Genomic DNA, 56,663 nt, shown 5'->3' on the forward strand with positions numbered 1-56,663 from the left:
TCGGTGGGCTGCTGCTGTGCGGAGCCCTTGCCCATGTCGGACAGCCCCTCCAGCATCCACGCCCGCAGCCGGCTCGCGGGTGGTGGGTGTTCGGTGGTGTCCATCGGCGCGCTCTCCTGGCGTACGGTTCCGGCCGACGAAGAGACCGAATTCCAGCGTAGGCAGAGACCGATCAGGGGGCCTGCGGACAGCGCCCGGATGGCGTCATCCAAGGTGCGGTGCGCTGGGACCGGCAGTCGGCGGCAAGTGCCCCGCCGGCCGACGGGACCCGGAGCGCGTCTCGTGGCGGGGACAACCACCCTCGGGTGCGGCCGAGTTGGCCTCCGTAGCGGGCGAGCACCGGCGCCGACCTGCGGCGCACGGATCCGTCGAGGTGCCGAAGGCGGTCCGCACGCTCGCGCCGAGGGCGTCGACGGCCGGTGTGAAGTGAAGCCGACGTAAGAAAGTCGGGCGTCATGATTACCCGAACGACCTGGTGAAATCACTTAAAGTGGCGATCTTCGGGCCCGTCTCGTTACTGCAATCCAGTGACAGACAGGTCGCCGCCCGCTCGGCTCCGTGGAAGCCTCAGTGGTGCGCGCAAGGTGGGGGAATCCGTCAGTGGGGGATCCGTCACAGTACAGGAGACAACAGTGAAGTCCTCACTTCGCACCCGTTCCGCCCGTCTGCTCCCCGTTGGTGCGCTGTCCGTCGCGCTGCTGGCCACCGGCGCTGCCGGCGCCTTCGCCGCCCCGGCGACACAGCACAGCGCGACCACGGTGAAGACCGCGACGATGGTCTCGATCAGTGTCAACGCCTCCAGGACCGAACTCCAGTCCGGTGAGTCGGTGACGTTCACGGGCGCCGCGACGGGTCTGAGGATAGGTGACGCCCTGTCGCTCCAGCGGTTCGACGGCACCAAGTGGGTGACCGTGAAGACCGTCAAGGTCGACCAGGCCAACAACTACACCTTCATGGCCACGAAGCTCACCACCAGGGGCTCGGAGAGGTTCCGGGTGAGCCATGGCGCGACGGTTTCGCCGACGGTGATCGTCAGCGTGAAGTGACGCCACACGTCACGGTGTTCGTCACCGTGAAGTGACGCCACGAGGTCGAGGGGCGTCCCGTCTTCGGGGCGCCCCTCCTCCGTGGACCGGCAGCGTCATGGCCCGGCTCGGGGCAGCGCGGTCAGGAGCTCCGGATCAGGGCCACACCAGGCAGTACGGCTGATGCCCGGCCTCGTGCAGGCGATGGCTGAAATCCTGCCACTCGTGCAGCAGCTGGTAGACGTTGAACGCGTCCCGGGGTCCGCCCCGGTCGGGAACCGTCGACCAGATGAACGCCGCCGCGCCCACCGCCTCCTCGCCTATGCCGCGTATGGGGTCCACGACCGTCATGGGGAGCTTGACCACCGCGTAATCGGGGTGCAGGACCACCAGTTCCAGCGGCGGGACCTTGTGCAGCGGGACGCCCTCGATGCCCGTGAGGACCATCGCCGCCATGGTCTCCGGCTTGATCTTGGTGAACATGCCGCCCATGCCGAGCTCGTCACCGCCGAGCTCCTCGGGACGCATCGAGATCGGGACCCGGGCCGCGGTGGCGCCGTCCGGCGCACCGAAGTATTTGTACGTCACCCCCACCCGGCCACCATTCCCGCTCCCAGACCCGAGTCGATCAACCCTACGGTTCGCATGGTCCATGCCATCCATACGTGACAGCCGGTCGATCCGCTCAGCTCCGCCCTGCGCGCTCTGCGCCTGGCGTCTCTCGCTCGTCTCTTCCGCGTCGCGCCGGTGCCTTCCCCGCCGGGCACGCCGAGGACCGAGGTCATCGGTCCCCTCGCCCAGTCCGCCACCGCGATGCATATCTCCACCCGAGTGCTTTTCTAGGACGCGTGGCCCCCGCCGCGCAACCCGATCATCGTGTCAGTGACCTCCCCCACGGCCGCCCGCCGAAACGTGCGTTCAAACACCTCTCCGCGGGATCTTTGCGGGCTCTGACACCATGGCTTGTGTGAGCTATCCGTACGAAGCCCCAGTTTCGCAGACTCTTTTCGAGCGCGCGTCGGCCGTCACGCCGGGCGGCGTGAACTCTCCGGTGCGCGCCTTCCGCGCCGTGGGCGGTACGCCCCGGTTCATGGTGTCCGGTGACGGTCCCTATCTGACCGATGCCGACGGGCGCGAATATGTTGATCTTGTTTGTTCCTGGGGGCCCATGATTCTCGGGCATTCCCACCCCGAGGTGACCGCCGCCGTACAGGAGGCGGTCTCGCGCGGTACCTCCTTCGGCACGCCCGGTGAGGGCGAGGTCGCGCTCGCCGAGGAGATCGTCGCCCGGGTCGCGCCCGTGGCGCAGGTGCGGCTCGTCTCCAGCGGGACGGAAGCCACGATGTCAGCGATCCGGCTGGCCCGCGGATTCACCCGCAGGGCCAAGGTGATCAAATTCGCCGGCTGCTATCACGGGCACGTCGATTCGCTGCTGGCGGCCGCCGGGTCCGGAGTGGCCACGTTCGCCCTGCCCGACACCCCCGGAGTCACCGGCGCCCAGGCCGGGGACACCGTTGTTCTCCCGTACAACGACCTCGAGGCCGTCCGCGCCGCCTTCTCCGCTCATCCCGGAGAGATCGCCTGCGTGATCACCGAGGCCTCTCCCGGGAACATGGGCGTCGTGCCGCCGCTGCCCGGGTTCAACCAGGGCCTGAAGGACCTCTGCCGGGAGAACGGCGCCCTGTACATCTCCGACGAGGTCATGACCGGATTCCGGACCAGCAGGGCCGGCTGGTACGGAATCGACGGGGTCGAGCCCGACCTCATGACCTTCGGCAAGGTCATGGGCGGAGGCTTCCCCGCCGCGGCCTTCGGCGGACGCGCGGACGTCATGGCGCACCTCGCCCCGGCCGGACCCGTGTACCAGGCGGGCACCCTCTCCGGGAATCCGGTCGCCACCGCCGCCGGCCTCGCCCAACTGCGGCTGCTCGACGACGCCGCGTACGCCAAGGTCGACGCGGTCTCCGCTGAGATCCGTACGCTCGTCACCGACGCGCTGACCAAGGAAGGCGTGGAGCACCGGCTCCAGAGCGCGTCCAACATGTTCTCCGTGTTCTTCACCGATCGCCCCGTGCACAACTACGAGGACGCCAAGAGCCAGGAGTCCTTCCGGTTCACGGCCTTCTTCCACTCCCTTCTCTCCCAGGGTGTCTATCTGCCACCCTCGTCCTTCGAATCCTGGTTCGTCTCCACCGCCCACGACGAGCGCGCGATCCAGCGGATCGCCGACGCCCTTCCCGCGGCGGCCCGTGCAGCAGCGGAGGCCACGGCAGCATGAGTGACATCACCGTCGTCCACCTGATGCGTCACGGGGAGGTCGCCAACCCGGACGGCGTTCTGTACGGGCGGCTCCCCGGCTACCACCTGTCCGAACTGGGGCGGCAGATGGCCGAGCGGGTCGCCGAGCACCTGTCCTCCCGTGACATCACCCATGTCGTCGCCTCCCCGCTGGAGCGGGCGCAGGAGACGGCCACCCCGATCGCCAAGGCGCACGGGCTCGACCTCGCCGCCGACGAGCGGCTCATCGAGGCCGAGAACGTCTTCCAGGGCAAGACCTTCGGGGTCGGGGACGGCGCGCTGCGGCGGCCGGAGAACTGGAAGCACCTGGTCAACCCGTTCAAGCCGTCCTGGGGCGAGCCCTATGTGGACCAGGTCGTGCGGATGATCGGGGCGCTGGACGCCGCCAAGGACGCGGCGCGCGGGCACGAGGCCGTCTGTGTCAGCCATCAGCTGCCGATCTGGATCGTGCGCAGTTTCGTGGAGAAGCGGCGCCTGTGGCACGATCCGCGCAAGCGGCAGTGCACGCTCGCCTCGCTGACGACGTTCACGTACCAGGGCGACAAGATCGTGTCGGTCGGCTACACCGAGCCGGCCCGGGACCTGGTTCCGGCCCATCTGCTGGCCGGGGCCAAGCCCGTGAAGGGCAAGGACAAGGCCTTCGGGGCCTGAGCCGTACGGGCGGTCCCGACCGACCGGGGCCGGGTGGTGGAGGCGTGCGCCGTTGGGCGCACGCCCTGCACCAGGACGTACGTTTCGTCACAAGTCGTACGCAAGTCCGTCATCCAGCCGTATCTTCGTAAAATCCGCGACACATCAGCGGCTTGAGCGGAACCTTTGTCTCCGACGCGCCCTCTCACTGTGTGACCGCTGAGAGCGCGCTATGAGACGAGGACGGGATGCGGGAGATCAGCCGCCGAGGATTGATGGGACTCGGTGCCGGTGCGGCGGCCGCCATGGGACTGGCCGCGTGCGGCTCCCAGTCGCATGACGGCGCGAGCCCGGGACGCGGTTCCGGCAAGGGGGGCTCCGCTGATGCCGGGAGCTCCCGCCCCAGCCCCAGGCCCACCGCCACCGCGCACCTCCTCGGTGACGGTTCCACCTCCGACACCGGCAAGCAGCCCAACCAGCCGGACAAGCCGCGGCCCCTGGAACCGGGTGAGATGCCGCCGCAGTTCGTCGTCTTCTCCTGGGACGGCGCCGGCGAGGTCGGCAACGGTCTCTTCCCGCGCTTCCTCGACCTCGCCAAGGAGCACGGCGCCCACATGACCTTCTTCCTCTCCGGGCTCTATCTGCTGCCCGAGTCGAAGAAGCGTCTGTACCTGCCTCCGAACAACGCGCCGGGCGCCTCCGACATCGGTTATCTGACGGACGCGCACGTGCGCGCCACCCTGGAGAACGTCCACCGGGCCTGGCTCGAGGGCCATGAGATAGGCACCCACTTCAACGGCCACTTCTGCTCCGGCTTCGGCACGGTCGGTAACTGGACGCCCAAGCAGTGGCGCAGCGAGATCGCCCAGGCCAAGTCCTTCGTCAAGGAGTGGCGCACCAACACCGGCTTCACGGATCTGCCGGCCCTGCCCTTCGACTACGACAAGGAACTGATCGGCGGTCGCACGCCCTGCCTCCTCGGCCAGGACAACCTGCTGCCGACGGCCCGCGAGCTGGGCTGGCGCTACGACGCCTCCTCGCCCGGCGGCCGGCAGCGCTGGCCGGTGAAGCGGCAGGGACTGTGGGACTTCCCGCTCCAGTTGATCCCGTTCCCCGGGCACACCTTCGAAGTCCTGTCGATGGACTACAACATGCTCGCCAACCAGTCGATCAGGACGACACAGGCGCCCTCGTACAACTACCCGGGCTGGCGCACTCAGGCGGCGAACGCCTACATATCCGGATTCAAGCGGGCATATGAGACAAATCGCGCGCCCTACTTCATAGGCAACCACTTCGAGCACTGGAACGGCGGCATATACATGGACGCCGTCGAAGAGGCGTTCAAGCACATCGCGCGTGAGAAGGAGAAGGGCGGCGACGTACGGCTCGTGTCCTTCCGGCAGTTCACGGACTGGCTCGACGTCCAGAAGCCCGAGACCGTGCGCAAGCTGCAGACCCTGGACGTGGGACAGCAGCCGGCGGGTGGCTGGAAGGCGTTCCTCCCGGGCGCAGGGGTGGATGCCTCGAGCACCCCGTCAAACGCCGCCTGAAATGCGCTTTTCCACCCGCAAGGGGGGTGCGCAAGATCCCCGGATCGGACATGCGAAACTTTTCACATGAGTGCCGCCCGCCGCACCCCCCAGCGCCTGAACCGCACCCGTGACCGCAGCCGCCGACGCGCCGCCCTGGCCACCGCCGGAGCCGCCGTCGCCGCGTTCGTCCTGTCGGCCTGCGGATCCGGTGGCACGTCCGGGGGTTCCGGCAACACCAACTTCATCACCGGCAAGGACGGCATCGCGACCGTCAAGCAGGGTGAGCGGTCCGCCGCCCCGGACCTGTCCGGCAGCACGATCGACGGCAAGCAGCTCGACGTCGCCGACTACAAGGGCAAGGTCGTCGTCATCAACGTCTGGGGCTCCTGGTGCCCGCCGTGCCGCGCCGAGGCGTCGAACTTCGTCAAGGTCGCCAAGGACATGGAGGGCAAGGGCGTCCAGTTCGTCGGCATCAACACCCGTGACACCAGCACACAGCCGGCCCGTGCCTTCGAGAAGCAGTACGGGGTCACCTATCCGAGCCTGTACGACCCGACCGGCAAGTTGATGCTCCGCTTCGCGAAGGGCACGCTCAACCCGCAGGCGATCCCCTCCACACTGGTCATCGACCGGGAGGGGAAGGTCGCCGCGCGCACGCTCCAGGCCCTCAGCGAGGACAAGCTGCGCGAGATGCTCGCCCCGGTCGTCGCGGAGAAGTGACGTGAGCGCAGTGTCCACGCTCGCCGCGGCCACCGACCCGAACCAGACCGTTCTCAACGGGGCGCTGCTGGTCGCGCTGCCCGTCGCCCTCCTCGGCGGCCTCGTCTCGTTCTTCTCCCCGTGCGTCCTGCCGCTCGTACCCGGTTACCTCTCCTATGTGACCGGCGTCACGGGCACCGACCTCGCCGAGGCCCGGCGCGGCCGGATGGTCGCGGGTGCCTCCTTGTTCGTGCTCGGCTTCACGGCCGTGTTCGTCTCCAGCGGCGCGCTGTTCGGCTACTTCGGCCAGACGCTGCAGGAGCACAACGCCACCCTGTCCAAGGTGCTCGGCGCCCTGATGATCGTGCTGGGCGTGTTCTTCATGGGGCTGATGCCCTGGCTCACCCAGCGCGAGTTCCGCTTCCACAAGCGGCCGGCCACCGGCCTGGTGGGCGCACCCCTTCTCGGCGCGTTGTTCGGCATCGGCTGGACTCCGTGCATCGGGCCCACGCTCGCCTCCGTACTGGCGCTCTCCTCCGACCAGGCGAGCGCCGGACGCGGGGCCGTACTGACCGTCGCCTACTGCCTCGGTCTGGGAGTGCCCTTCGTCCTCGCCGCCGTCGCCTTCCGCAAGGCGCTCGGCGCCTTCGGATGGGTCAAGCGCCACTATGTCTGGGTGATGCGTATCGGCGGCACCATGATGATCGTGACCGGCCTGCTGCTGCTGACGGGCGCCTGGGACGGCATCGTCCAGCAGATGCAGAGCTGGTCCAACGGCTTCACGGTGGGGATCTGATCCATGAGCGACACACGGAGCACCGACGTGCACAGCGACGAGAGCCCCGCCAACGGCTCCGAGGCCGACCTCGGCGAGGCCGGCTCGCAACTGTCCACCGCGCCCACCGAGACGGCCATGCCCGGTTCGTTCGGCGGCTCCCGCGCCCCCGGACTCCAGGGCTGGGTCACCTGGACAGCGCGCGAGATCATCGGCTGGGGCCGGTGGTTCTGGCGGCAGTTGACCTCCATGCGGGTCGCGCTGCTCCTGCTGTTCCTGCTCTCGCTCGGGGCGATCCCCGGTTCGCTGATCCCGCAGTCCGGCACCGACGCGCTCAAGGTGCAGGACTTCCTGGACGCCCACACGACGCTGGGGCCGATCTACGAGAAGCTCGGGCTGTTCCACGTGTACAGCTCGGTGTGGTTCTCGGCGATCTACATCCTGCTGTTCATCTCGCTCATCGGCTGCATCGTGCCGCGCACCTGGCAGTTCGTGGGCCAGCTGAGGGGCCGCCCGCCGGGCGCGCCCAAGCGGCTGACCCGGCTGCCCGCCTATGCGACCTGGCGCACCGACGCCGATCCCGAGCAGGTCCGCGAGGCCGCGCTGAAGGTGCTCAAGCGGCGCCGCTTCCGCGCGCACGTCACCGGTGACGCGGTCGCAGCCGAGAAGGGCTATCTGCGCGAGGCCGGAAATCTCGCCTTCCATGTCGCCCTCATCGTGATGCTGATCGCCTTCGCCTGGGGACAGCTCTACAAGTCCGAGGGCAACAAGCTTGTCGTCGAGGGCGACGGGTTCTCCAACACCCTCACCCAGTACGACGACTTCAAGTCCGGCAGCCTGTTCACCGACGACGATCTGGTGCCGTTCAGCTTCAAGCTGGACCGGTTCACCGGCACCTACGAGCGCAACGGCCCGAACAAGGGCACCCCGCGTACGTACGAGGCGGCCATCACCTACAGCGTGGGTGCCTACGGCAAGGACAAGAAGACCACCGTCAGGGTCAACGAGCCGCTGAACATCGGCGATGCGAAGGTCTACCTCGTCAGCCACGGGTACGCCCCCACCGTCACCGTCCGCGACGGCAAGGGCGACGTCGTCTTCCAGGGCGCGGTGCCGCTGCTGCCCATCGACTCGAACGCGACCTCGCAGGGCGCCGTCAAGGTCTACGACGGCTACCGGAACGCCCAGGGGGTGCACGACCAGCTCGGCTTCGCCGCGTTCTTCGTGCCGACCTTCGCGGGTGCCGGCAAGGGCACGATGTACTCCCAGTTCCCGGGGCTCGACTTCCCGGTGCTCGCGGTGACCGCGTACCACGGGGACCTGGGCGTCAACGCGGGCATCCCGCAGAACGTGTACCAGCTGAACACCAAGAACCTGAAGCAGTTCAAGGACGCCAAGGGCAACAAGCTGACGGCACGTCTGCTGCCCGGCGAGAGCATGACGCTGCCCGGGGGCAACGGCTCGATCACGTTCGACAAGGACATCAAGGAGTGGGCCGGCTTCCAGGTCGTGCAGCAGCCGGGCAACGGCTGGGCGCTCGGCGCCGCGCTCGCCGCGATCTTCGGACTGGCCGGCTCCCTGTTCATCCAGCGCCGCCGCGTCTGGGTGCGCGCCACCACGGGGGCCGACGGCGTGACCGTCGTCGAGATGGCTGGCCTCGGCCGCAGCGAGTCCGCGAAGCTGCCCGAGGAACTGGGCGACCTGGCCGCGCTCGTGCACGACCGGGCACCCACGAAGACCGACGAGAAAGACGCCGACCCCGATCAGGAGCCGGGCGCCACAACCCCCGTACCTGCCGCTGAAGGGGCCCAGAAGAAGTGACCTTCGCCACCGCCACCAACGAACACCTCGCGCATCTCAGCAATACGCTGATCTACTCCGCGATGGCCGTCTACACCCTGGCCTTCTTCGCGTACATCGCCGAATGGCTCTTCGGCAGCCGCAGCAAGGTCGCCCGTACGGCGAACGCGCTCACCACCGACGGTGCCAGGAGCGCGCAGGCGCCCGCCGTCACGGTCAGGAGGGCCGGGGGCACGGCGGTGCTCGAGCGGCCCAAGGTCGTCACCCGCGCCGCGGCCGGTGCCCGTGACGTACCGGACGGCCCCGGAGCCCACGGAGGCGACGAGCAGGGCGACCTCTACGGCCGCGTCGCCGTGTCGCTCACCGTGCTGGCCTTCGCCGTCGAGCTCGCCGGCGTCGTCGCCCGCGCGGCCTCCGTGCAGCGGGCGCCGTGGGGCAACATGTACGAGTTCAACATCACCTTCTCCACGGTCGCCGTGGGTGTGTACCTCGTGCTGCTGGCCCTGAGGAAGAACGTGCGGTGGCTCGGCCTCTTCCTGATCACCACCGTCCTGCTCGACCTCGGTCTCGCCGTCACCGTCCTGTACACCGCCAGTGACCAGCTCGTCCCGGCCCTGCACTCGTACTGGCTGTACATCCACGTGTCCACCGCGATCCTCTGCGGCGCGGTCTTCTACGTCGGCGCGGTCGGCACGATCCTCTACCTGTTCAAGGACTCCTACGAGAGCAAGCTCGCCGCGGGCGGCAAGCCCGGCACCTTCGCCACCTCGGTGCTGGAGCGGCTGCCCGCCTCGGCGTCCCTCGACAAGTTCGCCTACCGCGTGAACGCGGCGGTCTTCCCCCTGTGGACGTTCACGATCATCGCGGGTGCCATCTGGGCCGAATCCGCCTGGGGCCGCTACTGGGGCTGGGACCCGAAGGAGACCTGGGCCTTCATCACCTGGGTCGCGTACGCCTGTTACCTGCACGCCCGTTCCACGGCCGGCTGGAAGGGCCGCAAGGCGGCCTACATCGCGCTCATCGCCTTCGGGTGCTGGCTGTTCAACTACTACGGCGTGAACATCTTCGTGGGCGGCAAGCACTCGTACGCGGGCGTGTAAGCCCCTGCCACTGAGGCCGGTTCCGGTGACCCACGTCACCGGAACCGGCCTTTGTCGTACGGACAGGTGAGAGACGTGGACACGCACCTGAGGACACGCATCCGTGCGGGCGAACACGGCGCGTTCGGAGAGCTCTTCGACGCGTACGCACGGTCCGTCTACAACCATGCCTTCCGGCTCACCGGGGACTGGGCGCAGGCCGAGGACGTCGTGTCGCTGACGTTCCTGGACGCCTGGCGGCTGCGCGGCAGGGTCGACGAGGACGGTGGTTCCCTGCGGCCCTGGCTGCTGGGCATCGCGACCAATGTGACGCGCAACGCCCGCCGCACGGCCCGAAGACACGCGGCCGCCGTGGCCCGGCTGCCGCGTGACGAGGTGGAGCGGGACTTCGCCGACGAACTCGCGGGGCGGCTCGACGACGCGGCGGAACTGGAACTCGTCCGGGCCGCCCTCGCCTCGCTGCGCCGGCCCGAGCGCGAGGTGCTGGCGCTGTGCGTGTGGTCAGGGCTGGACTACCGGGCCGCGGCAGAGGCGCTCGGGGTGCCCGTGGGCACCGTACGGTCACGGCTCTCCCGCGCCAGAACAAAGCTTGCGAAACATATCGAAGGCCAGGAACTCCCCGTGTCGATCGGACAGATGAGAGGTGACCGCACCACCGCGGTCAGGCCCCTGAGGGAGGGAAACCGATGAACCAGCTTCCCGAGAGAGACCTTCCACCGGGCCGTCACCACCTGCTCAAGGAGCATCTGATGACCGAGATCCGGCGAGAGACCGGAACACCCGCGCGCGTCCGCACCACATGGCTGCGCCCCGCCCTCGCGGCGGCGGCCGTCGCGACTGCCGCCGCCGTCACCTTGGTGGTGCTGCCCGCCTCGTCCGGTGGCGGTGCGAGCGGCCGGCAGACGGACGAGGCGGCCACGGCCCTGCTGGAGAACATCGCGCTGGCGGCCGAGCACGCCGGGGTGCCGAGCGGAATCCGCGACGACCAGTTCGTCTACATCAAGAGCAGGGACGCCTACGCGACGCCCCGGGCCGGCGGGCCCGCCGAGCTCGGCCCCGTGCACGACCGTGAGATCTGGCTGTCGGTGGACGGCCGCCACCGGGGGCTGCTGGAGGAGGACCGGCCGGGGAACGAGCACGTGACGCTGGAGCCCACCTCCCCGGGGAGCAGGAGAGCCGCCGATTACCGTGCGCTGTCGAAGCTGCCGACCGACCCCGACGAGATGCGTGACTGGCTCTACGAGATCAGCGCGGGCGAGGTGGACACGGAGCGCCCGGACAAGGACTACGCCGCCTTCGTCCTGCTCGGTGATCTGATCCGTGAGTCCCTGATGCCGCCGAAGGTGAGCGCCGCGCTGTACCGGGCCGCGGCCGGGATCCCCGGCGTCACGCTGGTCCGGCACGTCGAGGACTCGACGGGCCGGGAGGGCGTCGCGGTCACCCGGGGGAGCGGCGACGGGAGCGACCAGCTGATCTTCGATCCGAAGACCTACGCCTTCCTCGGGGAACGGCAGCTGGATGCGAAGGGCCAGGTCACGGGCGTCAGCGCCGTTCTGGAGCGGACGGTCGTCGACAAGGCGGGCGAGCGCCCGTAACACGTGCGGATCCCCCGGTCGCGCGCCAGGCTGGTGTCATGACCGATCCCATCGAAGAGGGCACCGCCGAGCATCGGGGGGACATGCACGTACGGCACTACGTGCTGCACCTGCCCCGGCCCGTGGAGGAGGTCTGGCGCGCTCTGGCCACCGCCGCGGGCCTGCGGCAGTGGCTGGCCGCCGCCGAGCCGTTCGAACCGCGGCTGGGCGGCGCGGTGGGACTCCGGCTGCCCGGCGGCACGGCCCGGGGCCGCATCACGGCATGGGACGTGGAACGGGTCGCCGAATACACGGTGGAGGGACGCGGCCGCATCCGCTTCCATCTGGAACCGGGCAGGCCGCAGGGCACGACGGTGCGATTCACCCACGAGAGCGGCGACGACCGGGACCCGGGCTGGCGGCAGCGCTTCGAGCGCCTGCTCGCCCAGGTGGCCGGCGACGGGGCCGATCGACCGCCGGATCACCGACGTTGACGCGGAGCGCCGTCAGGTCGAACGGCGCGTCCTGCCGGGGTGCATTTGTCCATGGGGACGGGGAACCCCCTTTCCCGCGCGTCGGCCGAGGACGGTGACGGTGCCGAAGCCCGGAGCCGGGCCGATGTTCAACCGGTCCGGCTCCGCCCGCACCGACGTCCCGGGTGCCGGTGCGGGCGTCGCGGTCGCTTCCGGCACGGACGCGGTCCGGCGGTGGCGGTACGGGACTCAGCCGCGTCCGATGTCCTCGTTCCACAGCGCGGGGTTCCTGGCGATGAACGCGTGCATCAACGCCCTGCACTCGGGGTCGTCGAGGAGGACCACCTCCACACCGTGTTCCGCCAGCCAGTCGTGGCCGCCGACGAACGTGGTCGCCTCGCCGACGACGACGCGGGAGATGCCGAACTGGCGGACCAGGCCGCTGCAGTACCAGCAGGGGGAGAGAGTGGTCACCATCGTCGTGCCCCGGTAGGAGGGCCGGCGGCCCGCCGCGCGGAAGGCGGACGTCTCCGCGTGCAGGGACGGGTCGCCGTCCTGGACGCGGCGGTTGCGGCCGCGGCCGAGGAGCGCGCCGTCCGCGCCGTACAGCGCGGCGCCGATGGGGATGCCGCCCTCGGCCAGGCCGGTGCGGGCCTCCGCTACGGCGGTGGCGAGCCATTCGTGTGCCTGCGCCCGGTCCATGCCTTCACTCTCCGCCCGCCGTATCGTCCGGGCAACGTGGTGAAGACGGGTGTCCGCCGCTTCGGCTTCACCGGGCCCGTCGGACGCCGTACGTCACCTGCGCGTGGGGGAGTTGCCGCCGCCGGTCTCCGGAGCCCGGTCCCCGGGGCTCAGTCCTTGGAGTCCTCGCCCTGCTCACGGCGCCGCAGATCCTCCTCGCGGCGGCGCAGGTCGGCCTCCCAGTCCTTGAGGAGCGCCTCGTCCTTCTTGTTCTCCTCCTTCAAGGAGGTGAGGAACGCCGGGTTGTCGTCGGGCGCGACCCAGTCCATGCGGTGGTTGCGGTGCCACTCGGAGGGGGTGGAGCCGTTCACCGGGGCGCGGCGCACCTTGCCCGCGACGAGCCAGGCGATCGGGCCCACCAGCACTTCGCCGAAGAGCAGGATGATGATGACCCAGACCACCTTGGGCAGCCCCCGGATCTCTTCCTCGGGTGTGTTCAGGCAGTCGATGAAGGCGTATATCCACAGCGCCAGGACCAGCAGGTAGGGCAGATACCTGAACATGGTGGTGCGATCCCCCAGGATTCGGCGACGGAGCGTGAGAGGGCCCCGGTGACGGGGCAAGGCTAGCGGGTGCCGGATACTGGAACGCATGGCTTACGACGATCTTCGGTCCCTGCTCCGGGCGCTGGAGCGCGAGGGAGACCTCAAGCGCATCAAAGCCGAGGTGGACCCGTATCTGGAGGTCGGGGAGATCGTCGACCGGGTGCAGAAGTCCGGTGGGCCCGCGCTCCTCTTCGAGAACGTGCGCGGCTCGAGCATGCCGCTCGCCATGAACGTGTTCGGCACCGACCGGCGTCTGTTGAAGGCCCTCGGCCTGAAGTCGTACGGCGACATCTCCGACAGGATCGGCGGACTGCTCAAGCCCGAACTGCCGCACGGGTTCGTCGGCGTGCGCGAGGCCTTCGGCAAGCTCGGGGCGATGGCGCACGTACCGCCCAAGAAGGTCAAATCCGACAACGCGCCGGTGCAGGAGGTCGTCCTGCGTGGCGACGACGTCGACCTCGACGCCCTGCCGGCCCTGTTCACCTGGCCCGACGACGGCGGCTCCTTCTTCAACCTCGGGCTGACCCACACCAAGGACCCGGAGACCGGGGTCCGCAACCTCGGTCTGTACCGCCTCCAGCGCCACGACCGGCGCACCATCGGGATGCACTGGCAGATCCACAAGGACAGCCGCAACCACTACCAGGTGGCCGCGAGGCGCGGTGAGAGGCTGCCGGTCGCGATCGCCTTCGGGTGCCCGCCCGCCGTGACGTACGCCTCAACCGCGCCGCTCCCCGGGGACATCGACGAGTACCTCTTCGCCGGGTTCATCGCGGGCAAGCGGATCGAGATGGTGGACTGCAAGACGGTCCCGCTCCAGGTGCCGGCGAACGCCGAGGTCGTCCTGGAGGGCTGGCTGGAGCCCGGAGAGATGCTCCCCGAGGGCCCGTTCGGCGACCACACCGGCTTCTACACGCCGCAGGAGCCCTTCCCCGCCCTGCGGATCGACTGCGTGACCATGCGCCGCCGGCCGCTGCTCCAGTCGATCGTGGTGGGTCGCCCCCCGACGGAGGACGGACCTCTCGGTCGCGCCACCGAACGGTTCTTCCTGCCCCTGCTCAAGATCATCGTGCCGGACATCGTGGACTACCACCTGCCGGAGGCGGGCGGTTTCCACAACTGTGCGATCGTCTCGATCGACAAGAAGTACCCGAAGCACGCCCAGAAGGTGATGCACGCCGTATGGGGGGCGCACATGATGTCCCTGACCAAGCTGATCGTCGTCGTGGACTCCGACTGTGACGTGCACGATCTGCACGAGGTCGCCTGGCGGGCCCTCGGCAACACCGACTACTCCCGCGACCTCACGGTCGTCGAAGGCCCGGTCGACCATCTCGACCATGCCTCCTACCAGCAGTTCTGGGGCGGCAAGGCGGGCATCGACGCAACGAGGAAATGGCCCGAGGAGGGCTACACGAGGGACGGCGGCTGGCCCGAGATGGTCCTGTCCGACCCGGAGACGGCGGCGAAGGTGACGAGCCGCTGGAAGGAGTACGGCCTGTGAGCAGCGCCTCCGCCGCGATCCCGCAGCCGGGACGCACCAAGGCGTTCCTGCGCCTGGTGATGATCGAACACTCCGTGTTCGCCCTGCCCTTCGCGTACATCGCCGCGCTGACCGCGATGTTCCAGTGGGACAGGAACATCCACTGGGGACGGTTGTTCCTCGTCACCGTGGCCATGGTGGGGCTGCGCACCTTCGCCATGGCGGCGAACCGGATCATCGACCGCGAGATCGACGCCCGCAATCCGCGCACGGCCCGCCGCGAGTTGGTCACCGGTGCGATGTCGGTGCGGCACGCCTGGACGGGCGCGCTGGTCGCGTTGGTCTTCTTCCTGGGTGCCGCGGCCCTGCTCAACCCCCTGTGCCTGGCGCTCGCCCCCATCGCGGTGATCCCGATGGTGGTGTACCCCTACGGCAAGAGGTTCACCAACTTCCCCCAGGCCATCCTGGGTCTGGCCCAGGCGATGGGCCCGGTCGGCGGCTGGCTGGCGATCAGCGGCACCTGGGACTGGGACGCGGTGATCCTCGGCCTCGCCGTCGGCGTCTGGATCGGCGGCTTCGACCTGATCTACGCCTGCCAGGACGTGGAGACGGACCGGGAGATCGGCGTCATGTCGGTGCCGGCCCGCTTCGGCGTCCCTGCTGCGATCTGGGGCGCCCGCGCCTGCCACACGGTGACCACGGCGCTGTTCGTCTGGTACGCCGTCGTCACCGGCGCCGGTGCCTTCTTCTGGCTCGGCCTGGTGATCGTGGCGGGTGCCTTCGTCTACGAGCACACGATCGTCCGGCCGCACGACCTGAGCCGTGTGAACCGCGCCTTCTTCAGCGTCAACGGGTTCATCGGGATCGCCCTGTTCGTGTGCGCGCTGCTCGATCTCCTGGTGCGCGGCCTGAGCGTGTGACGACGGTGCGGGCTGCCCGGGCGGCCCGCACCCCGCCGCGCTACGGCGTCGTCGTACGGGGGCGGAACAGGAACGCCGCCGCGACGCCCGCCGCCAGCCCGATGAGATGGCCCTGCCAGCTGATGTGAGTCTGCGCGGGGGACAGACCCAGAAGGATCGAGCCTCCCCAGATCGCGGCGACCAGCAGACCGACCAGGGCGCCCAGCGGGCGGCGCTCGACGATGCCCGCGGCCACCAGGAAGCCGAACAGTCCGAAGACCAGGCCGGAGGCGCCCGCAGTGTTGGTGTGCGCCGGGGACACGAGCCAGACACCCAGACCGTCCGCCACGATGATCAGCGCGCAGATCGCGACGAACCGGCGCAGACCGCCGAGGGCCGCGAGGAAGCCGAGGACCAGCAGCGGCACGCTGTTCGACGCGACATGGGCGAAGCCGAAATGGACGAAGGCGGCCGGAACGACGTCGACCAGTTCGGAGGCCCTGCGCGGAACGATGCCGAAGTCGTCCAGGGCATGGCCCGTCGTCACGTCGATCACTTCGAGCAGCCACAGCAGCGCCACCCAGCCCACCATCAGCTTGGCCGCCGCCTTCGCACGGTCGGCCTGCGACCACTCCGGCTCCGTACCCGACATGGCACCCCACCCTTCGTCCGCCCCTCGGGATCGGCCTCGGCCCCCTTGGCCGGATCCCGCCCCGCGGCGCCGGATAGGCTCGGTGTCGTGAACCCAGTCAAGCCAGGAGAGACGCCGCGTACGCCTTGGATCGTAGGGGTCTCCGGCGCCTCCGGCACCCCGTATGCCGCCGCCGTGCTGCGCGCTCTCCTCGCCGCGGGCGAGAGCGTCGATCTGGTCGTCTCCCGCGCCTCGCGGCTCACGCTGCTCGACGAGACGGGCATCGCCTTCCGGGACACGCACTGGCGGGACGACCTGCGGGAGTGGCTGGGCCGGGGCGCCGACGGCAAGCCTGGGACGTTCGCGGTGGGCGTCGAGGGCGACCGTGTGCGGTACTGGAGCGCCGGTGATCTGGCCGCCGGGCCGTCCTCGGGCTCGTACCCCGCGAAGGGGATGCTGATCGTGCCCGCGTCCACGGCCTGTGTGGCGGGCGTGGCACTCGGGCTCTCCAAGGACCTTCTGCAGCGGTCCGCGAGCGTCACGCTCAAGGAACGGCGGCCGCTGGTCGTCGCCGTGCGGGAGACCCCGCTCAGCGGACAGACCCTCAGGCAACTCGTGGCGCTGGACGAGGCGGGCGCGGTCGTGGTGCCCGCGTCGCCAGCCTTCTACGCGGGCGCCACGCACATCCAGGACCTCGTCGACTTCGTCGCGGGGCGGGCGCTGGACGCGGCGGGGGTGCCGCACCGGCTGTACCGCCGCTGGCAGGGTGAGCTCGGGGGTGGCTCCCGCCCCGACGAGTAGGCGACCGAGCGGTGGGGGTGCGTTTCCCGGTGGCGCGCCGGGAGGTCGGCCCGTCGCGCATCCGGTGAGAGATTCTCAGGGGTCGGATCCTGCGCGCCTTGGTTCCATACGTAAACTTGCGGTAACGCCGAACAATGAAAGGCTACGGATCTATGGATGCCGTTGACAGGCAGCTCATCCAGGCCCTGCGCGAGAACGGCAGGGCCTCCTATGCCGAGCTCGGCCGACTCGTGGGCCTCTCCGGGCCCAGTGTCACCGACCGGATCAACCGCCTGGAGGCGGCCGGCGTCATCACCGGCTACCGCGCCACGGTCGACGCCGCCTCCCTCGGCCTCGGCGTCACCGCCCTGATCGGCATCTCGCTCTCCGACGCCGCCGACCACGAGGACGTGGCGCACCGGCTGAAGGACCTTCAGGAGATCGAGGACTGCTGGTTCATCGCCGGCGACGACTCGTTCATGCTCAAGGTGCGCGCGTCGGACGTGGACGGCCTGGAGAAGACGATCCGCCGGCTGTCCGGCACCAAGGGCGTCTCCCGCACGCGTACGACCATCGTGCTGTCCACCAAGTGGGAGAACCGGGTCGGCGAGCTGCCCGAACAGCAGTAGGCGCGCGGTACCGGACGGGGGCACCGGCCGTCCGAGGGCCGGGGGTACCGTTGGGGGGTTCGTCGAGGGAGAGGTAGAAGCATGGATGTCGGGCTGAAGCGGGAGCTGGAGGACAAGGTCCGGGCCGGTGAGCGGCTGACCCGCGAGGACGGCATCGCGCTGTACGAGTCGGACGACCTGGCCTGGCTCGGCGGTCTCGCGCACGAGGTGCGGACCCGCAAGAACGGCGACGTGGTCCACTTCAACGTCAATCGTCATCTCAACATGACGAACGTGTGCACCGCGTCCTGCGCGTACTGCTCCTTCCAGCGCAAGCCCGGTGAGAAGGACGCGTACACGATGCGCATCGAGGAGGCCGTCCGCCTCGCCAAGGCGATGGAGTCGGACAACCTCACCGAACTGCACATCGTCAACGGCCTGCACCCGAACCTGCCGTGGCGCTACTACCCGCGCTCGCTGCGCGAGCTGAAGGCCGCGCTGCCGGACGTCTCGCTGAAGGCGTTCACGGCGACGGAGATCCACCACTTCGAGACGATCTCCGGTCTCTCGGCCTCCGAGATCCTGGACGAGTTGATCGACGCCGGCCTCGAGTCGCTGACCGGCGGCGGCGCCGAGATCTTCGACTGGGAGGTCCGGCAGCACATCGTCGACCACAGGACCCACTGGGAGGACTGGTCGCGCATCCACCGCCTGGCGCACGAGAAGGGTCTGAAGACCCCGTGCACGATGCTGTACGGCCACATCGAGGAGCCGCGCCACCGCGTGGACCACGTCCTGCGGCTGCGTGAACTCCAGGACGAGACCGGCGGGTTCCAGGTCTTCATCCCGCTGCGCTACCAGCACGACTTCGTGGACATGAAGGACGGCAAGATCCGCAACCGGCTCCAGGCGCGGACGCAGATGGCGACGGGCGCGGAGGCGCTCAAGACGTTCGCCGTCTCGCGCCTGCTGTTCGACAACGTCCCGCATGTGAAGGTGTTCTGGGTCATGCACGGCGTCCAGACCGCGCAGCTGGCCCTCCAGCACGGCGCGGACGACATGGACGGCTCGGTCGTCGAGTACAAGATCACGCACGACGCCGACAACTACGGCACACCGAACAAGCTGACCCGCGAGGACCTGCTCGATCTGATCCGCGACGCCGGCTTCCGGCCGGTCGAGCGGAACACCCGCTACGAGATCATCCGCGAGTACGACGGCCCGGATCCGGCCCGGCGTGACGAGCCGCAGCCCATGCGCGTCTGACGCGCCCCCACGAACCCGACCGAGCCCCGGCCACGGCCGGGGCTCGCCGGTGTGGCGCAGAGGACATCAAAAGGCCTTGAGTCCTGCCGACGGTAATAACTACTCTCCACCTATGCCCCTTACGTTCGCGCTCGATCCGGCCATGACCCCCGCTCTTCGCGACGGCGTCCTCGACCTGTGGACGGACGTGTCCAACGCCGGCGGATCCGTGGGTTTCGTGCCGCCGGTCACACGCGAGGACATACGCCCGGAGCTGGTGAAGCACCTTGCGGCGATGACGGAGGGGCGCACCCGGCTGCTGGTGGGGCACGACGAGGACGGGCAGGTGGCGGCGACCGCGTTCGTCGCCTTCAACACGCACCGGCTGATGAAGCACTGGGTGTGGCTCTACACGGTGATGGTGCACCCGCGTCACCAGGGCAAGGGGTACGGCCGTGATCTGCTGGCCGCCGCCGCGGACGCGGTCCGCGGCCTCGAGGGGATCGAGGCCATACGGCTGACCTGCCGGGGCGGTCACGGTCTTGAGCACTTCTACGGCTCGTGCGGATACAAGGAGGTCGGCCGCGTACCCGGGGCGATCCGGGTGGCGCCCGATGACGACCGCGACGACATCATCATGCTGCTGCCCCTGGGCTGATTCGCTGCCGCACCCCCGTGCAAGATCGGGTGCCCGGCGTGCTTCACTGGAGGATGCCCTTGGTGAGGTCCCGTGGCGGCGCCGGCATCGCCCGGACAGCGGGACCTTCATGGAACGGAAGAGTGGATTGAGATGTTCCGCTACACACTGATGCGCCTCGGTATCTTCGCGGGCTGCCTCGTGGTCGTCTGGGGCCTCGTCTACTCCGGTCTCGTCCCGCGCGGCCTCGGCGACTCCAACGGCATCTGGATCGTGCTGCTCGCCCTGGTGGTCTCGGCGCCGATCAGCTTCGTCCTGCTGCGGGGGGAGCGCGACCGGGCCTCCGTGCAGATCGTCGGACGGGTGGACCGCATGAAGGCCAACCTCGACGCCAACCGTGCGCAGGAGGACGTGGCCGACGACGTCGCCAGGAAGCAGAGCCAGGCGTCCTGAAGGCCGGACCCGGGCGCCGCGGGCTGAACGTACCCTTGCCCATATGGGTTCCGTGAAGACCAAGCGGATGCCGCGGGCGGTCCGTGAACGGCAGATGCTGGACGCCGCCGTGCAGACCTTCGGCCAGCGTGGCTACGCGGCCGCGTCCATGGACGAGATCGCCGAACTGGCGGGTGTGTCCAAGCCGTTGGTGTATCTCTACCTGAACTCCAAGGACGAGCTCTTCACCGCCTGTATCCGCCGTGAGGCCGCGGCGCTCACCGAGGCCGTGCGCGCGGGAGTCCGACCGGGGCTCGGCGCGGACCGCCAACTCTGGGAAGGGCTGCGTGCGTTCTTCACGCACACGGCACAGAACCCGGACGGCTGGTCGATCCTGCATCTTCAGGCGCGTACGCACGGCGAGACGTTCGCGGCCGAGGTCTCGGCGATGCGGAAGGAGATCGTCGCGCTGGTGACCCGGCTGATCGCGGTCGCCGCACGCGACGGAGGCAGCCCCTGCTCGAACGAAGGGGGCGAGCCGGGTGACCACCCGGACTCCGACCTGCCCGAGCGCGAGGCCGCCGGACTCGCGGAGGCCCTGGTCGGTGCCGCCGAGTCGCTCGCGGCCTGGGCCAACGCCACCCCCGGTGTCTCCGCCCGCCAGGCCGCCACGACGTTGATGAACTTCGCGTGGGCGGGTCTCGGCGACCTCATGGAGGGCCGCTCCTGGTCGCCCCCGGAGCCCGACCGGCCCTAGGCCCGGCCGGAGTCCGCGGCGACCGCCTCGGCGGTGAGACGTCCCGCGGGGGGTGCCTACGGCGCGTTCAGCGGTCGAGTGGGCGTGTCTCACCCGTCAGATGCAGCCGTTCCCCACCGCGCAGTTCGAACAGTCCGCCCTCGGCCCCGTACGTCACGGTATCCGGCAGCAGGACCGGCGCCCTGAACTGCGCGCGCACCCGAACCGCGGTGGAGGCCGGTTGTTCGGCCAGGCACCGGGCGACGGTCCACATGCCGTGCGCTATGGCACGCGGGAAGCCGAAGGCGCGTGCGGTCAGGGCGTGCAGGTGAATGGGATTGCGGTCCCCGGAGACCGCCGCGTACCGCCGCCCGACGTCCCCGGCCAGCCGCCACTCGGCCGTCACGGGGAGGGGACCGGGGTCCGAGGGCCGTGCCCCGGCGGGTGCGTCGGTGCGGTGCCGGGCGAGATAGGTGCTGGTGGACTCCCACACGGTCCGGTCGCCGGCACGGACCTCGGTGACCACGACGGCCTCGGTGCCGCGCCGATGGGGCACGAGCTCCCTGGTCGACACGCCGATGTCGTAGGTGCCGTCCGGGGCGAGGGCCTCTCGCTGGGTGATCTCGATGGAGGTGTGCACCAGCCCGAGCAGGGGGAGGGGGAACTTCCGGCTCGCCATGATCCGTATGGCGAGCGGAAAGCCGAGGACATGGGGATAGCTGACCGGCAACGCGCCGGTGCCGGCGGGGAATCCGCAGACGCGCTCGTACGCGGCGAGACGGCCGGGGTCGACCCGGAACCCGGGCAGCGCGAGTCGGCCGCGGGTGAAGCCGGCGTCGGGGCCTGGGCGCTTGAAGGGGGACATGAGGGCGCCGCGCAGGAGGACGGGAAGCAGCATGGGTGGTCTCCGGAACCTGGGAAGGAGGGGGCGCGGGTGCTCGGGGCGGAGGATCACGCGCCGAGCAGGCTCTGTCCGCAGATCCGTACGACCTGCCCGTTCACCGTGCCCGACCCCGGACCGGACAGCCATGCCACCGTCTCGGCCACGTCCACCGGCAGGCCTCCCTGTCCGAGCGAGTTCATCCGGCGCCCCGCCTCCCGGACGAACAGCGGGACCGCCGCGGTCATCCGCGTCTCGATGAACCCGGGTGCCACCGCGTTCACCGTCACCCCGTGCTCGGCCTGCGCGCGGGGTGCCAGCGCCCGTACGAGCCCGATCACACCCGCCTTGCTCGCGGCGTAGTTCGTCTGCCCGACGTTCCCGGCGATCCCGGCGATCGACGAGGTGACCACGATCCGCCCCCCGCCGCCCCGCCCCTCCTCGGGCGAACCGTGTCCGCGCAGCACCCCGCGCGCCAGCAGGACGTCGGTCGTGCGCAGCACACTGGCGAGGTTCACGTCGAGCACCGAACCCCAGCGCTCCGCCGTCATGTTGGCCAGTGTGCGGTCACGGGTGATCCCCGCGTTGTGGACGAGGACGTCCAGCCCCTCGGGCAGTGCGTCGGCGATGCGCGCGCCCGCGTCGTCCGCGGTGACGTCGAGCGTCAGCGCGGTGCCACCGATCGACTCGGCCACCCGTCGCGCATCCGCCTCGGCGGCCGGCACGTCCAGGCACACCACGTGTGCGCCGTCCCGCGCCAGCGTCCGGGCGACCGCCTCGCCGATCCCGCGCGCCGCCCCGGTGACCAGCGCGATCCGCCCTGCGAGCGGCCGCGCCCAGTCCTCGGGAGCGACGACGTCCCCGCTTCCCACCTCGACGACCTGCCCGCTCACATACGCGGACTTCGGTGAGAGCAGGAAGCGCAGTGTCGACTCGGCGGACTCGGCGGACTCGGCGTCGGCCAGCCGGACGAGCGTGACGGTCCGCCCCCGCCCCATTTCCTTGCCGAGCGACCGGGTGAACCCCTCCAGGGCCTGCTGCACCGCCGCGTGGTGGTGGTCGGTGGGGTCCGGCGGTGAGCCCAGCACCACCACGCGGCCGCTCTCGGCGACCGACCGTACGACGGGGTGGAGCGCCGCATGCACCTCGGCGAGCGCGTCGACGTCCCGTACGCCGGTGGCGTCGAGGACGATCGCGGCGGGCCGCTCGGCACCGGCGGCAAGCCCGGTGCGGGCCAGCACCGGTGGCAGGTCCAGCGTGGACCTGCCCGCCGTGAGGTGCAGCAACGGGCCGCCCAGGGTGGGGCGTTCGGCGGACCAGCGATGCAGCGCCACCGGTTGCGGAAGCCCCAGCCGCCGGGTGAGGAAGCGACCGGGCGCGGTCCTCGTGAAGCGCAGATAGCGGTCGGCCATGGTCCAGCTCCCAGCTCGCTCGTCCGTTTCCTGTCTCTTACTCTGGAGTAAGGTTACCCGGGGTAAGTCTCCGTCGGCCGTGAGGAGCAGATCGAGATGAGCAGTTCCCCCATCAGCACGCAGGTGCGGCGCGTAGCCGTCGTGGGCGGCAGCCGCATCCCCTTCGCGCGCTCGGACGGCCCTTATGCCACCGCCTCCGACCAGGAGATGCTGACGGCGGCGGTGGACGGGCTCGTCGCGCGGTACGGACTGGACGGTCCAGGCGCGGTCGGCGAGTTGGTCGCCGGGGCCGTGCTCAAACACAGCCGTGACTTCAACCTCGCCCGGGAGACGGTGCTGGGCTCCGGGCTGGACGCCCGTACGCCCGCGTACGACGTCCAGCAGGCCTGCGGCACCGGTCTGCAGGCGGTGATCGCGGCCGCCAACAAGATCGCTCTGGGGCAGACGGAGTCCGCGATCGCGGGCGGCGCGGACACGGCGAGCGATGTGCCCCTCGGCGTGAACGACGCGCTGCGCCGCATACTGCTGGAGGTCCGCCGGGCCACCTCGACCGTCGCCAGGCTCAGGGCGCTGGCGAGGATCCGTCCGGGCCACCTGGTCCCCGACATCCCGCGCAACGCCGAGCCGCGCACCGGCCTGTCCATGGGTGAGCACGCGGCGGTGACCGCCCGTGCCTGGGGCGTGACGCGCGAGGCGCAGGACGAGTTGGCGGCCACGAGCCACCGGCGGTTGGCGGCGGCGTACGAGCGCGGACTCCTCGCCGATCTGGTGGTCCCCTTCCGTGGCCTGGAACGCGACCAGAACCTGCGCCCCGACTCGACGCCGGAGAAACTGGCCCGCCTGAGGCCGGTGTTCGGCACCGACGGACCCGACCCGACGATGACCGCGGGCAATTCGACTCCGCTCACGGACGGGGCCGCCGTGGTGCTGCTCGCGAGCGAGGACTGGGCACGCCGGCGCGGACTCGAACCCCTCGCGTATCTGACGGCGTACGAGACCGCGGCCGTCGACTTCGTCGGCGGGGACGTGGCGGGAGGGGGGGACGGACTGCTGATGGCCCCCGTGTACGCCGTTCCGCGCATGCTGGAGAAGACGGGACACGGCATGGAGGACTTCGACTTCGTCGAGATCCACGAGGCGTTCGCCTCCCAGGTGCTGGCGACGCTGTCCGCCTGGGAGAAGCGGGGACTCGCCCCGGTGGACCGCGCACGGCTGAACGTCGCGGGATCGTCCCTGGCCACCGGTCACCCCTTCGCCGCGACGGGCGCCCGGATCGTGGCGACGCTCGCGGCACTTCTCGCCGAACGCGACGCCCCGGGCCGCGGCCTGATCTCGATCTGCGCGGCCGGGGGACAGGGGGTCACCGCCATCCTCGAACGCGCCTGACGGCCGTGGGGAGGAGGCTGCACAGCCCCGGCTCCGTACCATCCCGGAACCCGCACAGACTCCCCACGAGGGGGACGTACGATCGCGGTTCAAACCGGCGGTAACAGCGAGTCGCACCGACCGCTGAACGTCTCCCCGCGCATGTTGCGTACTCATGCAGCAGAGCAGTGCACAGCTGCGGTCCACAGGAGCTGCCCCATGCCCATCTCGTACTCGACCACGCCCGTTCCCGCCGCCCCGGCCGATCTCGACCACGACGGCGGGCCCGTGCTCGTGGCGCCGGAGACACGGCGGCTGAACGGCGAGGTACGGGAGGCATACGTACCCCCGCTGGTGCCGCCGGTCACGCACGGCTCGCTCGCCGACGTGCCGTTCGAGAACGCGAGCGCGGTTCCCGGTCACCCGGTGCTCAGCCGCCGCGACCCGGACGGCGGCTGGACGGACGTGACGGCGGTTCAGTTCGCCGACCAGGTGCTGGCCCTGGCCAAGGGCCTGATCGCCGAAGGCCTGATGCCGGGCGACCGGATCGCGGTCATGGCCCGCACCACGTACGAGTGGACGCTGCTCGACTTCGCGGCCTGGGCGGCCGGCCTGGTCACGGTCCCCGTCTACCCCACCTCCTCCGTCTTCCAGACCCGCTGGATCCTCCAGGACTCCGGCGCGGTGGCCCTGGTGACGGAGACGGCCGGACAGGCGGCGTCCATCGGCCCGGAACGCAGCCTGCTGCCCGATCTGCGTCACCTGTGGGTGATGGAGAAGGGTCATGTCGAGCGCCTGGCCGAAATGGGTGACGCGGTACCGGACCAGGAGGTCTCTGTACGCCGGGGCATGCTCGGCCCGGACACGCTGGCCACGCTCATCTACACCTCGGGCACCACGGGGCGGCCCAAGGGCTGCACCCTGTCGCACGGCAACTTCCTCGCGGAGGTCGACAACGCGATCGAACTGCTCCACCCGGTGTTCAAGGCGAAGATCAACGGTGATCCGTCCACGCTGCTGTTCCTGCCGTTGTCGCACGTCTTCGGCCGTATGGTGGCGGTCGCCTGCATCCGTGCGCGGGTGCGTCTGGGCCATGCGCCGAGCCTGCAGGCGCAGGATCTGATCGCCGACATGGCGAGCTTCAAGCCGACCTTCCTGCTGGCCATCCCGTACATGCTGGAGAAGGTCTTCAACAACGCGCGGGCGACGGCCGAACGGGGCGGCCGCGCGTCGCTGTTCGACCGCGCGGCAAGCGTGGCCCGTCGCTACGGCGAGGCGCAGGAGGCCCGGCAGCACGGCACGGGACGCGGCCCGAGCGGGGCCCTGAAGGCGGCCCGTGCCTTCTACGACCCGCTCGTCTACCGCCGCATCCGCAACGCCCTCGGCGGCCGGGTCCGCCATGTCATCTGCGGCGGCTCCCCGTTGGGCCGGGATCTGGCGGCGTTCTACGCGGGCGCGGGCATAGAGATCTACGAGGGGTACGGCCTGACGGAGACGACCGGCGCGGCCACGGTCACCCCTCCGCTCAAACCCCGCCTGGGCACGGTCGGCTGGCCACTGCCCGGCACAAAGGTGCGTATCGCGGCGGACGGTGAGGTGCTGGTCCTCGGCGGCCAGGTGTTCCGGGGCTACTGGGATCCCCATGCGGGTGGGGTGGTTCCTTCCACACCGGACGGCTGGCTCCCCACGGGCGACATCGGGCGCCTGGACGACGAGGGCTATCTGACCATCACCGGGCGGAAGAAGGAGATCCTGATCACCGCCGGGGGGAAGAACGTCGCCCCGGCCCCCCTGGAGAACTGGCTGCGGTCCCACCCGCTCATCTCCCAGTGCCTGGTCCTCGGCGACCGCCGCCCCTTCGTCAGCGCCCTGATCACCCTGGACCCGGAGGGCATCGTCCACTGGCGCCAGATGAACGGCAAGCATCCGGTACCGGCGGAACTCCTGAAGGACGACCCGGAGTTGCTCGCGGTACTGCAGCGGGCGGTGGACGAGGCCAACAAGATGGTCTCCCGCCCCGAGTCCATCCGCCGCTTCGCGGTCCTCCCCGTGGACTTCACGGAACAGGCCGGCCATCTGACCCCGTCGATGAAACTGCGCCGCGCAGTGATCATGCGGGACTTCGCAGCTCAGGTGGACGAGCTGTACAGGTAGCGGTTCCGGGCGCACGGCCCGGGTCGCGCGGTGGTGCCGGCCGATCGCCGACGGCGGATTCACCCGCTCGGCCGTGGTCCCGGCGGTCCGTTGTGTCCGTGTCCGGCCGGGAGGTCGTACGACGGCGGACGACCGGCTTCCGCGGTCCCCCGAGTGACGTCGATCCTGCGCCGCGGGCGAGGCGGTCGCACTCGCGCGGGGCCCGCACGTCGCCGTGAACGGCATCCGAGCCGGGCCGTGTCCGGCGCCCTCGACCGGCCCTCCCGCCCCGTCGCCTCCGGTGCCGGGCGCGGCAGGACCGGATCGCACATGTGGGGGTATCCCGACGGCCGCGTCGCACGAAAGGGCGTATGCATGGAATAGCGGCGAAAGCGGCTGGAAAGGGAGTACTGCGCCATGACCTCAAGCGGCGAAGCAATCACCTGTCCGTTCGACTTCAGCAAGGCGCTGGAGTTCGATCCCACGCTCGCGGCGCTCATGGCTCGCGAATCCATCACCCGCATCCGGCTGCCGTACGGCGACGCCGACGCCTGGCTGGTCACCGGATTCGAGGGAGTGCGGCAGGTGACCACCGACCAGCGCTTCAGCCGCGCGGGGATCATGGGGTTCGACTATCCGCGGCTGACGCCGGAGCCCATCGTCTCCCCGGAGTCGATCAACGTGATGGACCCGCCGCACAGCACCCGGCTGCGCCGCCTGGCGTCGCAGGCCTTCGCCAAGCGGCATGTGGAGCTGATGCGCCGGAAGATCGTCCGGCTCGCGGACACGCTGCTCGACGAGATGGCCGAACAAGGGCCGCCGGCGGATCTGGTCCAGCACCTGTCGAACCGGCTTCCCCAGCAGACGATCTACGACGTCCTCGGCATCCCCCGGGAGGACTGGCCCCGGATGCAGGAGTACGCCCACCAGCTGCTCGCCACGGGGCAGGACGGGCGCGAGACGGCCGCGAACGCCAAGGCCCGGTTGCGGGAGTACTTCGGGGAACTGATCCAGGAGCGCCGGCGCACTCCGGGCAAGGACCTGATCAGCGCGCTGGCCGCGGCCAAGGACGGCGAGGACGCGTTCGACGACCAGGAGCTGGCGGTCATGGCGCTGACACTGGTGCTCAGCGGTCAGGACACCGCCACCTGCCAGATCAGCAACATCTCCTACCTCCTGCTGACCCGGCCCGAGTTGATGAAGCACCTCAGAAGCCGGCCCGAGACCCTGACGGACGTCCTGAACGAGATGCTCCGCATCATCCCGTTCCGCAAGGGGGTCGGCATTCCGCGGGTGGCCCTCGAGGACGTGGAGTTCGACGGCGTGCTCATCCGGGCGGGTGACTTCGTCCATGTGTCGTACCTGACCGCGAACCGGGACGCCGAGCGCTACCAGGACCCGGGCACGATCGATCCGGAGCGTCCGTCCGCGCCGCACATGACCTTCGGCTGGGGCGGGCACCGGTGCATCGCCGTCCCGCTCGCCATGGCGGAGCTGGAGGTGGCCGTCGGGCGGCTGGTGGAGCGGTTCCCGAACCTCGGGCTCGCGGTGCCGCCGGAGGACGTGCACTGGGACACGGAGACGATCCGCCGCTTCCCGCTCGAGCTGCCCGTGACCTGGTGACCGCACGGCGCCTCGCGATCACGTACCGCGCAGGGACGCCGACCGAAAAGCAGGAGCCCCTTGCGCCGGGTGGCGCACGGGGCTCCTTGGGTACTGCTGTCCGTTCCGGATCGAAGCGATCGGACTCGATGAGCCGAAGGCCTGGAACCGAAGACCGAATCTCCGAGACCGGTGACTCAGATGGCGGTGACGTTCTCCGCCTGCGGACCCTTCGGGCCCTGGGTCACGTCGAAGCTCACCTGCTGGTTCTCCTCAAGCGAGCGGAAGCCGTTCGCGTTGATCGCGGAGTAGTGGACGAAGACGTCGGGGCCGCCGCCTTCCTGGGCGATGAAGCCAAAGCCCTTTTCGGCGTTGAACCACTTCACGGTTCCGGTAGCCATAAGCCCTCCTTGGGCCCAAAGGGTTGCCCTGCTCCAGAACCTGCAAGTGTGAAAACTAAGCGCCGCACAACTGCACGTCTCTGAAAACGACGAGAGCCCGCGGTCACATGCTCCGCAGGCTCTGTACTGCAAGGAAACCAAACTGCAACTTGCGGCGAGCCTAGCACGGGGGCAGCCGAAAGCAACAGAGGTCAAGATCCCTTCACCCGAACGTTCCAGTGGGTGGTGGGCGGGATTGACGTCGCCGCATCACATGGTAGTCCCAAAGGTGGACAAGAGTGGTCCAGGAGGTTTACCAGGCCCTTCGGGGACCCTGGGGCCGCCACGGTACCGCACGGGGTCTAGTCTCGCGATGTGGACAATTCTCGCACCCGGCCGCGCGTCGGCCACATCCAGTTCCTTAACTGCCTGCCCCTGTACTGGGGGCTCGCGAGAACCGGCACCCTCCTGGACTTCGAGCTGACCAAGGACACCCCCGAGAAGCTCAGCGAGCAGCTGGTGCGGGGTGACCTCGACATCGGGCCCGTCACCCTCGTCGAGTTCCTCAAGAACGCCGACGACCTGGTCGCCTTCCCCGACATCGCGGTCGGCTGCGACGGACCGGTGATGTCCTGCGTGATCGTCTCCCAGGTGCCCCTGGAGCAGCTGGACGGCGCCAGGGTCGCCCTCGGCTCCACCTCGCGGACCTCTGTACGCCTCGCCCAGCTGCTGCTCGCCGAGCGGTACGGGGTGACGCCGGACTACTACACCTGCCCGCCCGACCTCAGCCTGATGATGCAGGAGGCCGAAGCGGCGGTGCTGATCGGCGACGCCGCCCTGCGCGCGAACCTCCACGACGGGCCGCGCTACGGCCTCGCCGTGCACGACCTCGGCACGCTGTGGAAGGAGTGGACGGGGCTGCCGTTCGTCTTCGCTGTGTGGGCCGCACGGCGTGACTACCTGGACCGGGAGCCTGTCATCACCCGCAAGGTCCACGAGGCCTTCCTCGCCTCCCGCAACCTCTCCCTGGACGAGGTCGGCAAGGTCGCGGAGCAGGCGGCCCGCTGGGAGTCCTTCGACGAGCAGGTCCTGGAGCGGTACTTCACGACGCTCGACTTCCGATTCGGCGACGCCCAGCTGGCGGCCGTCGCCGAGTTCGCGCGGCGGGTCGGGCCGACGACCGGCTTCCCGTCGGACGTCGAGGTGAAGCTCCTCCAGCCGTAGCGAAGTTGTTCCTGGCTCCCGGGACGCAGGACACCGTCCGTACGCCCCCGGGGTCTACGCTGCTGGGAGTCGTACGGGGGAGGGGTGGAGGGCATGCAGCCTCTGGAGGCCGGGGAACCCGCCGTAGTGGGGCCCTACCGGCTGCTCGGCAGACTCGGCTCGGGCGGAATGGGTCGCGTCTACCTGGGGCGCAGCGCCGGCGGGCGCACGGTCGCGGTCAAGGTCGTGCATCCGCACTTCGCGCTGGACGAGGAGTTCCGTGCCCGGTTCCGGCGCGAGGTGGACGCCGCGCGGCGGGTCGGCGGTGCCTGGACCGCACCGGTCCTGGACGCGGACCCGGAGGCGTCGGTGCCGTGGGTCGCCACCGGGTACGCGGCGGGCCCCTCCCTGACCTCGGCGGTGACGGACGCCGGCCCGCTGCGGCTTCCGGCGGTGCGGGCGCTGGGCGCGGGGCTCGCGGAGGCCCTCGTGGCGGTGCACGCGCTCGGCCTGGTCCACCGGGACGTGAAACCTTCGAACGTCCTGCTGACCCTGGACGGTCCGGTCCTCATCGACTTCGGCATCGCGCGCGCCATCGACGGCACGGCGTCTATCACCTCCACGGGCGTCTCCATCGGCTCGCCCGGCTACATGTCGCCCGAGCAGATCCTCGGCAAGGGCGTCGCGGGAGCGGCGGACGTCTTCTCGCTGGGCGCGGTACTGGCCTATGCGGCGACGGGGCGGCCGCCCTTCCCCGGCGACTCGTCTGCGGCGCTGCTGTACAAGGTCGTCCACGAGGAGCCGGAACTCAACGGACTCGACGACGAGTTGCGGGAACTGGTTGCCGTGTGCCTCGCCAAGGACCCGGCGAAGCGCCCCGCTCCCGTGGAGGTGGCCCGGCGCCTCGCCCCGCAGGGCGCGGCACGCCTGGTGTCCGAGGGCTGGCTGCCCGGCCCGCTGGTGGAACAGGTCAGCCGCAAGGCCGTGCAGCTGCTGAACCTGGAGGCGGAGGCGGCGCCTTCGGGTCCGGCCCGATCCGGTGGGGCGCCGGCGGCCGGGCCGCCGGCGGCCGGTGCACGCGTGGACGTGGCTCCGGCGGGGGCCGAAGCCGCCGTGCCCGTGGGGGTCTTCGGTCCGCCGCCCGTGATGACCGCTTCCGGCGCGCCCTCCACCCATGTGCCGCGGCCGCGCGAACAGCAGGAGCCGCAGGACGCCGTGCCGTCCGCCGCCGACGGCCCCGGGAGACTCTCCGTCAGCCTCGCCACCACCTCCGTGCCGGGGACCGGCGGTCGCGGCCGGCGGATGAGCTGCACCATCGCGCTGGCGGTCGCGGGCGCGCTGGCCGCGGTGACGGTCGGTTCGGCGTTTCTCCTCGGGATGTTCGATAAGGACGACTCGGCCAAGGACACCGCGGCCGGGGGCGCGCCCACCCATGGTTCGGCCACCCCGGGCACCGGTGGTTCCGGTGTTCCCGCCGCCTATCTCGGGACGTGGGAGGGCGATGCGACGGCCCTCGGGGGCACCCTGCCCGCGGGCACCTTCCGCGTCACCGTCAAACAGGCCGGGGTGGGCGAGGAGATCGGGCTCTTCCGGTCCACCGACCAACTCGGCGGCATCTGCGACGACGTACTCCTCCTCAAGCGGGTCACGGACCGTCAGCTCGTCGCCACGAGCGTGGCCAAGGAGTCCTCCAACCCGCCGACGTGCACCACCGGACGGCACGAGGTGCGACTGACGCCGGCCGGCGCCGACCTGGAGTACGAGACGGACAACCCGGACGCGGGCAACCCGACCTCGCGCCTGGCGAAGGTCGGCTGACCCACGATTCGCCGGAGTCGGGCAGGGTCCGGCGCTTAACCTGTCGGCGTGGATCTGGACCTCTGGGTGACCGCCGGCGCCGTGCTGTGGGGTGCGGTGGCCGGGGTCCCGGTGCCCCGGGCCGCCTACCGGCTCTCCGTCGAGCCCGGGCAGCCCTGGAGGGACCGGTGTCCCGACGGGCATCCGATCGGCGGCTGGGTCGGCCCGGCGCGATGTGCGGACGGACGACCGTACGGCCCCGGGACCGCGCTCGTGTGCGGGGCCACCGCGCTGGTCTGCGCGGTGCTCGCGCTCGCCACGGGTACCCGTCCCGAACTGCTCGTCTGGCTGCTGATCGCCCCCGTCGGCGTCCTGCTGACGATCGTGGACTTCCGGGTGCAGCGGCTGCCGGACGTCCTCACCCTGCCGCTGGCCGCACTCGCCCCGCTTCTGCTCGGCGCTGCCGCGGCCCTGCCCGAGCACGCGGGGAGGTGGCCCACCGCGCTCCTCGGTGCGCTCGTGCTCGGCGTCGCGTACTTCCTGCTCTTCCTCGTCAACCCGAACGGCATGGGGTTCGGCGACGTCAAACTCGCGCCCGGGCTCGGGGCGGTGCTCGGCTGGTACGGCCTGCCCACCGTGGTGCTCGGGACGTTCGCCGGGTTCCTCTTCGGCGGGCTGTACGGCCTCGGGCTCGTCCTCGCCCGCCGGGCCGGCCGCCGGACCGCGATCCCGTTCGGGCCGTTCCTCATCGCCGGCGCGTTCGTCGGGCTGCTGATCGGGGCGTACGCGGCCTGACGTGGGGCTCGCCAAACCGCTGGCGTAGGCTGGTTCGGTCCGCCCACCCGTCTCCCACCACCCCCTTGCTTCGAATGGGCCTCGCGCCCGATTTCCTCACCCTTACGAAAGGGACGCCCGGTGACCGAGAAGGCCGACCTTCAGTCCGTCCTCGACCGCGCCGCCGCCGGTGGGCGGATCACTCCCGAAGAAGCGCTCGCCCTCTACCGCGACGCTCCGCTGCACGCGCTGGGCGCCGCGGCGGACGCCGTGCGCCGCCGCAAGTACGCCGGTATCGAGCACATCGCGACGTACATCATCGAGCGCAACATCAACTACACGAACGTCTGTGTGACGGCGTGCAGGTTCTGCGCCTTCTATGCGGCTCCCAAGGACACTGCCAAGGGCTGGACCCGCGACCTCGACGACATCCTGCGCCGGTGCGCGGAGACCGTCGAACTGGGCGGCACGCAGATCATGTTCCAGGGCGGACACCACCCGGACTACGGAGTCGAGTACTACGAGAAGCACTTCCGTGCCATCAAGGACGCCTTCCCGCAGCTGGTCATCCACAGCCTGGGGGCGTCCGAGGTCGAGCACATGGCGCGGATCTCCGGCGTCTCGGTGGAAGAGGCCATCACGCGCATCCACGCCGCCGGTCTGGACTCCTTCGCCGGTGCCGGTGCCGAACTCCTCCCGGAGCGGCCGCGCAAGGCGATCGCCCCGCTCAAGGAGAGCGGCGAGCGCTGGCTGGAGATCATGGAGACCGCGCACAACCTGGGCGTCGAGTCCACGTCCACCATGCTCATGGGCACCGGCGAGACCAACGCCGAGCGTATCGAGCATCTGCGGATGATCCGTGAAGTGCAGGACCGCACGGGCGGTTTCCGGGCCTTCATCCCGTACACCTACCAGCCCGAGAACAACCATCTGAAGGGCCGCACCCAGGCCACTCTCTTCGAGTACCTGCGGATGATCGCGATCGCCCGTGTGTTCCTCGACAACGTCCAGCACATCCAGGGCTCGTGGCTGACCACCGGCAAGGAGGTCGGTCAGCTGTCCCTGCACTACGGCGCGGACGACCTCGGCTCGATCATGCTCGAGGAGAACGTGGTCTCGTCCGCCGGGGCGAAGCACCGGTCCAACCGGCTCGAGATCATCGACCTGATCCGCAGGGCGGGGCGCGTCCCGGCCCAGCGTTCGACGACGTACGAGCACCTCGCCGTCCACGACGACCCGGCGGACGACCCGGTCGACGAGCGTGTCATGTCCCACATCTCGTCGACGGCGATCGAGGGTGGAACCGCCCATCCCGAACTGAAGCTTCTCGCCTCCAACTAGCCCGCGCGTGCTGACGATCCATGCCGCCGGCCTCCTGATCACGGGGGACCGGCGGCCTCCCGTGCCCGGCGGCGCGGTGCTCGTCGACGGAAGACGGTGCGCGGGCGTCGGCGCGTACGAGGAACTGGCGGCGGCGCATCCGACGGCCCGGGTGCGGCGCTGGCCGGGACTCCTCACGCCCGGGCTGCTGAATCCGCACGGGCCCGAGCTGCTGGAGGCCGCGTACCACCCCGATCCGCGCGAGGCCGACGAGCTGGGCACCGAGCCGATCACGGGCGAGGCCCTCGCTGCTCTGGCGGTCGGCGACACACGCTGGGGCGCGAGCGCGCGGCGCGGAGTGCAGCGGATGCTGGCGCACGGAACCGTCGCCGTGGCCGGCCGGCTGTCTCGGCCCGCCGTGGTGGACGCCGTGCATCGCGCCGGAATGCGGCGGCGGGAGCGCTCGGAGCGTCCCGCGGGCCCGCCGTCCCTCGACCCGCTGGCCGGACGGAGTCCGGCGCAGGTGTCGGCATCGCCGCTTCCGCCCGAGGGCGTGGCGGACCGGGACGCGACGTTCGCCGTGTTCGACGTCCCGAACGAGGCCGCGCTCGCCGAGTGCGGAGCGGGCACCTGTGTGGCGACGGTCCTCGCAGGGCGGCTCGTGTACCGGCGCCGCTGACGGGCCGACCCGTCAGCGGCGCGAGGTGTCCGAACCCCGCTTCCGCCCCGTGCCGTTGGGCGTCGAGCCGGGCCGTCGAACCGTGGTGCGAACGGTTCGGCGGCGGCCGGGTACCGCCGCCGGTACCGGACAGCCGTCACCTCGCGCCGCGACCGGTGCCGGTGGTCCGGCGAGGAGGGCCCGGAGCGGCCGCCCGGCCTCGGGGAGCGGGACGCCCGGCGTACGGGCCGGGTGCCTCGGGCCCGCCCGCCCCGTACTGCCACAATGGGGACCGTGACCCGCGCATCCCTGGACAAGCAGCCGCACGAAGTCGCCTCGATGTTCGACGACGTGGCGGAACGGTACGACCTGACGAACGACCTGCTGTCGCTCGGACAGGACCGGGTCTGGCGCAAGGAGGTCGCGAGGGCCGTGGACGCGCGCCCCGCGCAGAAGGTCCTGGACCTCGCCGCCGGCACGGCGACCTCGTCCCTTCCCTTCACGCGCACGGGCGCGTACGTCGTCCCCTGCGACTTCTCGCTCGGGATGCTCCAGGTGGGCAAGAAGCGGCTTCCCTGGATGCCGTTCACGGCCGGCGACGCGACACGGCTGCCGTTCAAGGACGACGTCTTCGACGCGGTGACGATCTCCTTCGGCCTGCGGAACGTGCAGGACACGGAAACGGCGCTGCGTGAGCTGTACCGGGTGACCAAGCCCGGCGGGCGGGTCGTGATCTGCGAGTTCTCACACCCGACCTGGGCCCCCTTCCGCACGGTCTACACCGAGTACCTGATGCGCGCGCTTCCGCCGGTGGCCCGCGCGGTCTCCTCCAACCCCGACGCGTACGTCTACCTCGCCGAGTCCATCCGTGCCTGGCCCGACCAGCCCGCCCTGGCCGAGCGGCTGCGCACGGCGGGCTGGTCGTCGGTGGCGTGGCGGAACCTCACGGGCGGGATCGTGGCGCTGCACCGCGGTTTCAAGGAGATCTGAGGCGCCCGCGCCAAGAACCCGGACCCGACTTCGCCTGTGCGGCGTCAGGTCACCTGAGCACCTCGAAGGCGCTGCCCGGTTCGTCGAGTTCGCGGCGCAGTCCGCCCGGTGGCGGAATGGGCAGGCGTGGCTCGCGGACCCCGGCGCCCCCGCCGCCCTCGCCCTCGCCGAGATCGAACCACACGGTGACCACGGCGCCGCGTGGTACCTCGGCGCCGGGCAAGGGGTACTGACGGACGACGTAGTCGACGACGACGAGATGGAATTCCGGCCGGTCGGGTGCGGCCAGCAGCACGCCCTGCTTGGCGGCGGCCTCGCGCGCGTCCATCGCCATCAGGCCGACCAGCCGCGGCACACGCACTTCGGGTGTTTCGGGTGGTTTGGGTGTTATGCGCACAGATGTCACCCCCAGCGGTACTGGAAGGGTAACCGGCCGAGGTGCCGCTCGGAAGCGTCACGTGTCTTTCTGTAGCAGTCGACTACCGAACGTCACAGATCGAGTCGGTAGCAGTGCGCGGGCCCTCCCAGAGTGGGGTGCGTGAACACCTCGGCGAGCTCCATGCCCAGGCGCCGGGTCACCGCGACGGACCGCTCGTTGGCGGGCAGGACCATCGCCACGACCCGGGGCACGCCCGCCGCCCGCAGGCGCTCCAGCGTGGCGTGCGCCGCCGCGGTGGCATAGCCCCTGCCCCAGTGGGCCCGCCCGAGCCGCCAGCCGATCTCGATCTCGCCCTCCGGGCCCCACCCACCGGGCCACGGCTGCGCGCCCGTGAAACCGATGACCTCGCCCGAGTCGTCGAGCATGGTCCACAGGCAGAAGCCGCGCTCGGCGTCGTGTCTGCGCTGGCGTGCGGTGAGCTCCTCGTACACGGACAGCTCGGCGGCCCGGCCGCCGTGGAACTTCATGACCTCGGGGTCGTTGAAGATCCTGTGCCAGGCGAAGGCGTCCTCGTCGCTGGGAACGCGGAGCAGCACGTCGGGGAGAGCTCGGTTCACGGAGGGCAGCCCTTCAGCCAGGGGATCGATACCGCTGAATAGACTGCCCATGTCCCGTGCCCGTCAGCACATCGTTTTCGCCGATGTTTTCGGCGCATTCACCGCTGCCGGTGCCGTGTCGCCGTTGCCGTCGTCGAGCCTTGGGGAGACCCGCCGTGACCGAGCCCCAGCCCCTTACCGAACACACCGCCGATGTGATCGTCGTCGGGGCCGGGCCAGCCGGTTCCACCACCGCCTACTACCTGGCGAAGGCCGGGCTCGACGTCCTGCTGCTGGAGAAGACCGCGTTCCCGCGCGAGAAGGTGTGCGGCGACGGCCTCACGCCCCGTGCCACCAAGCAGCTCGTGGCGATGGGCATCGACATCTCCGAGGAAGCCGGCTGGCTGCGCAACAAGGGCCTGCGCATCATCGGCGGCGGGGTGCGGCTCCAGCTGGACTGGCCCGACCTCGCCTCGTACCCCGACTACGGTCTGGTCCGCAAGCGCGACGATTTCGACGAGCAGCTGGCGCGGCAGGCGCAGAAGGCCGGAGCGCGTCTGTACGAGCGGTGCAACGTGGGCGCGCCCGTCGTCGACGACCGCACCGGCCGTATCACCGGCGTGCGCGCCAAGCTGGGCGAGGACAAGCGCGAGGTGACCTTCCACGCCCCGCTGGTGGTGGCCGCCGACGGCAACTCCACGCGCCTGTCCCTGGCGATGGGCCTGCACCGCCGCGAGGACCGCCCCATGGGCGTCGCGGTGCGCACCTACTTCACCTCCCCCCGCCACGACGACGACTACCTGGAGTCCTGGCTGGAGCTCTGGGACCGGAGGGGCGGCCAGGAGCGGCTCCTGCCGGGCTACGGCTGGATCTTCGGCATGGGCGACGGCACCTCGAACGTCGGGCTGGGCGTCCTGAACACCTCCGCCGCCTTCAAGGAGCTGGACTGGCGCGAGGTGCTGAAGGCCTGGTGCGCCTCGATGCCCGAGGACTGGGGCTACACCCCCGAGAACATGACGGGCCCGATCCGAGGCGCGGCCCTCCCCATGGCCTTCAACCGCCAGCCGCACTACACCAAGGGCCTGTTGCTCGTCGGTGACGCGGGCGGTCTGGTGAACCCCTTCAACGGCGAGGGCATCGCGTACGCCATGGAGTCGGGCCAGATCGCGGCGGACGTCATCGTCCAGGCCCTGGCCCGCGCGACCCCCGCCCAGCGCGAGATGGCCCTGCGGAACTACCCGAAGATCCTCAAGGACACCTACGGCGGTTACTACACGCTGGGTCGCGCCTTTGTGAAGCTGATCGGCAACCCGAAGGTGATGAAGATCGCGGCGCAGCGGGGCCTGACCCACCCGCTGCTGATGAAGTTCACGCTGAAGCTCCTCGCCAACCTGACCGACCCGACCGGCGGCGACGCGATGGACCGGGTCATCAACGGCCTGTCGAAGGTGGCCCCGAAGGCCTGACCCGCGGTACGGGGGCGCCGGACGGTCATGGGAACCGGTCCGGCGCCCGTCGTCACGCCTGTGTTCCCTTTCGGGTGAATCCTGCACCGTTGTGAGGATGCGGTGGGTGAGCCGGCCGTCCCCTGTCGTCGTGGTGCCCGCTCTCCCTACCCTCCCGTATCCATGACAACAGAACACCAGGGAACGACCCGCAGACGGTTCCTGGCGGGCGCCGGGGGTGCGGTGGGGGCCTTCGCGTTATGGCCGGACACCGCCGCCGCCTCCACCGGTAAGCACGTCGCCGTCCTCGGCGGCGGCGTCTCCGGACTCAGCGCAGCCCAGGAACTCGCCGAACGCGGCTACACCGTGACCGTCTACGAGTACTACGACGTGCTCGGCGGCAAGGCACGCTCGATGGACGTCCCCGGAACCGGCACGGGCGGCCGCAGAGCGCTGCCCGGCGAACACGGCTTCCGCTTCTTCCCGGGCTTCTACCGGAACCTGCCGGACACCCTGCGCCGCATCCCCTTCCCCGGCAACGCGAACGGTGTCCACGACAACCTCCGCGGCGGCACGGAGGCGCTCTTCGCCCGAGGGGCCGGCCGTCCGGATCTCCACTTCCCGCTGCGACGGGTCACCACGCCGCCCGCGCCGGGCGACATCACGCCGTCGTGGCTCCGCGACCAGATCCTCTCCGTCCTCGACCTGGGCAGCCGGCTGCCCGCGCACGAGGCCGCCTACTTCGCCGACCGCGTCCTCGTCCACCTCACCAGCTGCGACGCGCGCCGGGAGGACCAATGGGAGAAGACCACCTGGTGGGACTTCATCCGCGCCGAGAGGATGAGCGAGGAGTACGGCACGCTCCTGGGCGTCGGGCAGACCCGCAACCTCGTCGCCACCCGTGCCGAGATCGCCTCCACCCGTACCGTCGGCCGCGTCATCATCGAGGCGCTGCTGCTGTGGGGCCTGCTCGGCCGGGGCATGGACGGCGACGCGGACATCGACCGGGTGCTCGACGCCCCGACGAGCGAGGCCTGGATCGACCCGTGGTCCGCCCATCTGCGCTCCCTTGGCGTCGCGTTCGTGCTCGGCACGGAAGTGCGAGAGGTGCTGTGCGAGGACGGGCAGGTCAGCGGCGTCAGGGTCGCGGCCCGTGACGGCGGCGTCGAACGCACCGTCACGGCCGACCACTACGTCTCGGCCATGCCCGTGGAGCACGCCCGGCGCACCTGGGGCGCCGCCCTGCGCGCGGCCGACCCGCAGCTCGCCCGGTGCGACGCGTTGCAGACGGACTGGATGACCGGTGTGCAGTTCTATCTGCGCACGCCGACGCCCGTCGTCCACGGGCACATCAACTGCCTCGACTCACCCTGGTCGGTGACGGGGATCGGGCAGGCGCAGTTCTGGGACGTTCGGAACTTCTCGGAGGACTACGGCGACGGGACCGCCCATGACTGCCTGTCCGTGATCGTCTCGGAGTGGGACAAGCCGGGCATCCTGTACGGCAAGAAGGCCCGTGAGTGCACACGCGAGGAGATCGTCGAGGAGTGCTGGGCGCAGCTGAAGGACGCGCTGAACGACTCCGGCAAGACGGTGCTGACGGACGCCGACCGGCTCGGCTGGTTCATGGATCCGGCCGTGACAGGGCTCGGCGGCCCCGATCCGCAGAACCGCGAGCCACTCCTGATCCATCCCACGGGCACGCTCTACAACCGCCCGTCGGCGGGGACCGCCGTGCCGAACTTCTTCCTCGCCGGCGACTACGTCCGCACCGATGTGGACCTGGCGACGATGGAAGGCGCCAACGAGTCGGCGCGCCGCGCCGTCAACGCGCTGCTCGACCGGGACGGCTCCGAGGCCGAACGGTGCCGGATCTGGGAGCTGTACCGACCGCCGGAGATGGAGCCCCTCAAGCGCGTCGACGAGGTGCGCTACCGCCTCGGCCTGCCGAACACCTTCGACCTCGGATGAGGAGGAGGGCCGCTGCCCCGAGCGGCTGCGGCCCTTCACTCCCCATGACTTCCCGGCTGCTTGTTCAGAGCACCCGGACCGCGCCGGACGGCGGGTCGTACGACAGCGGCTTCTCCACCACACCGGTGGAGGGGTTCTGCGCGCCGACGAACATGCCGTCGCCGACGTACACGCCGACGTGGTACGCGCTGCCCGCACCGCCCCAGTAGAGGATGTCGCCCGGCTGCAGATTGCTGAGCGAGACCTGGGTACCGGCGGTCGACTGGCCCTGGGAGACGCGCGGAAGGCTGACGCCGACCTGCTTGAACGCGGCCTGCACAAGACCGGAGCAGTCCCACGAGTTGGGGCCGGTGCCGCCCATGACGTACGAGTCACCGACCTGCGCCTTGACGAAGGCGATGACCGCGGCAGCCGAACCGGTCGCCGCGGAGGTGCTCGTCGCGGTGCTGTTCGACGCGGCGGTGAGGACGGTGCGCTCGGCGCTGCGCGAGGCGGCGGCCGCCGCGGCCTTGCGCGCGGCCTCGGCCTTGCGCTTGGCCTCCGCGGCCTTCTTCTTGGCCTCGGCGAGGTCCGCCTTTGCCTGCTTTGCGGCCTTTGCTGCGGCCGCGTCACGCTCGGCCTGCAGTTGGTAGTTCGCCGCGGCCTGCTGGGTTGCGGCCGCGGACTGCGCGACCTGCTGGGCCAGGTCGGTGGTCAGGGTGGGCAGTTCGAGCGTCTGCGTCACCGGCTCGGCGGCATTCGCCGTGGCCGAAGCTCCGGCGGCGGCCAGACCGAGGACGCCCCCGGCAACCCCGGCCCGCATCGCGATCGTCGACGCGCTGCGGTTGCGGGGCTTCCGGTGGCTGCGTATGTGAGCGGTGTGGGACATGAGAACAAGCGGTATCAGGGGCTCCTCCATACCTTCAAGAAACGTGTGGTGCGCCACAGTTGTTCAATCGACACCTCAAATCCCCTTCGCGTCAATCCTTATTGACGCCGTAACGGACATTGTGGACAGTAGTGATCAAGCCCGTGATCACGGCCTTTCGTCGTTACGTCCGGATTGCTCTGCGCCTACCATCGGTCGACCCAGGTGGCCAAGCCCCGCTTATCGGATCATCTTCCGATGTGGTGCAGGTCACGGAACGGTCGCCGCTGCGGCGGCGTCCCGCGCGCGGGTGGTGCTCTTCGCGTCCGCCCGCATCCGCACCCCGTTCTCCATGAGGACGTGCCTCCGGCTCGTGAACGCGTGCACACGTCCACATCCGTCCTCACGCCTCCCACTGACGTGTGAACGGAGTCCATTATCAAGGGATCGTGCCCAGGGCGAATTTGCCTCGAGCGACTTCCCTTTGATAGTGCCAAACGGCTCCGACCAGCGACGACGAGCGAAAATGTCACCTCTTGGTGATCGCTCGACTGCTTCGCGTACGAAGATCACCGCTCATCCGACTTCATGATCCTTCGCCGGGTGGTGGAGATCACAAAGTACGTGGTGACCCCCGTGTCGCAGATCACATACCGGCGGGCATAAGATGCGGGGCAGTTGGGCTTGTGACCTGCTTCACATGTACGCGATCTTCGCTGGGGCGAGTGGGGTTCGTGGGACAGAGGGGGCGGCCGCGAACCCGGCGCAACCGCCAGCAGTCAGTGCCGACTGAGAGGAGCGAGGAGCGGTGAACGCGTATGCGCCCATCCTCGTACTGGGAGCCCTCGGGGCAGGCTTTGCGATCTTCTCCGTGGTCATGGCCACGCTGATCGGTCCGAAGCGGTACAACCGCGCCAAGCTCGAGGCGTACGAGTGCGGTATCGAACCGACCCCCACGCCGGCCGGTGGCGGGCGCTTCCCGATCAAGTACTACCTGACGGCGATGCTCTTCATCGTCTTCGACATCGAGATCGTCTTCCTCTATCCGTGGGCCGTCACCTTCGACGCCCTCGGCGTTTTCGGGCTCGTGGAGATGCTGCTCTTCGTGCTCACCGTCTTCGTCGCGTACGCGTACGTATGGCGGCGCGGCGGCCTGGAATGGGACTGAGGGGCCATTAGTCATGGGACTCGAAGAAAAGCTGCCGAGCGGTTTCCTTCTCACCACCGTCGAGCAGGCCGCGGGCTGGGTGCGCAAGGCGTCGGTCTTCCCCGCCACCTTCGGCCTCGCCTGCTGTGCCATCGAGATGATGACCACCGGCGCCGGCCGCTACGACCTGGCGCGCTTCGGCATGGAGGTCTTCCGCGGCTCGCCCCGGCAGGCGGACCTGATGATCGTCGCCGGCCGTGTCAGCCAGAAGATGGCGCCGGTCCTCCGGCAGGTCTACGACCAGATGCCGAGCCCCAAGTGGGTGATCTCCATGGGGGTCTGCGCCTCCTCGGGCGGCATGTTCAACAACTACGCGATCGTCCAGGGTGTCGATCACATCGTCCCCGTCGACATCTATCTGCCGGGCTGTCCACCGCGGCCCGAGATGCTGATGGACGCGATCCTCAAGCTCCACCACAAGATCCAGACCTCGAAGCTCGGCGTCAACGCCGAGGAGGCGGCCCGTGAGGCGGAGGAAGCGGCGCTCAAGGCACTCCCGACGATCGAGATGAAGGGGCTGCTGCGATGAGCGATGCGAAGAGCAACGGTGCGAACACGCCGGGCGACGGCGCGAACGGCAACGGCGTCAATCCCGAGAAGGACCTCGGCGCCGCGAACCTGCCGGGTATGCGCGGTGACCACGGCGAGGAGATCCGCGTCCAGCGCGGCATGTTCGGCGCCAACAACGGAGGGGACACCTCCGGATACGGCGGCCTGGTCCGCTCCGTCCGTCTCCCCGGCGCCGCGACGCGGCCCTACGGAGGCTGGTTCGACGAGGTCGCCGACGAACTCGAGGGCGCACTCGAGGAACAGGGCCTCGTCCCCGGCAACGCCATCGAGAAGACCGTCGTCGACCGGGGCGAGGTGACCTTCCACATCGAACGCGAGTACCTGGTCGCCGTAGCCCAGACCCTGCGCGACGACCCGGCGCTCCGCTTCGAACTGTGCACGGGCGTGAGCGGAGTGCACTATCCCGGCGACAAGGGCCGCGAGCTGCACGCCGTCTACCACCTGCGCTCGATCACCCACAACCGGGTGATCCGCCTGGAGGTCAGCGCGCCCGACGCGGACCCGCACGTCCCGTCGCTCGTCCCCGTCTATCCCACCAACGACTGGCACGAGCGCGAGACGTACGACTTCTTCGGCCTGATCTTCGACGGCCACCCGGCGCTGACGCGGATCATGATGCCCGACGACTGGCAGGGGTTCCCGCAGCGCAAGGACTATCCCCTCGGCGGAATCCCCGTCGAGTACAAGGGCGCCCAGATCCCGGCTCCGGACCAGCGGAGGTCGTACTCATGAGCACGCAGACTCCGTCCTCCGCCTCCGCGCGCGAGACGACCGAAGGCACCGTCTACACGGTCACCGGCGGCGACTGGGACGAGGTGGTCCAGTCCGCGGCCCGCGCCGACGACGAACGCCTCATCGTCAACATGGGCCCCCAGCACCCGTCCACTCACGGCGTGCTCCGGCTCATCCTGGAGATCGAGGGCGAGACCGTCACCGAGGCCCGCTGCGGCATCGGCTATCTCCACACCGGTATCGAGAAGAACCTCGAGTACCGCACGTGGACGCAGGGCACCACGTTCGTGACGCGCATGGACTACCTCACGCCGTTCTTCAACGAGACGGCGTACTGCCTCGCGGTCGAGAAGCTCCTCGGCATCGAGGACGAGGTGCCGGACCGCGCCACGATCATCCGGGTGCTCCTGATGGAGCTCAACCGGTTGTCCTCCCACCTGGTGTGCATCGCCACCGGGGGTATGGAGCTCGGCGCCACCACGATCATGATCTACGGCTTCCGCGACCGGGAACTGATTCTCGACATCTACGAGCTGATCACCGGTCTGCGGATGAACCACGCCTATATCCGCCCCGGCGGACTCGCCCAGGACCTGCCGCCGGGCGCGGTGGACCAGATCCGCGAGTTCGTGAAGAAGATGAAGAAGAACCTCCCGGAGTACGACAAGCTCGCCACCGGGAACCCCATCTTCAAGGCGCGTATGCAGGACATCGGCTATCTCGACCTGGCCGGCTGCATGGCCCTCGGCGCCACCGGCCCGATCCTGCGCTCCGCCGGGCTGCCGCACGACCTGCGCAAGGCCCAGCCCTACTGCGGCTACGAGACCTACGACTTCGAGATCCCGACCGCGGACACCTGCGACGCCTACGGCCGCTTCCTCGTCCGTCTCGAGGAGATGCGCCAGTCGCTCGCGATCATCGAGCAGTGCCTGGACCGGCTGCAGCCCGGACCGGTCATGGTGGCCGACAAGAAGATCGCCTGGCCCGCGCAGCTGGCCCTCGGGCCGGACGGGCTCGGCAACTCCCTCGACCACATCAAGAAGATCATGGGCACCTCCATGGAGGCCCTGATCCACCACTTCAAGCTGGTGACCGAGGGATTCCGGGTCCCGCCGGGACAGGCGTACGCGGCGGTCGAGTCGCCCAAGGGCGAACTCGGGGTGCACGTCGTGTCCGACGGCGGCACCCGCCCCTACCGGGTCCACTTCCGTGACCCGTCCTTCACCAACCTGCAGGCCATGGCGGCGATGTGCGAGGGCGGCCAGGTCGCCGACGTGATCGTCGCCGTCGCGTCCATCGACCCCGTGATGGGAGGCGTCGACCGGTGACCACCAGTTCCTCGGAACGCGGCATCAGCCTCGGGATGCCCGAGCTGCCCGCGCCCGACTACCCGGACGACGTGCGGGCCCGGCTCGAGCGGGACGCGCACGAGATCATCGAGCGCTACCCGGACTCGCGCTCCGCCCTGCTGCCGATGCTGCACCTCGTGCAGTCGGAGGAGGGACATGTCACGCGCACCGGGATGCGGTTCTGCGCGGACATGCTCGACCTGACCACGGCCGAGGTCACCGCGGTCGCGACCTTCTACACCATGTACCGGCGCAGGCCCTCCGGGGACTACCAGGTGGGCGTCTGCACCAACACGCTGTGCGCCGTGATGGGCGGTGACGCGATCTTCTCCGCCCTCCAGGAGCACCTGGGCGTCGGCAACGGCGAGACCACCGACGACGGCAAGGTCACCCTGGAGCACATCGAGTGCAACGCGGCCTGCGACTTCGCGCCGGTCGTGATGGTCAACTGGGAGTTCTTCGACAACCAGACCCCTGAGAGCGCCAGGAGCCTCGTCGACGACCTGCGGGCGGGCCGGCAGGTCGAGCCCACCCGCGGCGCGCCCCTGTGCACCTTCAAGGAGACCGCCCGGATGCTGGCCGGTTTCGCCGACGAGCGGGAGGGTGCCGTCGACGCGAGCGGCGGCGCCGGTCCCGCCTCGCTGGTCGGGCTGCGGCTGTCCAGGGGCGAGACCCCCACGGCGCGTGTGGTGCACCCGAGGGACGGCGGACCGCACGACGAGCCGCGACCGGGGTCCGTGCACGAGCCGTCTCCGGCCGAGCACCTCGGTTCGCACGACGCGCCACAGGACACATCGGCCTCCGACCCGGCCCACCCGGCGGGTCCCGTCACGGAGGAGGGGGAGTGATGACAGTGACCACCGAGGACGGGGGGACCTCCCGCCCGGGCAAGTTCGAGGGCGGGGGAGAGATCAGCCCCGAGAAGCTGCTGTCGCCCGTTCTGTCCGCCTTCTGGGACGAGGAGAAGTCCTGGACGCTGGACGTCTACCGGAGGCACGAGGGGTACGAAGGGCTGCGCAAGGCCCTCGCCATGTCGCCGGACGAGGTCATCGCGTACGTCAAGGACTCGGGGCTGCGCGGACGCGGCGGCGCCGGCTTCCCGACGGGGATGAAGTGGCAGTTCATCCCCCAGGGAGACGGCAAGCCCCACTACCTGGTCGTCAACGCCGACGAGTCGGAGCCCGGGACCTGCAAGGACATCCCGCTCCTGTTCGCCAACCCGCACAGCCTCATCGAGGGCATCGTCATCGCGTGCTACGCGATCCGGTCGTCGCATGCCTTCATCTATCTGCGCGGCGAAGTCGTCCCCGTGCTGCGGCGGTTGCACTCGGCCGTGGAGGAGGCCTACGCGGCGGGCCTCCTCGGCAAGGACATCCTCGGCAGCGGACTCGACCTCGAACTCACCGTGCACGCGGGCGCCGGCGCGTACATCTGCGGTGAGGAGACCGCACTGCTCGACTCGCTCGAAGGCCGCCGGGGCCAGCCACGGCTGCGTCCTCCCTTCCCTGCGGTCGCGGGCCTCTACGCGTGCCCGACCGTGGTGAACAACGTCGAGTCGATCGCCTCTGTTCCCGCGATCCTGCACCGGGGCAAGGAATGGTTCCGCTCGATGGGCAGCGAGAAGTCCCCGGGCTTCACGCTCTACTCGCTCAGCGGCCATGTCACGAACCCGGGCCAGTACGAGGCCCCGCTCGGCGTCACACTGCGCCAGCTGCTCGACATGAGCGGCGGGATGCGGCCCGGCCACCGCCTCAAGTTCTGGACGCCGGGCGGTTCCTCGACCCCCATGTTCACCGACGAGCACCTCGACGTCCCGCTCGACTACGAGGGCGTCGGCGCCGCCGGTTCCATGCTCGGCACCAAGGCCCTGCAGTGCTTCGACGAGACGACCTGCGTGGTCCGCGCCGTCACCCGCTGGACCGAGTTCTACGCCCACGAGTCCTGCGGCAAGTGCACACCCTGCCGCGAAGGCACGTACTGGCTCGTCCAGTTGCTGCGCGATATCGAGGCGGGCAAGGGGAGCATGTCCGACCTCGACAAGCTCGCCGACATCGCCGACAACATCAACGGCAAGTCCTTCTGCGCCCTCGGCGACGGCGCCGCCTCGCCGATCTTCTCCTCCCTCAAGTACTTCCGCGAGGAGTACGAGGAGCACATCACGGGCCGGGGCTGCCCCTTCGACCCGGCCAAGTCCACGGCCTGGGCTGACAAGCCCACGGAGGTGACCGCATGACCGTGACCACCAGCGCTCCCTCGGGAGGGGGAGAAGCGGCGGTCCCGCCGGAGGACCTCGTGACGCTGACGATCGACGGCATCGAGATCAGCGTGCCCAAGGGCACCCTGGTCATCCGTGCCGCCGAGCAGCTCGGCATCGAGGTGCCCCGCTTCTGCGACCATCCCCTCCTCGACCCGGCCGGCGCCTGCCGCCAGTGCATCGTCGAGGTCGAGGGCCAGCGCAAGCCCATGGCCTCCTGCACGATCACCTGCACGGACGGGATGGTCGTGAAGACCCATCTCACCTCGCCCGTCGCGGAGAAGGCCCAGAAGGGTGTGATGGAGCTCCTGCTCATCAACCACCCCCTGGACTGCCCGGTCTGCGACAAGGGCGGCGAGTGCCCGCTGCAGAACCAGGCGATGTCGCACGGCAGCGCCGAGTCCCGCTTCGATGGCAGGAAGCGCACCTACGAGAAGCCCGTCCCGATCTCCACCCAGGTGCTGCTCGACCGGGAGCGCTGCGTGCTGTGCGCCCGCTGCACCCGGTTCTCCAACCAGATCGCGGGCGACCCGATGATCGAGCTGCTCGAGCGGGGCGCGCTCCAGCAGGTCGGCACCGGCGAGGGCGACCCCTTCGAGTCGTACTTCTCCGGGAACACCATCCAGATCTGCCCGGTGGGCGCGCTCACGTCGGCGGCGTACCGGTTCCGCTCCCGGCCCTTCGACCTCGTCTCGTCGCCGTCCGTGTGCGAGCACTGCTCCGGCGGCTGCGCGACCCGGACGGACCACCGGCGCGGCAAGGTCATGCGGCGCCTCGCGGCGAACGACCCCGAGGTCAACGAGGAGTGGATCTGCGACAAGGGGCGCTTCGGCTTCCGGTACGCGCAGATGAGGGACCGGCTGCAGACGCCGCTGGTGCGGGGCGAGTCCGGTGAACTGGAGCCCGCGTCCTGGCCCGAGGCGCTGGAGGCGGCGGCCCGGGGTCTGCTGGCCGCGCGGGGCCGGGCCGCAGTGCTGACGGGCGGTCGGCTGACCGTCGAGGACGCCTACGCGTACAGCAAGTTCGCGCGGGTGGCCCTCGAGACGAACGACATCGACTTCCGCGCGCGAGTGCACAGCGCCGAGGAGGCCGACTTCCTGGCCGCCCGGATCGCCGGACGCGGTCGCGACCTGGACGGCACGGGGGTCACGTACACCTCCCTCGAGAAGGCGCCCGCCGTCCTGCTTGTCGGATTCGAGTCGGAGGAGGAGGCGCCCGGCGTCTTCCTGCGGCTGCGCAAGGCCTGGCGTGGGCACGGGCAGCAGGTCTTCTCGCTCGCCACGCACGCCACCAGGGGCCTGGAGAAGGCGGGCGGCACGCTGCTGCCCGCCGCGCCCGGCACCGAGACCGAGTGGCTGGACGCGCTGGCCGGCAAGGTCGGCCTGGAGGAGGACGGCGTACGCGCCGCCGAGGCACTGCGCACCGAGGGTGCGGTGATCGTCGTCGGCGAGCGCCTCGCCGGTGTGGCGGGCGGGCTGACCGCCGCCGTCCGCACCGCGGCCGCGACCGGAGCCGACCTGGTGTGGATCCCGCGCCGGGCCGGGGAGCGCGGCGCCGTCGAGGTGGGCGCTCTTCCGTCGCTGCTGCCGGGCGGGCGCCCGGCCACCGATCCGCGTGCGCGGGAGGAGGTCGCGGCTGCCTGGGGCGTCGCCGAACTCCCGCAGCGCCACGGCCGGGACACGGGCCGGATCATCGAGGCCGCGGCGACCGGCGAACTGGGGGCCCTCGTGGTCGCCGGTGTCGAGGTCGCCGACCTGCCCGACCCGGCACGCGCGCGTGAGGCGCTCTCCGCGGTGGACTTCCTGGTCTCGCTCGAACTGCGGCCCGGCGAGGTCACCGAGCGCGCGGACGTGGTGCTGCCCGTCGCGGCCGTCGCCGAGAAGGCGGGGACCTTCCTCAACTGGGAGGGTCGCGCCCGCTTGTTCGACGCAGCGCTCAAGCCCGACCAGATGACCCGCCGCCTGGCACCCACCGATGTGCGTGTGCTCCAGATGCTCTCCGACGCCATGGACGTCCATCTGGGGCTTCCGGATCTGCACACGCTGCGTACGGAGCTGGACCGGCTCGGGGCGTGGGACGGCCCCCGCGCGGACAACCCCCTGGAGATCGGTGGGCAGCTGGCGCGACCCGCCGCCGGGGAGGCCGTGCTCGCGGGCCACCGGCTGCTGCTCGACCTGGGCCGCCTCCAGGAGGGTGACGACGCCCTCGCCGGCACACGGCACGCGGCACGCGCGCGTGTGTCCGCGGCCACGTCCGCCGAGGCGGGTGTCAAGGACGGCGACCTCCTGGCCGTGACCGGCCCCGCCGGAACCGTGGAACTCCCGCTGCAGATCACCGAGATGCCCGACCGGGTCGTCTGGCTTCCGCTGAACTCGACGGGCGGCGGTGTCGGCTCCGACACCGGGGCGCTGCCCGGCACCCTCGTCCACATCGGCCCGGCGACGGCTTCCGCCGACGCTCCCAAGGAGGTGGAGGCATGAGTCCGTACCTCGCCGCTGAAGACCTCTCGATGTTCGGCCACGACCCGTGGTGGCTGGTCGTCGTCAAGGCGGTCTTCTGCTTCGCCTTCCTGATGGTGACCGTGCTGTTCTCCATCGTCTGGGAGCGCAAGGTCGTCGCCTGGATGCAGCTGCGCATCGGCCCCAACCGGCACGGCCCCTGGGGCATGCTCCAGTCGCTCGCCGACGGCGTGAAGCTGATGCTGAAGGAAGACGTCATCGTCAAACGCGCGGACAAGGTGGTCTACGTCCTCGCGCCGATCGTCGCGGCCATCCCGGCCTTCATGGCGATCGCGGTGATCCCCTTCGGGCCCTCGGGCAACGAGATCTCGATCTTCGGCCATCGCACCGCGATGCAGCTGACCGACCTGCCGATCGCGATGCTCTACATCCTCGCGGTCGCCTCGGTCGGCATCTACGGCATCGTGCTGGCGGGCTGGAGCTCGGGATCCACCTATCCGCTTCTCGGCGGGCTGCGCTCCTGCGCCCAGATGATCTCCTACGAGATCGCCATGGGTGCCGCCTTCGCCTCCGTGTTCCTCTACTCGGGGTCGATGTCGACGTCGAGGATTGTCGAGCAGCAGCACGACCGCTGGTTCATCCTGCTGCTGCCGGTCTCGTTCATCATCTACATCGTCACGATGGTCGGTGAGACCAACCGCGCCCCCTTCGACATGCCGGAGTCCGAGGGCGACCTGGTCGGTGGCTTCAACACCGAGTACTCGTCGATCAAGTTCGCGATGTTCATGCTCGCCGAGTACGTGAACATGGTGACGGTCTCCGCCGTGTCGACCACGCTCTTCCTCGGCGGCTGGCGGGCACCCTGGCCGATCAGCACGTTCTGGGCCGGTGCGAACCACGGCTGGTGGCCGCTGCTGTGGTTCGTGATCAAGGTGCAGCTGCTGCTGTTCTTCTTCATCTGGCTGCGCGGCACGCTGCCGCGCGTCCGCTACGACCAGCTGATGAAGCTCGGGTGGAAGGTCCTCATCCCGGTTTCCGTGGTCTGGCTGATGCTCGTCGCGACCGTGCGGGTGCTGCGCAACGAGCACTACGCCTTCAGCGACATCGCCCTGTACGTGGCAGGCGGCGTCCTCGCGCTTCTGCTGCTGTCGTTCGTGATCGACATGTTCCGCGAGAAGGCGAAGGAACCGGCGCAGCCCGCCGAGGAGCCCGCCGCCTTCGATCCCATGGCGGGCGGATTCCCCGTACCGCCGCTGCCGGGGCAGACCCTTCCGCCCGTTCCCCGCCGCCGCCCGCGCAGGGAGCGGGAGCTGATTGTCAGTGGCGGGTCGGACACTGTCAGTGACGGATCTACGGATGGAAAGGAGGCGTCCGATGGCTGAGGAGCCCAAGGAGACCAAGCCCGGTTTCCAGAACCCCGTGGCCGGCTTCGGCGTGACCTTCAAGGCCATGTTCAAGAAGCGGCTGACCGAGCAGTACCCGGAGCAGAAGAAGACCACGGCTCCGCGGTTCCACGGACGGCACCAGCTCAACCGCCATCCGGACGGCCTGGAGAAGTGCGTCGGCTGTGAGCTGTGCGCCTGGGCCTGCCCCGCCGACGCGATCTACGTGGAGGGCGCGGACAACACCGACGAGGAGCGCTACTCGCCGGGTGAGCGGTACGGGCGGGTCTACCAGATCAACTACGCCCGCTGCATTCTGTGCGGCCTGTGCATCGAGGCATGCCCCACACGAGCGCTCACGATGACGAACGAGTTCGAGCTGGCTGACTCCAGCCGCGCGAACCTCATCTACACCAAGGAGCAGCTGCTCGCCGGTCTCGAAGAGGGCATGGTCGACTCGCCGCACGCGATCTACCCCGGGATGGACGAACAGGACTACTACCGGGGCCTGGTGACGGAGGCCGCTCCCGGCACGGAGCGCCAAGTGGCCGTGTCCAAGGGAGAACAGGGGGCTGACACATGAGTCCGCAGCTCGCCGCCTACACCACCTCCACCGGTGAGGCCTTCCAGTTCTGGGTCCTCGGTACGGTCGCGGTGATCGGCGCCCTGTGCACCGTGTTCATGAAGAAGGCCGTGCACAGCGCGCTCTGCCTCGCCGGCACCATGATCGTGCTGGCGGTGTTCTATCTCGCCAACGGCGCCTACTTCCTGGGGATCGTGCAGATCGTCGTCTACACCGGCGCGATCATGATGCTGTTCCTGTTCGTGGTGATGCTCGTCGGTGTCACCGCGGCGGACTCCCTGAAGGAGACCATCAAGGGCCAGCGCTGGCTGGCCCTTGTCTGTGGGCTCGGCTTCGGCGTCCTGCTGCTCGCCGGCATCGCCAACGCCTCCCTGAAGGACTTCAACGGCCTCGGCAGGGCGAACGCGAACGGCAATGTCGAGGGTCTCGCGGCCCTCATCTTCACCAAGTACGTGTTCGCCTTCGAGATCACGGGCGTCCTCCTCATCACGGCCGCGGTCGGCGCCATGGTGCTCACGCACCGCGAGCGCACCGAGCGCGCCAAGACCCAGCGCGAGCTGGCCGAGCAGCGCGTACGCGAGGGCAAGCACCTTCCCCCGCTGCCCGCCCCCGGCGTCTACGCCCGGCACAACGCGGTGGACATCGCCGGTCTCCTGCCGGACGGCACTCCGTCCGAGCTGACGGTCAACAAGACACTGCGGGACCGCGGTCAGATCCGTGACGTGTCCGACGAGGCGATCGCCGATCTGAAAGCCCTGGAGCAGCGTGCCGCGGAGCGCCTGGAGCGGGCCGAGGACGAGCGGCCGGCCCTGAAGAGGACCGAGGAGGCGTCGAAGTGAACCCGGTCAACTACCTCTATCTCGCCGCCTTGCTGTTCACGATCGGCGCCACCGGCGTGCTGATCCGGCGGAACGCGATCGTGGTGTTCATGTGCGTCGAGCTGATGCTCAACGCCTGCAACCTCGCCTTCGTCACCTTCTCCCGGATGCACGGCAATCTCGACGGCCAGATCATCGCCTTCTTCACGATGGTCGTCGCCGCCGCGGAGGTCGTGGTCGGGCTGGCGATCATCGTGTCGCTGTTCCGTACCCGCCACTCGGCCTCGGTCGACGACGCCAGCCTGATGAAGCTGTAAGGGGTCGGAAGAATCGTGGAGAACCTGATTGCGCTGCTGATCGCGGCGCCTCTGCTCGGAGCGGCCGTCCTGCTGTGCGGCGGCAGAAGGCTGGACGCGGTCGGCCACTGGATCGGCACGCTGCTCGCGGGCCTCTCCTTCGTGTTCGGCGCGCTCCTCTTCGCCGACATGCTGGGGAAGGCCGCGGACCACCGGACCGTGACACAGCACCTGTTCAGCTGGATCCCGGTGTCCGGCTTCCAGGCGGACGTCACCTTCCGGCTCGACCAGCTGTCGATGACGTTCGTCCTGCTGATCACCGGTGTCGGCTCGCTCATCCATCTGTACTCGGTCGGGTACATGGAGCACGACGAGCGCCGGCGCCGCTTCTTCGGCTATCTGAACCTGTTCCTCGCGGCGATGCTGCTGCTCGTCCTCGCCGACAACTACCTGCTGCTGTACGTCGGCTGGGAGGGCGTCGGCCTCGCCTCGTACCTGCTGATCGGCTTCTGGCAGCACAAGCCCAGCGCGGCGACGGCGGCGAAGAAGGCGTTCCTGGTCAACCGCGTCGGCGACATGGGCCTGTCGATCGCCATCATGCTGATGTTCACGACCTTCGGGACCTTCGCCTTCGGGCCGGTCTTCGCGGACGTGAGCGGGACCGGCGAGGGCAAGCTCACCGCCATCGCCCTGATGCTGCTGCTCGCCGCGTGCGGAAAGTCGGCGCAGGTGCCGCTGCAGTCCTGGCTCGGGGACGCGATGGAGGGTCCGACCCCGGTCTCCGCCCTCATCCACGCCGCCACGATGGTGACCGCGGGCGTGTACCTGATCGTCCGCTCCGGTGCCGTCTTCAACGCCGCGCCCGACGCCCAACTGGTCGTCACCGTGGTCGGTGCCGTCACGCTCCTCTTCGGTGCGATCGTCGGTTGTGCGAAGGACGACATCAAGAAGGCGCTGGCCGGCTCGACCATGTCGCAGATCGGCTACATGGTGCTCGCCGCGGGCCTCGGCCCGATCGGGTACGTCTTCGCGATCATGCACCTGGTGACGCACGGCTTCTTCAAGGCCGGGCTGTTCCTCGGCGCCGGTTCGGTCATGCACGGCATGAACGACGAGGTCGACATGCGCAAGTACGGCGGCCTGCGGAAGTACATGCCGGTCACGTTCGTCACCTTCGGCCTCGGCTACCTCGCCATCATCGGCTTCCCCGGGCTGTCCGGCTTCTTCTCCAAGGACAAGATCATCGAGGCGGCCTTCGCCAAGGGCGGTACCGAGGGCTGGATCCTCGGCGGCGCGGCCCTGCTGGGCGCGGCCATCACGGCGTACTACATGACGCGCGTGATGATCATGACCTTCTTCGGTGAGAAGCGCTGGCAGCCGGACGAGCACGGCCACGAGCCGCATCCGCACGAGTCGCCCAAGTCCATGACGATCCCGATGATCGTGCTGGCCTTCGGTTCGGTCTTCGCGGGCGGGCTCTTCTCCTTCGGGGACCGCTTCCTGCACTGGCTGGAGCCCGTCACCGGACACCAGGAGGGCCACCCGCCCGTCAGTGCCGCGGTGGTCACGGGGGCGACCCTGGTGGTGCTGCTCGTGGGCGCAGGCATCGCCTACGTCCAGTACGGCCGCCGTCCCGTCCCGGTCGTCGCACCGCGCGGTTCGCTGCTCACCCGGGCGGCCCGGCGCGACCTGCTCCAGGACGACTTCAATCACGTCGTCCTCGTCCGCGGCGGAGAGCACCTCACGCGTTCCCTGGTGTACATGGACCACACGGTGGTCGACGGCGTCGTCAACGGCACGGCGGCCTCCGTGGGCGGCCTGTCCGGTCGGCTGCGCCGACTGCAGAACGGCTACGCACGGTCGTACGCGGTCTCGATGTTCGGCGGTGCGGCGGTGCTCGTCGCCCTGACCCTGCTGATGAGGGCGGTCTGATAGCGATGTCCTTTCCCCTCCTGACAGCGACGGTGGTGCTCCCGGCCGTGGGGGCGATCGCCACGGCCGCGGTACCGGCCGCGCAGCGCACCGCCGCGAAGTGGCTGGCGCTCGTCGTCTCGCTCGCCACGCTCGTGCTCGCCGCCCTGGTCGTGGTCCGCTTCGAACCGGGCGGCTCCCGCTACCAGCTCACCGAGTCCCACGCCTGGATCAAGGACTTCGGGGTGCGGTACGAACTCGGCGTGGACGGCATCGCCGTGGCGCTCCTCGCGCTGACCGCCCTGCTGATCCCGTTCGTGATCCTGGCGGGCTGGCACGACGCCGACACGCTGGAGACCGGCAGTCGCCGCTGGCGGCCGACGCAGGGCTTCTTCGCCCTGATCCTGGCGGTCGAGGCGATGGTGATCCTCTCCTTCGAGGCCACCGACGTCTTCCTCTTCTACATCTTCTTCGAAGCCATGCTCATCCCGATGTACTTCCTCATCGGCGGCTTCGGGGACCGTGCCCACGAGCACGGCGAGAAGGTGGCGTCCACCCAGCGGTCGTACGCCGCCGTGAAGTTCCTTCTGTACAACCTGGTCGGCGGCCTGATCATGCTGGCCGCCGTGATCGGCCTCTATGTGCAGGCGGGGACCTTCTCGCTGCCGGAGATCGTCCAGGCCCGGGCGAACGGCTCGCTCCACATGGCGACGGGCACCGAGCGGTGGCTGTTCCTCGGCTTCTTCTTCGCCTTCGCGGTGAAGGCGCCGCTGTGGCCGGTGCACACCTGGCTGCCCAACGCGATGGGGGAGGCCACCGCGCCGGTCGCCGTGCTGATCACGGCGGTCGTCGACAAGGTGGGCACCTTCGCGATGCTCCGCTTCTGCCTCCAGCTGTTCCCGGAGGCGAGCAAGTGGGCGACGCCCGTCATCCTCGTCCTGGCCCTCATCAGCATCGTCTACGGCGCTCTGCTGGCGGTCGGCCAGCGCGACATCAAGCGGCTGGTCGCCTACGCGTCCATCTCGCACTTCGGCTTCATCATCATGGGCATCTTCGCGATGACGAGCCAGGGCCAGTCGGGCGCGACGCTCTACATGGTCAACCACGGGATCTCGACCGCCGCCCTGATGCTGGTGGCGGGCTTCCTGATCTCGCGCCGCGGCTCGCGCCTGATCGCGGACTACGGAGGCGTGCAGAAGGTGGCCCCCGTGCTCGCCGGCACCTTCCTCATCGGTGGTCTGGCGACGCTGTCCCTGCCCGGACTCGCACCGTTCGTCAGTGAGTTCCTGGTCCTGGTCGGCACCTTCGCCCGCCATCCGGTGATCGGCATCATCGCCACCTTCGGCATCGTGCTCGCCGCGCTCTACACCCTCGTCCTCTACCAGCGGACGATGACGGGCCCGGTGAAGCCGGAGGTCGCCGAGATGCCGGACCTGCGCGTGCGTGAAGTCCTGGTGGTCGCCCCGCTGATCGTGCTGTTGATCTTCCTGGGTGTCTACCCGAAGCCGGTCGCCGACATCGTGAACCCGGCGGTCAAGCAGACCATGTCCGACGTACACCAGACCGATCCCAAGCCCGAGGTGGAGGCGGCCAAGTGAGCGCAGCAGCCGTCCACAGCCTGTGGACAACCGCGGCCGACCCGATCTCGAAGATCGAGACGCCGAAGATCGAATACGGACAGTTGTCCCCGACCCTGATCGTCATCGGTGGAGCGCTCATCGGTGTGCTGATCGAGGCGTTCGTCCCGCGCAAGTCCCGCTACTACGCTCAGGCGTTCCTCTCGGCCGTCACGCTCGCCGCCGCGTTCGCCGCGGTGGTGGCGCTCGCGGCCGGCGGCTACGGCACCACGAAGGCGCATATCGCGGCCATGGGCGCGATCGCGGTCGACGGGCCGTCCCTCTTCCTTCAGGGGACGATCCTGCTGGCCGGCCTGCTCGGGGTGTTCACTTTCGCCGAACGGCATCTGGACCCGCTGGCGCACGGCAACCGGGTCGACTCCTTCGCCGCGCAGGCGGCCTCCGTGCCGGGCAGTGACAGCGAGAAGGCCGCCGTGAAGGCGGGGTTCACCACGACGGAGGCGTTCCCGCTGCTGCTGTTCGCGGTCAGCGGCATGCTCGTCTTCCCCTCGGCGAACGACCTGCTGACGCTGTTCGTCGCCCTGGAGGTCTTCTCGCTGCCGCTGTACCTGCTGTGCGCGCTGGCGCGCCGCAAGCGGCTGATGTCGCAGGAGGCCGCGGTCAAGTACTTCCTGCTCGGGGCCTTCGCCTCCGCGTTCACCCTGTTCGGCATCGCACTGCTCTACGGGTACGCGGGCTCGGTGTCCTACGCGACGATCGCGCAGGTCGTCGACGGCACGGTCACCAATGTCGACCCGGCACTCGCGGGCACCATGGGCAACGACGCCCTGCTGCTGATCGGCGCCGCGATGGTCGTGATGGGTCTGCTGTTCAAGGTGGGCGCGGTTCCGTTCCACATGTGGACGCCGGACGTGTACCAGGGCGCGCCGACCCCGGTGACCGGCTTCATGGCCGCGGCGACCAAGGTGGCGGCGTTCGGTGCGCTGCTGCGGCTGCTGTACGTGGTCCTGCCGGGCATGCGCTGGGACTGGCGTCCGGTGATGTGGGCGGTCGCGATCGTCACCATGCTGGGCGGCGCGATCGTCGCGATCACGCAGACCGACATCAAGCGGCTGCTTGCCTACTCG

The 56,663-nt window shown here is 69.8% G+C and carries 54 protein-coding genes (1 of these 54 running past the window's edge); 44 read left to right on the top strand and 10 right to left on the bottom strand.

Annotated features, from left to right (window positions below; translation table 11 throughout):
* The first annotated feature begins 632 nt into the window (after window positions 1-632).
* A complete protein-coding gene (locus tag ADL25_RS25550; protein WP_059130166.1) occupies window positions 633-1,046 on the top strand; it encodes a hypothetical protein in 414 nt (137 codons plus the stop codon).
* 135 nt (window positions 1,047-1,181) lie between these two features.
* Here ADL25_RS25550 and ADL25_RS25555 read toward each other — a convergent pair whose 3' ends face one another.
* On the bottom strand, window positions 1,182-1,844 hold the full coding sequence (locus ADL25_RS25555) for a hypothetical protein (protein WP_079050571.1): 663 nt from the start codon (window positions 1,842-1,844) through the stop codon (window positions 1,182-1,184).
* 139 nt (window positions 1,845-1,983) lie between these two features.
* Here ADL25_RS25555 and hemL point away from each other — a divergent pair, with 139 nt between their 5' ends.
* The 10 genes from hemL (at window position 1,984) to ADL25_RS25605 (ending at window position 11,930) form a co-directional block, all read left to right on the top strand.
* Window positions 1,984-3,303 carry a glutamate-1-semialdehyde 2,1-aminomutase gene (hemL, locus tag ADL25_RS25560; RefSeq protein WP_059130168.1) on the top strand — a complete coding sequence of 440 codons (1,320 nt, stop codon included), beginning with the start codon at window positions 1,984-1,986 and terminating at the stop codon, window positions 3,301-3,303.
* Window positions 3,300-3,974, top strand: a complete 675-nt coding sequence (locus ADL25_RS25565; RefSeq protein ID WP_059130169.1) for a histidine phosphatase family protein — start codon at window positions 3,300-3,302, stop codon at window positions 3,972-3,974. The genes hemL and ADL25_RS25565 overlap by 4 nt, the downstream gene beginning before the upstream one ends.
* A 227-nt stretch (window positions 3,975-4,201) precedes the next feature.
* Entirely contained in the window at window positions 4,202-5,506 is a 1,305-nt protein-coding gene (locus ADL25_RS25570; protein WP_059130170.1) for a hypothetical protein, read from the top strand.
* 66 nt (window positions 5,507-5,572) lie between these two features.
* The gene (locus ADL25_RS25575) at window positions 5,573-6,208 is read left to right on the top strand and encodes a TlpA family protein disulfide reductase (protein WP_059130171.1); all 636 of its coding nucleotides are present in this window, start codon (window positions 5,573-5,575) and stop codon (window positions 6,206-6,208) included.
* 1 nt (window position 6,209) lies between these two features.
* Window positions 6,210-6,983, top strand: coding sequence for a cytochrome c biogenesis CcdA family protein (locus tag ADL25_RS25580; RefSeq protein ID WP_059130172.1), 774 nt, complete (start codon window positions 6,210-6,212; stop codon window positions 6,981-6,983).
* 3 nt (window positions 6,984-6,986) lie between these two features.
* On the top strand, window positions 6,987-8,783 hold the full coding sequence (gene resB / locus ADL25_RS25585; RefSeq protein WP_059130173.1) for a cytochrome c biogenesis protein ResB: 1,797 nt from the start codon (window positions 6,987-6,989) through the stop codon (window positions 8,781-8,783).
* Window positions 8,780-9,862, top strand: a complete 1,083-nt coding sequence (gene ccsB / locus ADL25_RS25590) for a c-type cytochrome biogenesis protein CcsB (RefSeq protein WP_059130174.1) — start codon at window positions 8,780-8,782, stop codon at window positions 9,860-9,862. Before resB ends, ccsB begins: the two co-directional genes overlap by 4 nt.
* Before the next feature lie 87 nt (window positions 9,863-9,949).
* Window positions 9,950-10,552 (top strand): RNA polymerase sigma factor, encoded by a 603-nt coding sequence (locus ADL25_RS25595; RefSeq protein ID WP_079050576.1) that lies wholly within the window; start codon window positions 9,950-9,952, stop codon window positions 10,550-10,552.
* Window positions 10,549-11,457, top strand: coding sequence for a CU044_5270 family protein (locus tag ADL25_RS25600; RefSeq protein ID WP_059130176.1), 909 nt, complete (start codon window positions 10,549-10,551; stop codon window positions 11,455-11,457). The genes ADL25_RS25595 and ADL25_RS25600 overlap by 4 nt, the downstream gene beginning before the upstream one ends.
* Window positions 11,458-11,495: 38 nt before the next feature.
* Window positions 11,496-11,930 carry an SRPBCC domain-containing protein gene (locus ADL25_RS25605; RefSeq protein WP_059130177.1) on the top strand — a complete coding sequence of 145 codons (435 nt, stop codon included), beginning with the start codon at window positions 11,496-11,498 and terminating at the stop codon, window positions 11,928-11,930.
* A 228-nt stretch (window positions 11,931-12,158) separates the two neighbouring features.
* Here the strand turns inward: ADL25_RS25605 and ADL25_RS25610 are convergent, their stop codons facing one another.
* Entirely contained in the window at window positions 12,159-12,611 is a 453-nt protein-coding gene (locus ADL25_RS25610; protein ID WP_059130178.1) for a nucleoside deaminase, read from the bottom strand.
* Between the two features lie 149 nt (window positions 12,612-12,760).
* A complete protein-coding gene (locus tag ADL25_RS25615; protein WP_059130179.1) occupies window positions 12,761-13,153 on the bottom strand; it encodes a PLD nuclease N-terminal domain-containing protein in 393 nt (130 codons plus the stop codon).
* Window positions 13,154-13,241: 88 nt separating this feature from the next.
* Here ADL25_RS25615 and ADL25_RS25620 point away from each other — a divergent pair, with 88 nt between their 5' ends.
* Window positions 13,242-14,699 (top strand): menaquinone biosynthesis decarboxylase, encoded by a 1,458-nt coding sequence (locus ADL25_RS25620; protein ID WP_059130180.1) that lies wholly within the window; start codon window positions 13,242-13,244, stop codon window positions 14,697-14,699.
* On the top strand, window positions 14,696-15,598 hold the full coding sequence (mqnP, locus tag ADL25_RS25625) for a menaquinone biosynthesis prenyltransferase MqnP (protein WP_059130181.1): 903 nt from the start codon (window positions 14,696-14,698) through the stop codon (window positions 15,596-15,598). The genes ADL25_RS25620 and mqnP overlap by 4 nt, the downstream gene beginning before the upstream one ends.
* Window positions 15,599-15,638: 40 nt before the next feature.
* Here the strand turns inward: mqnP and ADL25_RS25630 are convergent, their stop codons facing one another.
* Complete coding sequence (locus ADL25_RS25630; RefSeq protein ID WP_059130182.1) at window positions 15,639-16,229, bottom strand: rhomboid family intramembrane serine protease; 591 nt, start codon at window positions 16,227-16,229, stop codon at window positions 15,639-15,641.
* An 87-nt stretch (window positions 16,230-16,316) separates the two neighbouring features.
* On the opposite strand from ADL25_RS25630, the gene ADL25_RS25635 reads away from it, so the two are divergent.
* From ADL25_RS25635 to ADL25_RS25660, 6 genes are all read left to right on the top strand, one after another.
* Complete coding sequence (locus ADL25_RS25635; RefSeq protein WP_059130183.1) at window positions 16,317-17,009, top strand: UbiX family flavin prenyltransferase; 693 nt, start codon at window positions 16,317-16,319, stop codon at window positions 17,007-17,009.
* Window positions 17,010-17,161: 152 nt separating this feature from the next.
* On the top strand, window positions 17,162-17,617 hold the full coding sequence (locus ADL25_RS25640; RefSeq protein ID WP_059130184.1) for an Lrp/AsnC family transcriptional regulator: 456 nt from the start codon (window positions 17,162-17,164) through the stop codon (window positions 17,615-17,617).
* 81 nt (window positions 17,618-17,698) lie between these two features.
* Entirely contained in the window at window positions 17,699-18,862 is a 1,164-nt protein-coding gene (gene mqnE / locus ADL25_RS25645) for an aminofutalosine synthase MqnE (RefSeq protein WP_059130185.1), read from the top strand.
* 112 nt (window positions 18,863-18,974) lie between these two features.
* Window positions 18,975-19,499, top strand: coding sequence for a GNAT family N-acetyltransferase (locus ADL25_RS25650; protein ID WP_059130186.1), 525 nt, complete (start codon window positions 18,975-18,977; stop codon window positions 19,497-19,499).
* Window positions 19,500-19,631: 132 nt separating this feature from the next.
* Window positions 19,632-19,931, top strand: coding sequence for a DUF4229 domain-containing protein (locus ADL25_RS25655; RefSeq protein ID WP_059130187.1), 300 nt, complete (start codon window positions 19,632-19,634; stop codon window positions 19,929-19,931).
* 43 nt (window positions 19,932-19,974) lie between these two features.
* Window positions 19,975-20,667: a TetR/AcrR family transcriptional regulator gene (locus ADL25_RS25660; protein ID WP_059130188.1), complete on the top strand. Its 693-nt coding sequence runs from the start codon at window positions 19,975-19,977 to the stop codon at window positions 20,665-20,667.
* 67 nt (window positions 20,668-20,734) lie between these two features.
* Here ADL25_RS25660 and ADL25_RS25665 read toward each other — a convergent pair whose 3' ends face one another.
* Together ADL25_RS25665 and ADL25_RS25670 are read right to left on the bottom strand one after the other, a co-directional pair.
* A complete protein-coding gene (locus tag ADL25_RS25665; protein ID WP_059130189.1) occupies window positions 20,735-21,544 on the bottom strand; it encodes a MaoC family dehydratase in 810 nt (269 codons plus the stop codon).
* Window positions 21,545-21,597: 53 nt separating this feature from the next.
* Window positions 21,598-22,938: a 3-oxoacyl-ACP reductase gene (locus tag ADL25_RS25670; protein WP_059130190.1), complete on the bottom strand. Its 1,341-nt coding sequence runs from the start codon at window positions 22,936-22,938 to the stop codon at window positions 21,598-21,600.
* A 96-nt stretch (window positions 22,939-23,034) separates the two neighbouring features.
* On the opposite strand from ADL25_RS25670, the gene ADL25_RS25675 reads away from it, so the two are divergent.
* From ADL25_RS25675 to ADL25_RS25685, 3 genes are all read left to right on the top strand, one after another.
* Entirely contained in the window at window positions 23,035-24,324 is a 1,290-nt protein-coding gene (locus ADL25_RS25675) for an acetyl-CoA C-acetyltransferase (RefSeq protein WP_059130191.1), read from the top strand.
* 198 nt (window positions 24,325-24,522) lie between these two features.
* Window positions 24,523-26,457 (top strand): AMP-dependent synthetase/ligase, encoded by a 1,935-nt coding sequence (locus ADL25_RS25680; protein ID WP_059130192.1) that lies wholly within the window; start codon window positions 24,523-24,525, stop codon window positions 26,455-26,457.
* Window positions 26,458-26,853: 396 nt separating this feature from the next.
* Complete coding sequence (locus tag ADL25_RS25685; RefSeq protein ID WP_059130193.1) at window positions 26,854-28,059, top strand: cytochrome P450; 1,206 nt, start codon at window positions 26,854-26,856, stop codon at window positions 28,057-28,059.
* Window positions 28,060-28,235: 176 nt separating this feature from the next.
* Here the strand turns inward: ADL25_RS25685 and ADL25_RS25690 are convergent, their stop codons facing one another.
* Entirely contained in the window at window positions 28,236-28,439 is a 204-nt protein-coding gene (locus ADL25_RS25690; protein WP_043442843.1) for a cold-shock protein, read from the bottom strand.
* A gap of 354 nt (window positions 28,440-28,793) precedes the next feature.
* Between ADL25_RS25690 and ADL25_RS25695 the strand changes: the two genes are divergently transcribed.
* The 6 genes from ADL25_RS25695 to ADL25_RS25720 all read left to right on the top strand — a co-directional run bounded on the left by ADL25_RS25695 (window position 28,794) and on the right by ADL25_RS25720 (window position 35,160).
* Window positions 28,794-29,642: a menaquinone biosynthetic enzyme MqnA/MqnD family protein gene (locus tag ADL25_RS25695; RefSeq protein WP_059130194.1), complete on the top strand. Its 849-nt coding sequence runs from the start codon at window positions 28,794-28,796 to the stop codon at window positions 29,640-29,642.
* A gap of 93 nt (window positions 29,643-29,735) precedes the next feature.
* Window positions 29,736-31,439, top strand: a complete 1,704-nt coding sequence (locus ADL25_RS25700; protein ID WP_059130195.1) for a serine/threonine-protein kinase — start codon at window positions 29,736-29,738, stop codon at window positions 31,437-31,439.
* Between the two features lie 48 nt (window positions 31,440-31,487).
* On the top strand, window positions 31,488-32,213 hold the full coding sequence (locus ADL25_RS25705; protein WP_059130196.1) for a prepilin peptidase: 726 nt from the start codon (window positions 31,488-31,490) through the stop codon (window positions 32,211-32,213).
* A gap of 120 nt (window positions 32,214-32,333) precedes the next feature.
* Window positions 32,334-33,533, top strand: coding sequence for a cyclic dehypoxanthinyl futalosine synthase (mqnC, locus tag ADL25_RS25710; protein ID WP_059130197.1), 1,200 nt, complete (start codon window positions 32,334-32,336; stop codon window positions 33,531-33,533).
* 7 nt (window positions 33,534-33,540) lie between these two features.
* Window positions 33,541-34,191 carry a hypothetical protein gene (locus tag ADL25_RS25715; protein ID WP_059130198.1) on the top strand — a complete coding sequence of 217 codons (651 nt, stop codon included), beginning with the start codon at window positions 33,541-33,543 and terminating at the stop codon, window positions 34,189-34,191.
* Between the two features lie 273 nt (window positions 34,192-34,464).
* Window positions 34,465-35,160, top strand: a complete 696-nt coding sequence (locus ADL25_RS25720) for a demethylmenaquinone methyltransferase (RefSeq protein WP_059130229.1) — start codon at window positions 34,465-34,467, stop codon at window positions 35,158-35,160.
* Between the two features lie 49 nt (window positions 35,161-35,209).
* Here ADL25_RS25720 and ADL25_RS25725 read toward each other — a convergent pair whose 3' ends face one another.
* Both ADL25_RS25725 and ADL25_RS25730 read right to left on the bottom strand, forming a co-directional pair.
* Window positions 35,210-35,521, bottom strand: a complete 312-nt coding sequence (locus ADL25_RS25725) for a PASTA domain-containing protein (protein ID WP_059130199.1) — start codon at window positions 35,519-35,521, stop codon at window positions 35,210-35,212.
* Between the two features lie 128 nt (window positions 35,522-35,649).
* Window positions 35,650-36,156 (bottom strand): GNAT family N-acetyltransferase, encoded by a 507-nt coding sequence (locus tag ADL25_RS25730; RefSeq protein WP_059130230.1) that lies wholly within the window; start codon window positions 36,154-36,156, stop codon window positions 35,650-35,652.
* A gap of 155 nt (window positions 36,157-36,311) precedes the next feature.
* Between ADL25_RS25730 and ADL25_RS25735 the strand changes: the two genes are divergently transcribed.
* A complete protein-coding gene (locus tag ADL25_RS25735) occupies window positions 36,312-37,601 on the top strand; it encodes a geranylgeranyl reductase family protein (RefSeq protein WP_059130200.1) in 1,290 nt (429 codons plus the stop codon).
* Between the two features lie 162 nt (window positions 37,602-37,763).
* Window positions 37,764-39,551, top strand: a complete 1,788-nt coding sequence (locus ADL25_RS25740) for a hydroxysqualene dehydroxylase (RefSeq protein WP_059130201.1) — start codon at window positions 37,764-37,766, stop codon at window positions 39,549-39,551.
* 64 nt (window positions 39,552-39,615) lie between these two features.
* Here the strand turns inward: ADL25_RS25740 and ADL25_RS25745 are convergent, their stop codons facing one another.
* Window positions 39,616-40,419: a C40 family peptidase gene (locus ADL25_RS25745; RefSeq protein WP_059130231.1), complete on the bottom strand. Its 804-nt coding sequence runs from the start codon at window positions 40,417-40,419 to the stop codon at window positions 39,616-39,618.
* Between the two features lie 787 nt (window positions 40,420-41,206).
* On the opposite strand from ADL25_RS25745, the gene ADL25_RS25750 reads away from it, so the two are divergent.
* The 14 genes in view from ADL25_RS25750 to nuoN are tightly spaced (at most 15 nt apart) and all read left to right on the top strand, a layout consistent with a single transcriptional unit that may run on beyond the window.
* Window positions 41,207-41,566, top strand: a complete 360-nt coding sequence (locus ADL25_RS25750; RefSeq protein WP_007383963.1) for an NADH-quinone oxidoreductase subunit A — start codon at window positions 41,207-41,209, stop codon at window positions 41,564-41,566.
* 13 nt (window positions 41,567-41,579) lie between these two features.
* Window positions 41,580-42,134: a NuoB/complex I 20 kDa subunit family protein gene (locus ADL25_RS25755; protein ID WP_055493096.1), complete on the top strand. Its 555-nt coding sequence runs from the start codon at window positions 41,580-41,582 to the stop codon at window positions 42,132-42,134.
* Complete coding sequence (locus ADL25_RS25760; protein WP_059130202.1) at window positions 42,131-42,907, top strand: NADH-quinone oxidoreductase subunit C; 777 nt, start codon at window positions 42,131-42,133, stop codon at window positions 42,905-42,907. The genes ADL25_RS25755 and ADL25_RS25760 overlap by 4 nt, the downstream gene beginning before the upstream one ends.
* The gene (locus tag ADL25_RS25765; RefSeq protein WP_059130203.1) at window positions 42,904-44,235 is read left to right on the top strand and encodes an NADH-quinone oxidoreductase subunit D; all 1,332 of its coding nucleotides are present in this window, start codon (window positions 42,904-42,906) and stop codon (window positions 44,233-44,235) included. Before ADL25_RS25760 ends, ADL25_RS25765 begins: the two co-directional genes overlap by 4 nt.
* Window positions 44,232-45,104, top strand: coding sequence for an NADH-quinone oxidoreductase subunit NuoE (gene nuoE, locus ADL25_RS25770; RefSeq protein ID WP_059130204.1), 873 nt, complete (start codon window positions 44,232-44,234; stop codon window positions 45,102-45,104). Before ADL25_RS25765 ends, nuoE begins: the two co-directional genes overlap by 4 nt.
* A complete protein-coding gene (gene nuoF / locus ADL25_RS25775) occupies window positions 45,104-46,489 on the top strand; it encodes an NADH-quinone oxidoreductase subunit NuoF (protein WP_059130205.1) in 1,386 nt (461 codons plus the stop codon). The genes nuoE and nuoF overlap by 1 nt, the downstream gene beginning before the upstream one ends.
* Window positions 46,486-48,990, top strand: a complete 2,505-nt coding sequence (locus ADL25_RS25780; RefSeq protein ID WP_059130206.1) for an NADH-quinone oxidoreductase subunit G — start codon at window positions 46,486-46,488, stop codon at window positions 48,988-48,990. Before nuoF ends, ADL25_RS25780 begins: the two co-directional genes overlap by 4 nt.
* Entirely contained in the window at window positions 48,987-50,351 is a 1,365-nt protein-coding gene (nuoH, locus tag ADL25_RS25785; protein WP_059130207.1) for an NADH-quinone oxidoreductase subunit NuoH, read from the top strand. Before ADL25_RS25780 ends, nuoH begins: the two co-directional genes overlap by 4 nt.
* Window positions 50,344-50,934, top strand: coding sequence for an NADH-quinone oxidoreductase subunit NuoI (gene nuoI, locus ADL25_RS25790; protein WP_059130208.1), 591 nt, complete (start codon window positions 50,344-50,346; stop codon window positions 50,932-50,934). Before nuoH ends, nuoI begins: the two co-directional genes overlap by 8 nt.
* A complete protein-coding gene (locus tag ADL25_RS25795) occupies window positions 50,931-51,773 on the top strand; it encodes an NADH-quinone oxidoreductase subunit J (protein WP_059130209.1) in 843 nt (280 codons plus the stop codon). The genes nuoI and ADL25_RS25795 overlap by 4 nt, the downstream gene beginning before the upstream one ends.
* On the top strand, window positions 51,770-52,069 hold the full coding sequence (gene nuoK, locus ADL25_RS25800; RefSeq protein WP_030742982.1) for an NADH-quinone oxidoreductase subunit NuoK: 300 nt from the start codon (window positions 51,770-51,772) through the stop codon (window positions 52,067-52,069). The genes ADL25_RS25795 and nuoK overlap by 4 nt, the downstream gene beginning before the upstream one ends.
* Window positions 52,070-52,084: 15 nt before the next feature.
* Window positions 52,085-53,980 carry an NADH-quinone oxidoreductase subunit L gene (nuoL, locus tag ADL25_RS25805; protein WP_059130210.1) on the top strand — a complete coding sequence of 632 codons (1,896 nt, stop codon included), beginning with the start codon at window positions 52,085-52,087 and terminating at the stop codon, window positions 53,978-53,980.
* A gap of 5 nt (window positions 53,981-53,985) precedes the next feature.
* Window positions 53,986-55,557 carry an NADH-quinone oxidoreductase subunit M gene (locus ADL25_RS25810; RefSeq protein ID WP_059130211.1) on the top strand — a complete coding sequence of 524 codons (1,572 nt, stop codon included), beginning with the start codon at window positions 53,986-53,988 and terminating at the stop codon, window positions 55,555-55,557.
* Window positions 55,554-56,663, top strand: partial view of an NADH-quinone oxidoreductase subunit NuoN gene (gene nuoN / locus ADL25_RS25815; RefSeq protein ID WP_059130212.1) — the 5' portion only. It continues 540 nt past the right edge of the window; the window shows 1,110 of its 1,650 coding nt (coding positions 1-1,110); it begins with the start codon at window positions 55,554-55,556; its stop codon lies off the right edge, out of view. The genes ADL25_RS25810 and nuoN overlap by 4 nt, the downstream gene beginning before the upstream one ends.

This window comes from Streptomyces sp. NRRL F-5122 (assembly GCF_001507435.1).
GTDB classification, from domain to species: Bacteria; Actinomycetota; Actinomycetes; order Streptomycetales; family Streptomycetaceae; genus Streptomyces; species Streptomyces lannensis.

What these genes read in the sequence shown, in the direction of transcription:
- ADL25_RS25555 (WP_079050571.1), bottom strand. Translation starts at nt 1,844, where the DNA reads ATGCATCGCGGTGGCGGACTGGGCGAGGGGACCGATGACCTCGGTCCT.
- hemL (WP_059130168.1), top strand. Translation starts at nt 1,984, where the DNA reads ATGGCTTGTGTGAGCTATCCGTACGAAGCCCCAGTTTCGCAGACTCTT.
- ADL25_RS25565 (WP_059130169.1), top strand. Translation starts at nt 3,300, where the DNA reads ATGAGTGACATCACCGTCGTCCACCTGATGCGTCACGGGGAGGTCGCC.
- ADL25_RS25570 (WP_059130170.1), top strand. Translation starts at nt 4,202, where the DNA reads ATGCGGGAGATCAGCCGCCGAGGATTGATGGGACTCGGTGCCGGTGCG.
- ADL25_RS25575 (WP_059130171.1), top strand. Translation starts at nt 5,573, where the DNA reads ATGAGTGCCGCCCGCCGCACCCCCCAGCGCCTGAACCGCACCCGTGAC.
- resB (WP_059130173.1), top strand. Translation starts at nt 6,987, where the DNA reads ATGAGCGACACACGGAGCACCGACGTGCACAGCGACGAGAGCCCCGCC.
- ADL25_RS25600 (WP_059130176.1), top strand. Translation starts at nt 10,549, where the DNA reads ATGAACCAGCTTCCCGAGAGAGACCTTCCACCGGGCCGTCACCACCTG.
- ADL25_RS25605 (WP_059130177.1), top strand. Translation starts at nt 11,496, where the DNA reads ATGACCGATCCCATCGAAGAGGGCACCGCCGAGCATCGGGGGGACATG.
- ADL25_RS25610 (WP_059130178.1), bottom strand. Translation starts at nt 12,611, where the DNA reads ATGGACCGGGCGCAGGCACACGAATGGCTCGCCACCGCCGTAGCGGAG.
- ADL25_RS25615 (WP_059130179.1), bottom strand. Translation starts at nt 13,153, where the DNA reads ATGTTCAGGTATCTGCCCTACCTGCTGGTCCTGGCGCTGTGGATATAC.
- ADL25_RS25620 (WP_059130180.1), top strand. Translation starts at nt 13,242, where the DNA reads ATGGCTTACGACGATCTTCGGTCCCTGCTCCGGGCGCTGGAGCGCGAG.
- ADL25_RS25630 (WP_059130182.1), bottom strand. Translation starts at nt 16,229, where the DNA reads ATGTCGGGTACGGAGCCGGAGTGGTCGCAGGCCGACCGTGCGAAGGCG.
- ADL25_RS25640 (WP_059130184.1), top strand. Translation starts at nt 17,162, where the DNA reads ATGGATGCCGTTGACAGGCAGCTCATCCAGGCCCTGCGCGAGAACGGC.
- mqnE (WP_059130185.1), top strand. Translation starts at nt 17,699, where the DNA reads ATGGATGTCGGGCTGAAGCGGGAGCTGGAGGACAAGGTCCGGGCCGGT.
- ADL25_RS25650 (WP_059130186.1), top strand. Translation starts at nt 18,975, where the DNA reads ATGCCCCTTACGTTCGCGCTCGATCCGGCCATGACCCCCGCTCTTCGC.
- ADL25_RS25655 (WP_059130187.1), top strand. Translation starts at nt 19,632, where the DNA reads ATGTTCCGCTACACACTGATGCGCCTCGGTATCTTCGCGGGCTGCCTC.
- ADL25_RS25660 (WP_059130188.1), top strand. Translation starts at nt 19,975, where the DNA reads ATGGGTTCCGTGAAGACCAAGCGGATGCCGCGGGCGGTCCGTGAACGG.
- ADL25_RS25665 (WP_059130189.1), bottom strand. Translation starts at nt 21,544, where the DNA reads ATGCTGCTTCCCGTCCTCCTGCGCGGCGCCCTCATGTCCCCCTTCAAG.
- ADL25_RS25670 (WP_059130190.1), bottom strand. Translation starts at nt 22,938, where the DNA reads ATGGCCGACCGCTATCTGCGCTTCACGAGGACCGCGCCCGGTCGCTTC.
- ADL25_RS25675 (WP_059130191.1), top strand. Translation starts at nt 23,035, where the DNA reads ATGAGCAGTTCCCCCATCAGCACGCAGGTGCGGCGCGTAGCCGTCGTG.
- ADL25_RS25680 (WP_059130192.1), top strand. Translation starts at nt 24,523, where the DNA reads ATGCCCATCTCGTACTCGACCACGCCCGTTCCCGCCGCCCCGGCCGAT.
- ADL25_RS25685 (WP_059130193.1), top strand. Translation starts at nt 26,854, where the DNA reads ATGACCTCAAGCGGCGAAGCAATCACCTGTCCGTTCGACTTCAGCAAG.
- ADL25_RS25690 (WP_043442843.1), bottom strand. Translation starts at nt 28,439, where the DNA reads ATGGCTACCGGAACCGTGAAGTGGTTCAACGCCGAAAAGGGCTTTGGC.
- ADL25_RS25700 (WP_059130195.1), top strand. Translation starts at nt 29,736, where the DNA reads ATGCAGCCTCTGGAGGCCGGGGAACCCGCCGTAGTGGGGCCCTACCGG.
- ADL25_RS25740 (WP_059130201.1), top strand. Translation starts at nt 37,764, where the DNA reads ATGACAACAGAACACCAGGGAACGACCCGCAGACGGTTCCTGGCGGGC.
- ADL25_RS25745 (WP_059130231.1), bottom strand. Translation starts at nt 40,419, where the DNA reads ATGTCCCACACCGCTCACATACGCAGCCACCGGAAGCCCCGCAACCGC.
- ADL25_RS25755 (WP_055493096.1), top strand. Translation starts at nt 41,580, where the DNA reads ATGGGACTCGAAGAAAAGCTGCCGAGCGGTTTCCTTCTCACCACCGTC.
- ADL25_RS25760 (WP_059130202.1), top strand. Translation starts at nt 42,131, where the DNA reads ATGAGCGATGCGAAGAGCAACGGTGCGAACACGCCGGGCGACGGCGCG.
- ADL25_RS25765 (WP_059130203.1), top strand. Translation starts at nt 42,904, where the DNA reads ATGAGCACGCAGACTCCGTCCTCCGCCTCCGCGCGCGAGACGACCGAA.
- nuoF (WP_059130205.1), top strand. Translation starts at nt 45,104, where the DNA reads ATGACAGTGACCACCGAGGACGGGGGGACCTCCCGCCCGGGCAAGTTC.
- ADL25_RS25780 (WP_059130206.1), top strand. Translation starts at nt 46,486, where the DNA reads ATGACCGTGACCACCAGCGCTCCCTCGGGAGGGGGAGAAGCGGCGGTC.
- nuoH (WP_059130207.1), top strand. Translation starts at nt 48,987, where the DNA reads ATGAGTCCGTACCTCGCCGCTGAAGACCTCTCGATGTTCGGCCACGAC.
- nuoI (WP_059130208.1), top strand. Translation starts at nt 50,344, where the DNA reads ATGGCTGAGGAGCCCAAGGAGACCAAGCCCGGTTTCCAGAACCCCGTG.
- ADL25_RS25795 (WP_059130209.1), top strand. Translation starts at nt 50,931, where the DNA reads ATGAGTCCGCAGCTCGCCGCCTACACCACCTCCACCGGTGAGGCCTTC.
- ADL25_RS25810 (WP_059130211.1), top strand. Translation starts at nt 53,986, where the DNA reads ATGTCCTTTCCCCTCCTGACAGCGACGGTGGTGCTCCCGGCCGTGGGG.